At 62.0% G+C, this 57,541-nt stretch carries 52 protein-coding genes and 2 pseudogenes (1 of these 54 cut by a window edge); 20 read left to right on the top strand and 34 right to left on the bottom strand.

The window, feature by feature from the left end; genetic code table 11:
- Both pntB and J2X01_RS12830 read left to right on the top strand, forming a co-directional pair.
- Positions 1 to 588, top strand: the end of a protein-coding gene (gene pntB / locus J2X01_RS12835) for a Re/Si-specific NAD(P)(+) transhydrogenase subunit beta (RefSeq protein WP_374724972.1). The gene continues 888 nt to the left of window position 1, outside the view; 588 of the gene's 1,476 nt are visible here — the last part of the coding sequence; its start codon lies beyond the left edge, outside the window; it ends in the stop codon at positions 586 to 588.
- Between the two features lie 1,047 nt (positions 589 to 1,635).
- A complete protein-coding gene (locus J2X01_RS12830; RefSeq protein ID WP_310057772.1) occupies positions 1,636 to 2,010 on the top strand; it encodes a cytochrome P450 in 375 nt (124 codons plus the stop codon).
- Positions 2,011 to 2,537: 527 nt separating this feature from the next.
- Here J2X01_RS12830 and J2X01_RS12825 read toward each other — a convergent pair.
- From J2X01_RS12825 to J2X01_RS12805, 5 genes are all read right to left on the bottom strand, one after another.
- Positions 2,538 to 4,550, bottom strand: coding sequence for a flavin-containing monooxygenase (locus J2X01_RS12825; RefSeq protein WP_310057769.1), 2,013 nt, complete (start codon positions 4,548 to 4,550; stop codon positions 2,538 to 2,540).
- 94 nt (positions 4,551 to 4,644) lie between these two features.
- Positions 4,645 to 5,457, bottom strand: coding sequence for an IclR family transcriptional regulator (locus tag J2X01_RS12820; RefSeq protein ID WP_310057766.1), 813 nt, complete (start codon positions 5,455 to 5,457; stop codon positions 4,645 to 4,647).
- A 72-nt stretch (positions 5,458 to 5,529) separates the two neighbouring features.
- Positions 5,530 to 7,143 carry a bifunctional 3-(3-hydroxy-phenyl)propionate/3-hydroxycinnamic acid hydroxylase gene (locus J2X01_RS12815; RefSeq protein WP_310057763.1) on the bottom strand — a complete coding sequence of 538 codons (1,614 nt, stop codon included), beginning with the start codon at positions 7,141 to 7,143 and terminating at the stop codon, positions 5,530 to 5,532.
- Positions 7,134 to 8,087 (bottom strand): fumarylacetoacetate hydrolase family protein, encoded by a 954-nt coding sequence (locus J2X01_RS12810; protein ID WP_310057761.1) that lies wholly within the window; start codon positions 8,085 to 8,087, stop codon positions 7,134 to 7,136. Before J2X01_RS12810 ends, J2X01_RS12815 begins: the two co-directional genes overlap by 10 nt.
- Positions 8,088 to 8,118: 31 nt before the next feature.
- Positions 8,119 to 9,003 (bottom strand): VOC family protein, encoded by an 885-nt coding sequence (locus J2X01_RS12805; RefSeq protein WP_310057757.1) that lies wholly within the window; start codon positions 9,001 to 9,003, stop codon positions 8,119 to 8,121.
- Between the two features lie 244 nt (positions 9,004 to 9,247).
- Between J2X01_RS12805 and J2X01_RS12800 the strand changes: the two genes are divergently transcribed.
- From J2X01_RS12800 to J2X01_RS12760, 10 genes and pseudogenes are all read left to right on the top strand, one after another.
- Positions 9,248 to 10,621, top strand: coding sequence for an MFS transporter (locus J2X01_RS12800; protein ID WP_310057754.1), 1,374 nt, complete (start codon positions 9,248 to 9,250; stop codon positions 10,619 to 10,621).
- Positions 10,622 to 10,661: 40 nt separating this feature from the next.
- Positions 10,662 to 11,183: a carboxymuconolactone decarboxylase family protein gene (locus tag J2X01_RS12795; protein WP_310057752.1), complete on the top strand. Its 522-nt coding sequence runs from the start codon at positions 10,662 to 10,664 to the stop codon at positions 11,181 to 11,183.
- A gap of 516 nt (positions 11,184 to 11,699) precedes the next feature.
- Positions 11,700 to 12,233: pseudogene (locus tag J2X01_RS12790) on the top strand (MFS transporter); the annotation flags it as partial.
- Between the two features lie 91 nt (positions 12,234 to 12,324).
- The gene (locus J2X01_RS12785; RefSeq protein WP_310058088.1) at positions 12,325 to 12,525 is read left to right on the top strand and encodes a hypothetical protein; all 201 of its coding nucleotides are present in this window, start codon (positions 12,325 to 12,327) and stop codon (positions 12,523 to 12,525) included.
- Between the two features lie 785 nt (positions 12,526 to 13,310).
- Positions 13,311 to 14,951, top strand: coding sequence for an ABC transporter permease (locus J2X01_RS12780; RefSeq protein WP_310057749.1), 1,641 nt, complete (start codon positions 13,311 to 13,313; stop codon positions 14,949 to 14,951).
- Entirely contained in the window at positions 14,951 to 16,195 is a 1,245-nt protein-coding gene (locus J2X01_RS12775) for an ABC transporter ATP-binding protein (RefSeq protein WP_310057746.1), read from the top strand. Before J2X01_RS12780 ends, J2X01_RS12775 begins: the two co-directional genes overlap by 1 nt.
- A 123-nt stretch (positions 16,196 to 16,318) precedes the next feature.
- A complete protein-coding gene (locus J2X01_RS12770; protein WP_310057743.1) occupies positions 16,319 to 17,344 on the top strand; it encodes an ABC transporter substrate-binding protein in 1,026 nt (341 codons plus the stop codon).
- A gap of 251 nt (positions 17,345 to 17,595) precedes the next feature.
- Positions 17,596 to 17,907, top strand: a complete 312-nt coding sequence (locus J2X01_RS12765; protein WP_310057739.1) for a hypothetical protein — start codon at positions 17,596 to 17,598, stop codon at positions 17,905 to 17,907.
- Positions 17,908 to 18,430: 523 nt separating this feature from the next.
- Positions 18,431 to 18,574 (top strand): integrase core domain-containing protein, encoded by a 144-nt coding sequence (locus tag J2X01_RS22030; RefSeq protein ID WP_374724971.1) that lies wholly within the window; start codon positions 18,431 to 18,433, stop codon positions 18,572 to 18,574.
- Positions 18,575 to 18,603: 29 nt separating this feature from the next.
- A complete protein-coding gene (locus J2X01_RS12760) occupies positions 18,604 to 18,822 on the top strand; it encodes a hypothetical protein (protein WP_310057736.1) in 219 nt (72 codons plus the stop codon).
- A 260-nt stretch (positions 18,823 to 19,082) separates the two neighbouring features.
- Here the strand turns inward: J2X01_RS12760 and J2X01_RS12755 are convergent, their stop codons facing one another.
- From J2X01_RS12755 to J2X01_RS12695, 13 genes are all read right to left on the bottom strand, one after another.
- Positions 19,083 to 19,259 carry a hypothetical protein gene (locus J2X01_RS12755; protein ID WP_310057733.1) on the bottom strand — a complete coding sequence of 59 codons (177 nt, stop codon included), beginning with the start codon at positions 19,257 to 19,259 and terminating at the stop codon, positions 19,083 to 19,085.
- A gap of 96 nt (positions 19,260 to 19,355) precedes the next feature.
- The gene (locus tag J2X01_RS12750; protein WP_310057731.1) at positions 19,356 to 20,600 is read right to left on the bottom strand and encodes a multidrug effflux MFS transporter; all 1,245 of its coding nucleotides are present in this window, start codon (positions 20,598 to 20,600) and stop codon (positions 19,356 to 19,358) included.
- 111 nt (positions 20,601 to 20,711) lie between these two features.
- On the bottom strand, positions 20,712 to 21,929 hold the full coding sequence (locus J2X01_RS12745) for a cytochrome P450 (RefSeq protein ID WP_310057728.1): 1,218 nt from the start codon (positions 21,927 to 21,929) through the stop codon (positions 20,712 to 20,714).
- Between the two features lie 368 nt (positions 21,930 to 22,297).
- The gene (locus tag J2X01_RS12740; protein ID WP_310057725.1) at positions 22,298 to 23,545 is read right to left on the bottom strand and encodes a cytochrome P450; all 1,248 of its coding nucleotides are present in this window, start codon (positions 23,543 to 23,545) and stop codon (positions 22,298 to 22,300) included.
- A gap of 437 nt (positions 23,546 to 23,982) precedes the next feature.
- On the bottom strand, positions 23,983 to 24,498 hold the full coding sequence (locus tag J2X01_RS12735) for an HtaA domain-containing protein (RefSeq protein WP_310057722.1): 516 nt from the start codon (positions 24,496 to 24,498) through the stop codon (positions 23,983 to 23,985).
- Positions 24,499 to 24,731: 233 nt separating this feature from the next.
- Positions 24,732 to 25,976 (bottom strand): acyl-CoA dehydrogenase family protein, encoded by a 1,245-nt coding sequence (locus J2X01_RS12730; protein ID WP_310057720.1) that lies wholly within the window; start codon positions 25,974 to 25,976, stop codon positions 24,732 to 24,734.
- A gap of 120 nt (positions 25,977 to 26,096) precedes the next feature.
- On the bottom strand, positions 26,097 to 26,945 hold the full coding sequence (locus J2X01_RS12725; protein WP_310057716.1) for a class III extradiol dioxygenase family protein: 849 nt from the start codon (positions 26,943 to 26,945) through the stop codon (positions 26,097 to 26,099).
- Complete coding sequence (gene ligA / locus J2X01_RS12720) at positions 26,938 to 27,309, bottom strand: protocatechuate 4,5-dioxygenase subunit alpha (protein WP_310057713.1); 372 nt, start codon at positions 27,307 to 27,309, stop codon at positions 26,938 to 26,940. The genes J2X01_RS12725 and ligA overlap by 8 nt, the downstream gene beginning before the upstream one ends.
- Positions 27,309 to 27,683, bottom strand: a complete 375-nt coding sequence (locus J2X01_RS12715) for a hypothetical protein (RefSeq protein WP_310057711.1) — start codon at positions 27,681 to 27,683, stop codon at positions 27,309 to 27,311. Before J2X01_RS12715 ends, ligA begins: the two co-directional genes overlap by 1 nt.
- A complete protein-coding gene (locus tag J2X01_RS12710; protein WP_310057708.1) occupies positions 27,670 to 29,022 on the bottom strand; it encodes a Rieske 2Fe-2S domain-containing protein in 1,353 nt (450 codons plus the stop codon). The genes J2X01_RS12715 and J2X01_RS12710 overlap by 14 nt, the downstream gene beginning before the upstream one ends.
- A 66-nt stretch (positions 29,023 to 29,088) precedes the next feature.
- A complete protein-coding gene (locus tag J2X01_RS12705; RefSeq protein ID WP_310057706.1) occupies positions 29,089 to 29,997 on the bottom strand; it encodes a fumarylacetoacetate hydrolase family protein in 909 nt (302 codons plus the stop codon).
- Complete coding sequence (locus J2X01_RS12700) at positions 29,994 to 31,211, bottom strand: VOC family protein (RefSeq protein ID WP_310057704.1); 1,218 nt, start codon at positions 31,209 to 31,211, stop codon at positions 29,994 to 29,996. Before J2X01_RS12700 ends, J2X01_RS12705 begins: the two co-directional genes overlap by 4 nt.
- Before the next feature lie 148 nt (positions 31,212 to 31,359).
- Positions 31,360 to 32,022 carry an RraA family protein gene (locus tag J2X01_RS12695; protein WP_310057702.1) on the bottom strand — a complete coding sequence of 221 codons (663 nt, stop codon included), beginning with the start codon at positions 32,020 to 32,022 and terminating at the stop codon, positions 31,360 to 31,362.
- A gap of 158 nt (positions 32,023 to 32,180) precedes the next feature.
- Between J2X01_RS12695 and J2X01_RS12690 the strand changes: the two genes are divergently transcribed.
- Genes J2X01_RS12690 through J2X01_RS12670 form a run of 5 tightly spaced genes read left to right on the top strand, consistent with a single transcriptional unit; the run spans position 32,181 to position 37,191 of the window.
- Entirely contained in the window at positions 32,181 to 32,861 is a 681-nt protein-coding gene (locus J2X01_RS12690) for an RraA family protein (RefSeq protein WP_310057700.1), read from the top strand.
- Positions 32,858 to 33,508, top strand: coding sequence for an RraA family protein (locus J2X01_RS12685; protein ID WP_310057698.1), 651 nt, complete (start codon positions 32,858 to 32,860; stop codon positions 33,506 to 33,508). Before J2X01_RS12690 ends, J2X01_RS12685 begins: the two co-directional genes overlap by 4 nt.
- A gap of 2 nt (positions 33,509 to 33,510) precedes the next feature.
- Positions 33,511 to 34,494: a PDR/VanB family oxidoreductase gene (locus J2X01_RS12680; RefSeq protein ID WP_310057696.1), complete on the top strand. Its 984-nt coding sequence runs from the start codon at positions 33,511 to 33,513 to the stop codon at positions 34,492 to 34,494.
- Positions 34,495 to 34,517: 23 nt separating this feature from the next.
- Positions 34,518 to 35,546 carry an amidohydrolase family protein gene (locus J2X01_RS12675; RefSeq protein WP_310057694.1) on the top strand — a complete coding sequence of 343 codons (1,029 nt, stop codon included), beginning with the start codon at positions 34,518 to 34,520 and terminating at the stop codon, positions 35,544 to 35,546.
- A 58-nt stretch (positions 35,547 to 35,604) separates the two neighbouring features.
- The gene (locus J2X01_RS12670; protein WP_310057692.1) at positions 35,605 to 37,191 is read left to right on the top strand and encodes an FAD-dependent oxidoreductase; all 1,587 of its coding nucleotides are present in this window, start codon (positions 35,605 to 35,607) and stop codon (positions 37,189 to 37,191) included.
- A gap of 98 nt (positions 37,192 to 37,289) precedes the next feature.
- Here the strand turns inward: J2X01_RS12670 and J2X01_RS12665 are convergent, their stop codons facing one another.
- From J2X01_RS12665 to J2X01_RS12635, 7 genes are all read right to left on the bottom strand, one after another.
- Positions 37,290 to 38,690, bottom strand: coding sequence for an MmgE/PrpD family protein (locus J2X01_RS12665; RefSeq protein WP_310057690.1), 1,401 nt, complete (start codon positions 38,688 to 38,690; stop codon positions 37,290 to 37,292).
- Between the two features lie 152 nt (positions 38,691 to 38,842).
- Positions 38,843 to 40,012 carry an ABC transporter ATP-binding protein gene (locus J2X01_RS12660; protein ID WP_310057689.1) on the bottom strand — a complete coding sequence of 390 codons (1,170 nt, stop codon included), beginning with the start codon at positions 40,010 to 40,012 and terminating at the stop codon, positions 38,843 to 38,845.
- Between the two features lie 19 nt (positions 40,013 to 40,031).
- Positions 40,032 to 41,852 (bottom strand): ABC transporter permease, encoded by a 1,821-nt coding sequence (locus tag J2X01_RS12655; RefSeq protein ID WP_310057687.1) that lies wholly within the window; start codon positions 41,850 to 41,852, stop codon positions 40,032 to 40,034.
- Positions 41,853 to 42,015: 163 nt separating this feature from the next.
- Entirely contained in the window at positions 42,016 to 42,579 is a 564-nt protein-coding gene (locus J2X01_RS12650) for a flavin reductase family protein (RefSeq protein WP_310057685.1), read from the bottom strand.
- Positions 42,579 to 43,760: an acyl-CoA dehydrogenase family protein gene (locus tag J2X01_RS12645; protein WP_310057683.1), complete on the bottom strand. Its 1,182-nt coding sequence runs from the start codon at positions 43,758 to 43,760 to the stop codon at positions 42,579 to 42,581. The genes J2X01_RS12650 and J2X01_RS12645 overlap by 1 nt, the downstream gene beginning before the upstream one ends.
- Complete coding sequence (locus J2X01_RS12640) at positions 43,757 to 44,173, bottom strand: YciI family protein (RefSeq protein WP_310057679.1); 417 nt, start codon at positions 44,171 to 44,173, stop codon at positions 43,757 to 43,759. Before J2X01_RS12640 ends, J2X01_RS12645 begins: the two co-directional genes overlap by 4 nt.
- 200 nt (positions 44,174 to 44,373) lie before the next feature.
- On the bottom strand, positions 44,374 to 45,426 hold the full coding sequence (locus tag J2X01_RS12635) for an ABC transporter substrate-binding protein (RefSeq protein ID WP_310057675.1): 1,053 nt from the start codon (positions 45,424 to 45,426) through the stop codon (positions 44,374 to 44,376).
- A gap of 502 nt (positions 45,427 to 45,928) precedes the next feature.
- Here J2X01_RS12635 and J2X01_RS12630 point away from each other — a divergent pair.
- On the top strand, positions 45,929 to 46,147 hold the full coding sequence (locus J2X01_RS12630) for a hypothetical protein (protein ID WP_310057672.1): 219 nt from the start codon (positions 45,929 to 45,931) through the stop codon (positions 46,145 to 46,147).
- On the opposite strand, the gene J2X01_RS12625 is transcribed toward J2X01_RS12630, so the two are convergent.
- The 9 genes and pseudogenes from J2X01_RS12625 to J2X01_RS12585 all read right to left on the bottom strand — a co-directional run bounded on the left by J2X01_RS12625 (position 46,144) and on the right by J2X01_RS12585 (position 54,617).
- Entirely contained in the window at positions 46,144 to 46,749 is a 606-nt protein-coding gene (locus J2X01_RS12625) for a PadR family transcriptional regulator (RefSeq protein WP_310057670.1), read from the bottom strand. The genes J2X01_RS12630 and J2X01_RS12625 overlap by 4 nt on opposite strands.
- A 131-nt stretch (positions 46,750 to 46,880) precedes the next feature.
- Complete coding sequence (locus J2X01_RS12620) at positions 46,881 to 47,519, bottom strand: nitroreductase family protein (protein ID WP_310057668.1); 639 nt, start codon at positions 47,517 to 47,519, stop codon at positions 46,881 to 46,883.
- Positions 47,520 to 47,770: 251 nt separating this feature from the next.
- Positions 47,771 to 49,141, bottom strand: a complete 1,371-nt coding sequence (locus J2X01_RS12615; RefSeq protein WP_310057664.1) for an MmgE/PrpD family protein — start codon at positions 49,139 to 49,141, stop codon at positions 47,771 to 47,773.
- A gap of 91 nt (positions 49,142 to 49,232) precedes the next feature.
- The gene (locus J2X01_RS12610; protein WP_310057660.1) at positions 49,233 to 49,886 is read right to left on the bottom strand and encodes an enoyl-CoA hydratase/isomerase family protein; all 654 of its coding nucleotides are present in this window, start codon (positions 49,884 to 49,886) and stop codon (positions 49,233 to 49,235) included.
- A gap of 536 nt (positions 49,887 to 50,422) precedes the next feature.
- Entirely contained in the window at positions 50,423 to 50,857 is a 435-nt protein-coding gene (locus J2X01_RS12605) for a DUF4913 domain-containing protein (RefSeq protein ID WP_310057658.1), read from the bottom strand.
- 9 nt (positions 50,858 to 50,866) lie between these two features.
- A complete protein-coding gene (locus tag J2X01_RS12600; protein WP_310058071.1) occupies positions 50,867 to 51,523 on the bottom strand; it encodes a type IV secretory system conjugative DNA transfer family protein in 657 nt (218 codons plus the stop codon).
- The gene (locus J2X01_RS12595; protein ID WP_310057656.1) at positions 51,484 to 52,641 is read right to left on the bottom strand and encodes a type IV secretory system conjugative DNA transfer family protein; all 1,158 of its coding nucleotides are present in this window, start codon (positions 52,639 to 52,641) and stop codon (positions 51,484 to 51,486) included. The genes J2X01_RS12600 and J2X01_RS12595 overlap by 40 nt, the downstream gene beginning before the upstream one ends.
- Positions 52,638 to 54,228, bottom strand: a pseudogene (locus tag J2X01_RS12590) (helicase HerA domain-containing protein). Before J2X01_RS12590 ends, J2X01_RS12595 begins: the two are co-directional and overlap by 4 nt.
- Positions 54,228 to 54,617, bottom strand: coding sequence for an SCO6880 family protein (locus J2X01_RS12585; protein WP_310057653.1), 390 nt, complete (start codon positions 54,615 to 54,617; stop codon positions 54,228 to 54,230). The pseudogene J2X01_RS12590 and the gene J2X01_RS12585 overlap by 1 nt, the downstream one beginning before the upstream one ends.
- Positions 54,618 to 54,930: 313 nt before the next feature.
- Here J2X01_RS12585 and J2X01_RS12580 point away from each other — a divergent pair, with 313 nt between their 5' ends.
- Together J2X01_RS12580 and J2X01_RS12575 are read left to right on the top strand one after the other, a co-directional pair.
- Positions 54,931 to 55,164, top strand: a complete 234-nt coding sequence (locus J2X01_RS12580) for a hypothetical protein (protein ID WP_310057651.1) — start codon at positions 54,931 to 54,933, stop codon at positions 55,162 to 55,164.
- A gap of 194 nt (positions 55,165 to 55,358) precedes the next feature.
- The gene (locus J2X01_RS12575) at positions 55,359 to 57,209 is read left to right on the top strand and encodes a MarR family transcriptional regulator (protein ID WP_374724970.1); all 1,851 of its coding nucleotides are present in this window, start codon (positions 55,359 to 55,361) and stop codon (positions 57,207 to 57,209) included.
- Positions 57,210 to 57,541: the final 332 nt, after the last annotated feature.

Here is a 57,541-nt window from a genome sequence, read left to right as displayed (position 1 = left end):
TTCATCTCCGTGATCGCCGGCGGCTTCGGCATCGCCGCACCCGCCGCGGCTGATGCCGAGTATGGCGAGCACCGCGAGATCACGGCCCAGGCCACCGCGGAAATGCTGACGAACGCCTCCAGCGTGGTCATCACCCCGGGCTACGGCATGGCCGTGGCCCAGGCCCAGTACCCCGTCGCTGAACTCGCGCACCAGCTGCGCGAACGCGGCGTGAATGTCCGGTTCGGCATCCACCCGGTCGCCGGACGACTGCCCGGACACATGAACGTCCTCCTCGCCGAAGCCAAAGTCCCCTACGACATCGTCCTGGAAATGGACGAAATCAACGAAGACCTCGGCGACACCTCAGTCGTCCTCGTCATCGGAGCCAACGACACCGTCAACCCCTCCGCCGCCGAGGACCCCTCCAGCCCCATCGCCGGCATGCCCGTCCTCCGCGTCTGGGAAGCCGACAACGTCATCGTCTTCAAACGCTCCATGGCCGCCGGCTACGCCGGCGTCCAAAACCCCCTGTTCTACCGCGACAACTCCCAAATGCTCTTCGGCGACGCCAAACAACGCGTCGAGGAGATCCTCCGCGCGTTTTGATGGTGGCCCCATCGCCGGTCCACAACATAACCGGCCCGCAGTGACCGGGGTTCATGTGGCCCGGACCTGAACCCTGAAAGATGAGAGCAGACCATGCCGAGACGTCAAATTCCACCTATACGCATTGAACAGAAGGCGGTCAGATCACCTTTGCCGGAACCGGCACGGAGAAGCGCGGGGCCAGTGCGGACCAGAGGCTTTGATATTGACGCCTACGATTCATCGCCCTGGATCGGTCTCCACTACAGGCACGAGTTCTTGCTCCACCACAGGCACGAACTGCTGGAGCACCACGAGGAGCACCCGCATACAACTAGGCGTAGTCGTGACGGTGATACCGAATGAGACGGCCCCGAAGAACCGGGCATCCGACGTCCTCCATCGGCCATTGAGCGAGAAAGCTGCGGCGCGTCCTTCAATCATGCAAGATAACGGCGGTGTTTAAGCAAGACGACCGCCAACCTGATGCTCGGACCATCCCCACGGCCTGCAATGGGCTGTCATCTTGAGCAAGAAACGAGACGTGAGGAGTGCTAAAACGAGAGGGTCCACGTGAACTATGCTCCGGGCGAGAAGGCAGCCGGTCAACCCAAGGGTATCGACGATCCCGTAGGACGGTTCGTACACCAGATGCATTCGTCGGTGTCGCCCCGCACGCGTTCGTGGGAGAGCCCCGAAAGGGACCCCGCGCTCTGGGGCAGATCGACAAGCCGGGCGAGAAGTCAGCCACCAGATCTGCGCATTCTCAAGACGATACGAGGCGGGAAGGAGGCAAACGCCTGGGCCACCGACTACCTACGTCAGGCGATCCGACCCGACTCGGGCGGCAGCAATTACACCATGCTATTTCTCTGGATCAAGTTCTGGTCAAATGGAGGCCGCGCCAGTTTGGCGGAACTGAACACTTTTCTCCAGGGTTTGCAGGAAATGTCAGAAGCTGACTCGCTCGTGTTGGGCCTCGTTGTCCACGAACTCCAGAGCCCCTGAATCCAGGGTTGTGCGTCATGGGCCCAGCTGCGGGAAAACCCGAGGACGGCGAAATTTGCCGTGGACGAGGCTCTGCGCTTGGAATCTCCGTTCCAGAAGTGCCACCGGACCGTCGCCCTGGACACCGTTCTTGGCGGCGTGCACCTACCAGCCAAGGTGCTGGTGTTCCTCGGGGCCGCGAACCGTGACCCGCGCAAGTGGGGCGATAACGCCGATGACTTCGATCTCAACCGCAATGCGTCGGGCCACGTCGCGTTCGGAATGGGTTTGCACCAGTGCGATGGGCAGCCAACCGCCAGACTCGAAATGGAAATCGTGCTACAGCAACTTCTCCAGCGGGTGGTCGCTATCGAACCCGACGGCGCCCCGGTGCCGATCCTGCACAACGTACTCCGAGGCTTCGAGTCCCTGCCGGTGCGGATCACCGTCGGGTAGATCTCCTAGGCTTGTTCGCGGTCCTGTCTTGACGTCCGGTAAGCGCGCACAAGCCGCCGAGGATGGCCCGCCGGGACAACCGTCCAAGGCGTGGGTCGTGGAGCGATAAGCGCCGTTCAAAAATACCCACTCCGCTTGAAGTCTCGCCCATTTTCAAATGCCGGATAAGGGCCATTATGTAGTAGAGGTAACTCCTGACTGCGCTTAATGCAATTTCTGCCTGCAGCTAGTCATTGGCGACTATCGGCCTTCCGGACATGCATGGTCGGCGGTCTGCAGGCCAGAACAGCACAGAGCCCTGGCAGGCGTGACAAGCGTAGCTCACGCACACCACCCTGCCTTGTTCTGCCTTTCATATTTGGCGACACCGCCAATGGCCAGCCCGTTACATTTATTGGGTCCCCGCCGGGACATGGTCGCTGGACCCGGTATGAATTTCTCGCCCTGTCACTGATGATCCGGGGGTGTCCCTATGCTTTTGGTCAAGCGGCGGGGACGGGCTTGACCAAAAGCATAGGGACACCCCTTTATGAAAGGAATTCGTAATCGTCCGGTTCAACCTTTTGCGTGATCCGCCAATACTCGGTGGTCTTGAACGGCCAAACCTGAGAGACCCTATTGAAGCGGTTCTTGTACCAGTTATTCACATATGGCTGGCCCCAAGCCATGCGGTTGTTTTCAGCGTCAACCCAGGCGATGTGCCGATCAAGCGCTTCCTGTTTAAGGTCCAGAGCAGCAACGTTCCTCGTCAGGAGTTGACGAATAGCTTCGACCGCGTATTCGGCCGCCCGCTCCATCATGATGTGAAGGCCCCCCGCCACCACACCGGTAGTGTTCGGGCCCAGCATCATGAAGAGGTTCGGGAAATTGGGGACCGTTATTCCTGCGAACCCTTTTGCATCCCCTTGCCAGTATTCGTGAATCTCGATCCCCCCGCGTCCAATAATCTCGATCGGGTCCAAGTAGTCGGAGGGGCGAAATCCAGTCGCGTATATCACGACATCCACGTCCAGGTGCTCTCCGTCACCGGTGATCAGACCCCCTTCGGTGAAGGACTCAAGCCCAGTCGACACCACGTCGGCGTTCGGCGCCATCAGAGCGGCCGCCCAAACACCGTTATCCCTTAGTAAGCGCTTGGAGGACGGGGGATAGAGCGGGATGGCCTTCTCCAGCAAATCGGGGCGGCCTTCATATTGGTGCTCCATTCGCCGGATGATCTCTTGGCGAAACTCCTCATTATTCGCGCCTACGCTCAACGGGGTGTTATGCCAGGTCTCGTCGGCAGTGGCAATGTGGATGCGTCCTTCAATCCCAATCGCGGTAACCCAGAGGCGGAACCATTTTCCGTAGTGGGGCACTTTGGCATGTAGCCAGTGGGCCGCATCCGAAATGGGCTCGTGGTAAGTCGGCGCCGGTAGCATCCATGGCGCACTGCGCTGGAAGACATGGAGCCGTTCCACCTCGTCGACGATGGCCGGAATTATTTGGTAGGCGCTGGCCCCGGTACCGATGACGGCCACCCTCTTGCCGCGAAGATCTACGGAAGCATCCCACTCCTGGGAGTGCATCTGGATGCCCGTGAATTCCTGTTGCCCAGGCCAAGTAGGGACGTGAGGGTGATCGAGTTGGCCAACGCATGTGATGATGGCATTAAAGTGTCTGGTCTGTAGAGTCCCAGCCTTCGTTCGAGTCGTTGCCACCCAGGTCTTGGACGCCTCGTCAAATTCGGCCCGCTCCAGAGACGTATGAAGTTCCAGATCCTCGGCGATCCCAGCACGAGCAACCACGGTTTCCAAGTATTCGAGAACTTCCTCGCCCGTGGCGAACTGGTGTGGCCAGTCATCACGCTGCGCGAAAGAGAAGCTATACCCGTATGTGGGAGTATCCAGCCGGACCCCAGGATAGTGGTTCTTCCACCAGGTTCCCCCCACGCGGTGGGACACCTCGATCCAGGTGTAAGGCAACCCGGCTTCCTTCAGCCGGTAGGCTGCAGCAATTCCGGACACACCCGCGCCGACAATCAGCGTCTCGAAATTTCTTCCACTAGAAAGCTCTTCATAGGACCAGTCGGCGGAGCCGTTGCGGTTGGGAGCGAGATGCAACTCGTGCTGCATTTGTCCCGCCCAGTTCGGATCCGAGCTTGTCCGGCCACCTGTAAACCAGTCCAGTAAGACTGCGGCCTGTTCCTCCGTGAGTTCGTCAACGGAACGAATTTCTTCGTCACGTAAGCGCAGTAGTCCTTCGAATGCGAGTTCCCGTCCGCGGGCGACCTGATCGTCGTCCAGGCCACCGTGGGGTTGCAGGGTCCCCCTCATGGGAGGCAGAGAAGGTGAGAGGCGTGGATCAAGCAGTGACATGTCTTTCAGCGCGGCGGCCAGTGCTGCCAACAGGACCGGCAACTCGGCGTCGTCCACCAAGGCCCGCAGTTCCTGGTCGGTCTCGGTGATCTGAAGATACTCGTTCGCCCAGTACAGATCCGCGTTGCGGCCGAGGCCGGGCCGGTCGGTGCCGACCTTTGCTGATTTTGGGATGGTGTTCATCTGCTTCCTCCTGTGTTCCTAAGGGGAGTGATCTCTCTGGCGGTTTTGTATTGGTAGGGCTGAGCGCGGACTGCTGCGAATGAATCCGGCCGTTTTACTCGATATCGTCGTGTCGGCCCCGGTGCATGGTGAAGTCCTCCGACGCCGCGCGTAGTGTCGCAACGATTTCCGAAATGCGCGGCCGCATACGCTCTGCCGGCCCTGACACGGTTACGGCTCCTAGCACGTTTCCCTGCTGCCCCCGCACGAGGGTACTAACCCCTATGACTCCGGGTTCGCTTTCCTCGTTGTTCAGTGCCCACCCTCGGTTGGCAATTTGGGCTAGCTCGGCTATCAGATGATCGCGGTCGTGAATCGCAAAATCGGTACCGGTGTCCCACGTCCCGTCCCTCGGGAACATCTGATCGATTTTCTCAGGAGCCAGCGCCGCCAGAAGGCACTTTCCCGCGGAGGTGATGTGCGCCGGTAGGCGATGGCCGACCCTGGAAACCGCACGAATAATGCGCTGACTCTCGACTCCGGCGACAAAAAGCACCTGCTGATCCTGCAAAATCAGATAGTGAGTGGTCTCGCCCGTCTGCTCCGCCAGCCGCGAAAGTGTCGGTTCGATCTCCACACGGATGTCTCCCTTGTTGGTTAGGACTTGTGCTAGCTGAATCAAAGCTGGGCCGGCCACAAAGGATTTGTCGGTCGCATGGCGCTCGAGCAACCCTGCCTTCGCCAAGGTGGAAACCATGCGGTGCGCGGTCGACCGAGCGGCACCTAACTCGTTGGCGACGTCCATGATGCGGATGCTGGACCGGGTCCGCAGCATTAGCAGAGTCCGCGCGGCATTCTCAACGGACTCGATCGGATATCGGTACCCAACATATTCAGCCGAAGGGTCGTCAGGAATCGATGCATTCATGGAAATTGGCCTCTTCTGCGTCCGGAGTTGTTTACAATCAGCGTGGACAAGGGATGGGAGTCCCTGCTCCCGCTAGGAACCAACGGTGACCCCCGATGGTGCCATGCGTCCGCGGGCGGCGTCGTCGTTCTCAGACAACCGAGACGAACATACCGTGACATAGGCGTGCAGCGTGTCAATCGACTCTTCCAGAGACCGAGTTCCAGCACCGGCGTCGAACACATATCCGTCCGGACGGACGAGAACCCAGTCGCCCCGCACGGCACCTAACCAGGCACCGAACCGGTCACCTTGTTCCACTAGGATCGGAACTCCTGTAACTTCCTCAACTGGCGTTGTAGTGACGATAGCTGCAACTGATACGCCTAATTGCTTCAGGCGGGCCCCCGCTGTGGGCGACAGATCCGCGTGCAGATCCGGCGACAAAGTCAGCAGCGCAAAAGAATGACCAAGCACGTCGTCCAGTAGGGCGCCCCCCCGGCTGGAAATCCTCGGCTGGACGGCCAAGCGGCCCCCCAGTGGACCGTCCACGAAACCGCCTCCCAGCCGCGGTTGGAACGGCGGGCTGCTCTCAGTTCGTGTCTCGAGTTTCCGGTCCCTTTCGGATGCTTTGACTGGATCCGTCTCGCAAACCATCTGGCCAACCCGGACGGATTCGGTGATGTACTCCGTGACGTGGGGCTTCCGACTCTCGGTGTACGCGTTCAGAAACTCCATCGGTGCCGTGCCTTTTAGAACCATGGTCAGGATCCAGGAAAGGGTGACGGCGTCTCGGAGCCCGCTGACCATTCCCTGGCCCATAAACGGCGGCATCAGATGGGCAGCGTCACCCGCCAGCAGCACGCGCGATCGATTGAACGTCGTGGCCACCAAAGATCGAAAGGTATAGGCCGTGGATCTAAGAACGGTTGCAGTGTCTTCGGTGAGCCACCGTTCCAGCTTCGGCCAAACGTTTTCCGGCCGGGCAGCCTCAACGGGATCACAGCCATCGACGATCATGAACTCCCAGCGGTAGTGGCCACCGCCGAGCCAGGCCATATGCGAAGGCTGCAAGGGGTCCAGAATTTGACCGGTGTCGGGCACGTTGGGGGCCTCGGACCCCTCCTTCATCTCCACATCCACGACTACCCAAGTCGCTTCGAAGCCCAGATCTTCGCGTGCGATCCCGATTTGCTCACGGACAAGGCTGTTGGCGCCGTCGGCGCCAATGACGTACCGGGCGATGATCGGCTCATCTTGGCCTTCGACCGTCAAAGCCACACGGTCCCCTAGATCAGTTACGGTGCGGGCAGCGGTCGACTGGTGAACGGTTACGCCGGGAGTCGACCTGGCCGTGTCGTCAAAGATTCCTTCGATTTCGGGTTGGTAGAAGTGGTAGGAGGCTTCCCAACCGCTTGGAGTCTCCCAATTGCGTGGCAAATTCGACAAAACACTCATGTCTGAGCGGAGCAACAGATACTCGCGGGCGGGAACCATTGCGGCGTCGATCTCTTCAGATATGCCCATCGCCTGCAGGATTCGCATCGCCTCATGGTCCAGATGGCATGCCCGAGGTAGGGGATATAGCACGGCCCGTTTTTCCAGCACCAGCACTGACAGACCCTGGCGCCCCAATAACGTAGCCAGTGCTTGCCCCACTGGGCCGTAGCCGACAATGGCTACGTCGTAAGTCTTGGCTACGTCCATGAGGCCTGCACCCGTCCATGATGCCGAAATGAGGCCGGCTCCGGGCTAGGGGAAATCGTCGTGCGTTGGGTTCCCAGGCCTTCGATCTCGATGAGCACCTCGTCGCCGGCCTTCAGCCAGGCAAACTTATCCTCTCCGTGGGTGCGGCTCAACTCAAGGATGCAGCCGGTACCGCACGTGCCTGATCCGATGACATCGCCCGGACGCACCTCGGTCCCGCGGCTCGCATAGGACACCATCTCTCCAAAGGAGTAATAGATGTCAGCCCAGTTGGATCGGGCATACTCGGTCCCGTTGACCTTCAGTGACATTGCCCGATCGAAACCTCTCTCGGTTCGATGCGGCTCCAACTCGTCCTTTGTTACGAACCAGGGCCCGAGGGAGGTGGCGGTGTCCTTGCCTTTGACTGGACCCATGGAAAGGCGCATCTCTTCGTGCTGGATGTCGCGGCCGCTCCAATCGCAGAGGATGGCATATCCAATGATGCTGTCTTCGCCCTGCTCCGCAGTCAGGTCCCGTCCACCCCGGCCGACGACAGCTGCGACTTCGAGTTCGAAGTCGAAGCGGCGTGAGCCTGGAGTCATTGGGATTTCGCCTTCACCAAGGAAGTTGTACGGGTTGGAGAAATAGAAGACCGGGATTTTGTACCACAGTGGATCCATTTCCAGTCCGCGGGACTCCCTGCCGGCCTTGACGTGCTGCTCAAATGCATAGAAGTCACGGAAGGTCGGTGGGGTAGCGATCGGGGAGAGATTGCGAACCGTGGAGGGGGACACTATGGCACCGGTCTTCATGGCCTGTTCGCCAGCCCGCCGGAGTACCTCGTCGCCCTGCTGAATCAATCCGAGCAGATCATCATGACCCTCGATGACGCGGTAGACGTCGCTCTGGACCACGCCAACCTGAGCGCTGCCCTCTTCACCCGCAAAGCGCACAAACTTCATGACGCATCATTCCTTTCGTTGACTGCAAGCTCTAGCGGTACTTGGAAGCGGTCGGGGCCAGGCCCAGGGCGCGGAATCCCTCGGGGACGTAGTCGTTCCACTGGTTCCACCACACTTCTCCGTCTTCCCACACCACCGGTTCGCGGTTGTCGTCGTAGATCTGTTCGATGTCGGTATAGAGCTCGACCACGTTGCCGGAGTGTTCCTGGTAGTAGCATGCAATGTTGTTGCCCGCACCGTGTCGCACGGGACCCCAGAGGAGATCCCTGCCCAGAGCATGCAGTCGATCACCCACTTTCGTCAGCTCGCTCACGCTCTGAACTTCCCACGCGTGGTGATGGAAGGTGCCTCGGCCCTGCAACACGGCTATCCCGTGATGCTCGGTGTTGCAGCGCAGGAAGAAGCCTTTCGACCCTCCAGTGCCAATTACGTCCGAAACCCGGAAATCGAGGACCTTGGTCAGGAACTTCACCATGCCGAAATGGTCCTGTGGATGGAAGTTGAAGTGGCCATATCGGTTGGGGCCAAAACCCTTGGGAGTTGGAGCCTCCTTCTGAAGACCCAAGGAGACCTCGAAGGCGAAACCTTCCGGACCGATGAAAGTGAAGCCATCCTCGACACCTTCGCCTGTGGGCTTCTCAGCTACCACCCGAAAGCCTTCGTCCTCCACCCGCCGGCGAACGTCCTTGAGCGCATCGCCGTCGGCAGCGATGACACCCAGCGCTTCCAGGCCGTCCACGTCCGACTCGACGTAAGCCAGCTCATGGTGCACATTCGCCGCGGCCAGGTAGGAGACGCCACCTGTACGCCGGGTCTCGTGCAGGCCGAGAATCTGCGTAGCGTCGAAGACCGACTGTTCAAGGTTGGAGGTTCGGATCGAGACCGGTCCCATTTCAGAAATTGCGCCCCAAGACATTGTTGCTCCGCTCTCTACAAAGAATATTTACTGTTCCGCTTGGCGGAACGTGTTCTGCCAAGTGGACGTTACTCCGGACGCTAGCACTCGACTTTCCTCCAAGGCAAGCCCTGACGTCAGGAAGAACAAGATCTTGTGGCCCAGCTCACAATGATATAGCGTGTCGATATTCCAGTCAGCAGAACAATTCTGCTTTGCGGAACTTTTTCTTTTCACAAGTTCGCCCACTCGAAAGGACACACGCATGTCGGAAACAACATCACCGGCGATTAGCCCGGAGGTGCGCAGCAGCACCCGCGAACGCCGCCGAGTCGTCTTCGCTACTATGGCCGGGACCACCATCGAGTGGTACGACTTCTTCCTTTACGCAACTGCTGCCGGCCTCATCTTCACCAAGATCTACTTCGAGCCGGCCGGAGACACCATGGCACCGGTGCTGGCGTTTATGACTGTCGGAATCAGCTTCTTGTTCCGGCCACTTGGCGCCTTTCTGGCTGGACACTTTGGCGACCGCTACGGACGACGCGTCGTCCTGATGGTCACGCTTGTTCTCATGGGTGCCTCGACTGCCTTGATTGGCCTTCTGCCCACTTATGACTCCATCGGATTGGTGGCCCCCACGCTTTTGGTCTTCTTGCGAATACTCCAAGGAATCTCTGCGGGAGGCGAATGGGGCGGCGCGGCACTCCTGGCTGTTGAACACGCTCCCGCTAATCGGCGTGGCATTTACGGCGCGTCGCCCCAAGTCGGAGTTCCCCTGGGACTGTTGCTTTCTTCCGGGGTGCTGGCAATAATGACCTGGATCGCCCCGGGCAGCGCCTTCCTCGAGTGGGGCTGGCGAGTCCCGTTCATCCTGTCCGTGGTACTGATTCTTATCGGCTACTACATTCGTCGCAGCGTGGACGAAAGCCCTGTGTTCAGCGAACTGGCTGAACGCAAGAAAGAGGCCAACGCACCGATAATTCAGCTGTTCAAGAAGCATTGGCGTCTCGTGTTGCTGGCAGCTTTGATCCCCGCTGCAAGCCAGGCCGCGGGATACATGACCACCGGAGGCTACATCCAACGATATGCCACGGATCCTAAGGGCCCGGTCGGACTCCAATCAGGAGAGGTCCTGTGGGTCGTGACAGCCTCGGCCGTTTCGTGGCTCATCTTCACGATCATCGGCGGTCACCTCTCCGACAAACTTGGCCGGTGCAACACAATGGTGATCGGCTGGATTTTGCTTGCAGCAGCGCTACTCGCCCTCTTCCCACTCGTCAATATGGCCTCAGCGATGAGCCTATTTATTGGACTGACGCTTGTGACAGTAGGACTGGGAATTGTCATTGGCCCGTTGTCCGCTCACTACACAGAAATTTTCCCTGCCACGGTCCGTTTTTCCGGAGTTTCCATCGCCTATGCTCTGGGGGCCATCATCGGTGGCGCCTTTGCCCCAACGATCGCGCAGGCCCTGGTCCAGGCCACTGGGTCGACTGTAGCGGTGACGGTCTATCTCGAATCGATGGTTGCAGTGTCCCTGATCGCCACACTCCTGGTACGCGATCGCACCGGACTGCCCCTGGGCGTCGAAGCGGAGGACCCATCTGGCAGCTCCCTGAACAAAGTCAGGGCCTGAGATGGAGTCGCGACGTACCAGGAGTCTCCGACCTGAAGAGATGAGTCAAGACGAGAAAGAGTTATACGAACTCATCACTCAGGGCCCCAGAGCACAAGCACGGCAGCACTTCGCTCTCACAGACGGCCATGGACGTCTTACCGGTCCGTTCGGCGACTTCCTGTTATCGCCAAAAGTAGGCACCGCTCTTCAGGCTTTAGGCTCGACGCTGCGTTATCAGATTGATCTCTCGGACCGAGCGCGTGAGCTGGCAATCCTCACCGTCGCGGCACGTCTCCGATCCAACTTCGAACAAGAATCGCATGAGGCCATTGCTCAGGCATTAGGGTTCAACGAGGATGAACTTATTGCCATTCGGCGGGAAGACATGACACTGTTTGATCCGTATGAATCACAGGTAGGCCAAACAGTCACGGCACTGCTAAACGGTGACCTTGACGAAGCCCACTGGAAAGCCGCCAAGGAATCACTTGGAGCCCGCACGGTCTTCGAACTGATAGCGCTCGTCGGGTACTACTCAACCCTGGCATTGCAGCTTCGAGTGTTCCGTGCTGACTCTTGAGCTGAAACAGCAATCCACTGCGCGGGGCTGCTGCCTCCTAGAGCTATGACGCAGCAGCCCCGAGCTGATGCTCGTGCCCAATTACCCATATTCAAGTGGCGTGATCACCCTGGCGGTGTGAAGTGAGATGGACCCGTTTCCGAAACCACTCCAAACGGGGTCTGTTCGTCCGGTGGAAGCTTGTCGCGGGTGTAGGCGGCAACGGCCATGGGCGAGGTGAGCGGCTCAGACAGTACCGGCCGCTGCGGTCGTTCTTCGTACCTCAAATGCCGAGGGTTTCCTTGTGGTGGTCGCGACGGAGCATCCCTTGGATGAGGGTCGTACAACCGACGCCGCCAGATTCGTGGTCCTGAAAGGCCGCGTTCGCACGGCCCCCGAATCCGGCGGCGGTATGTTAATATCGTCGGCCAACCGCGCCGCGCACATCATGCAGCAATTGAGCTCGAAGTTCCGGTCGCACGATAACCGCAACCGGTTGTGGGCAGGAGGGGCGCTGGTCTCCAACACGGGACCTGGATGCAGAGGGTGGCGCAGGACTGGCTCGTCCTGACAGTCCTCACCAACCACTCCGGCACCGCCATGGGCAACACCACCGGACTGCAGTTCCTCCTGATGCTGCACCTTGGCCCCTACGCGGGAGTCCTCGCGGACCGCTTCCGGAAACGTATGACCCTGTTGTGGACGCAGGCAGCCATGGGCCTCTACGGGCTGGCGGTGGGACTTCTGGCGGTGACCGGATCGGCACAGCTCTGCCAGGTCTATGCAGCCGCGCTGTGCCTGGGACTGGCCAGTGCCATTGACGGGCCGGTCCGCCAGGCCTTCGTCTCGGAACTGGTGGGACAGGAACACGTTGCCAATGCCGTGTCCTTAAACTCCGCCTCGTTCAACACCGGCCGGCTCGCCGGACGCGCCATCGCTGGCGTGCTCATTGCCTGGGTCGGCACCGAACCAGTCTCCCTCCTCAACGCAGCCAGCTTCGCGGCAGTACTACTCTCATTGTGGCGGATCCGCACGTCCGAGCTGACTCCGGCCGTTGCGGCAACCCGAAGCAAGCACCAGATGGCCGATGGCCTGGGTTTGTGCGGCAGCGCCCGGATCTGGTCCTTATTCTTGTCATGGTGGGATCCTCAGCGCGTTCGGCATGAACTTTCCCACCATCTCGCCGTCGTTTTGGCTCTGCGCGGCGATCCTGGTTCCGGCAGGCTTGGCCTCCATCACCTCCCTCAACGCTGCAACACCAGCATCCAACTCTTCCGTGGACCAACAGTTCCGTGGCCGTGTGCTTGCCCTCTACCTCGCCTTCTTCCAGGGCGGGACCGCCTTCGGGGCGACGCTGATGTGATGGGTCGGAACGGAATTCGGCGTCCGCGGGGCCGTCGCCGTCGGCGGCACCGCCGTCTTGCTGACAGGCATCCTCTCCGTAATCGCAATCAGCCGGAATAGCCCGCTGACCTTCCGCACGCAGCTTAGGAGCGCGTTATCCAGCAAGACTGCAGCCCGCACCTCCTGACGGGATAGCGCATCCTCAGGTCTCAATAGTGGCGCCGCCCGGACTGTCTCCCCGCGCCTCTGAGGATTTTATTACGCCGATAACCGTGATTATGTAAGGTATTGATATATCACGATATATCGGTTGAGTATATTGGGCCGCCCTACCCCAGCGGCTCAGGCTGCCGGACGGTGAGCTGATCGTTCCGGTGGCCAAGGTATGGCTTAGCAAGCCTTTAGAAGCGCACTATTGCACTAATGTGATGCTTTGTGTACCGTAAACGTGGCGCGCCGCCCCGGGGCATTTCGGTAACGAATCGGAACAATACTTTGCCCCTAAGAAAAGCAGTAAACGCGAGCTCGCTGGTTCAGCGAGGCATTCAGACAAAGAGGTCATATTATGAAGAAGCGCTTTCCTCTAGCTGCCGCTGCGGTGGTTCCAAGCGCACTCAACGCGTGCCCAGTGCGAACTGTCTCCGTGAAAAACGGCCAAGAGCTCCTGGCCGGATTGAAGCTCCGCATGCAAGGTGTCACTCGATGAGTCTGGTCGACCTTTCAGAGCCGGATGTTACATCCAACTCTCCCGGTAAGTCCCGCGGTAGGATTTTCGCGCGGCGCCAACGGAGCCGCACTGCCTCCGTGCTCATCGTGGTGCTGCTCGCGATCATGGTGTTCTTTACGGTGATTCCTGTGCTCCTCGTCATCGGCATGAGTCTTGAGGGCGAGGGTGGTTTCACGCTCGAAAATTGGCAACGCACTTTCGCCCGTCCGGGATTTGGAGAGGCTCTCTGGAACACGTTCACGCTGTCCTTCGTCCGCCAGCTGATCGGAACGGTGCTGGGAATCGGTATCGCGTGGCTGTTGGCGCGAACAAACATTCCGGGTGCGCAGGTGCTGGAGTACGGTTTCTGGATTGCGGTCTTCCTACCCAGTCTCACGGTCACGTTGTCGTGGATTCTCGTCTTTGATCCGAAAACCGGGTTCGCTAACTCGTTCTGGACCGCCCTTGGACTCGGGGAAGGACCGTTCAACATTTACTCGTGGTGGGGCATCGTCTGGGTGCAGCTGCTCTCAAGCACATTGCCCATTAAGGTGATGCTGTTGACGCCCTTGCTCCGGAACCTCGACTCAACCTATGAGGAAGCATCCCGGTCCACGGGTGCATCCGACCTACGAACGATGTGGAAGATCACCGCCCGCCTCATAGCGCCTACAGTGCTCGTGACGGTGGTACTCGGCCTCATTCGTGGTCTCGAGGCCTTCGAAGTCGAGTTGATCCTGGGCCTGCCGGCGCGCATCGACGTTATCAGCACCATGCTCTATCGCACGGTACGCTCCAACCCGCCCGATTACGGCGGAGCAGCAGTGATTGCCGTCTTCGCCCTGCTCGTCATGATTCCGGTCGTTCTCATGCAGCGGTGGTACAGCGAGAAGAACAGCTTCGCGACGGTGAGCGGGAAGTTCCGTAGCGACATCCGGCCGCTCGGGAGAGCAAAATGGCCAGCGTTCGTGATCGTCTGCGCAATCGTGCTCACCATGACCGTTTTGCCGATCGCGATGCTTGTCATGGGAAGCTTCATGAAATTTTTCGGCTTCTTCGGAATCGCTGATCCTTGGACGCTTGACCACTGGACGAAGGTCGTCACGGGGCCGACGTTCGGCCCTGCATTCTTCAACTCCATGGTCATCTCGGTGGGCACTGCCATCCTGGCGATGGTGGTCTTCTCGGCAATCGCGTACCTGCTGGTTCGGCAGCGATTCCGCGGCCGCGCCGGTCTGGACTTTATGGTCTGGTTGCCGTCCCTGCTTCCAGGCGTAGTTCTCGGACTCGCCTACGTCGTGTTCTTCTTACGTGTACCATTCCTTCGGCCCCTGTACGGCACGCTCACGCTCCTGCTCGTCGTCACCGCGCTGGGGGTGATGACGCTCTCGGTGCAGATGCTCAAGGGCAGCATTACGCAGATCGGCACTGAGTTGGAGGAGGCGTCCAGCAGCGTTGGTGCTGGCTGGCTGTATACGTTCCGAAAGGTCGTGCTACCAATCGTGGGCCCATCGGTCATCGTCGTCGGTGTGCTGGCCTTCACTGCAGCGGCCCGGACTACCGGGTTGCTGGTGCTGCTCTCGACTGGGAAGAACCAGCCACTTTCTGTGCTGCAGTTGAGCCAGATGGCCGATGGCAATCTCTCCGGCGCCGCCGTCGTCGGCGTGTTCCTCCTACTGATGAGCGTAGGGGTGGCGGCCATTGCCCGCATGTTCGGTTACCAAGCGAAAGGAATGTGATGAGCGTCAACGCCATAAGCACTGAGGACGGCCGGAGCATCCCTGCTGCTGGCACGTCCGCGGCACTCCAGCGGGATACGGAAGCGGTCCTGACCGTGAGCGGACTCCGAAGGACTTACGGGGATACCGTAGTGGCCGTCGACGGCGTCGACTTTTCCATCCATCCTGGTGAAATCGTCACGCTACTGGGGCCAAGCGGGTGTGGGAAGAGCACCACCCTGCGCACAGTCATGGGCCTTGAACGAGCCAATGGCGGAACCATTACTTACCAGGGTCGCGTCGTCGAATCAGAGACGGTAAGTGTGCCGTCCAACAAGCGCGATATGGGAATGGTTTTCCAGAGCTATGCCGTGTGGCCGCATATGACGGTGGCAGAAAACGTCAGCTATCCGCTGCATCTGCGCAAATGGAAGAAACCCCGCATCGCTGAGGCCGTGGACGAAGTCCTCGCCCTCGTGGGGCTGGAAGACTTCCACGACCGTCCCTCAACCAAGCTAAGCGGTGGACAGCAGCAGCGTGTCGCCTTGGCACGAGCGCTCGTCTACCGCCCGGGACTGCTCCTCCTCGACGAGCCCTTCAGCAACCTCGATGCGCGTCTTCGCGACGAGATGCGTAGCGAGGTAAAGGCCATCCAGCGCGAGATTGGGATCGCTGTGCTCTTCGTTACCCATGACCAGCAGGAAGCATTGAGCATGTCGGACCGCATTGTCCTGATGCGTCAAGGACGTGTGCTCCAGTCCGCAGGGCCAGAAGAGCTCTACAACCACCCGTCAAGCCCTGCTGCCCGAGATTTCCTGGGGCAGACGCTCGTGTTCCGCGGCGAAGTTGTCGAGAAAACCGGCAATCGTACGAGTTGCCGCCTCACCGAAGCCGGCACCATCATCCACGGCATCGAGGAGGGTTCCGGGCGCCCTCTCAACATCGGTGACGCCTGCGAGATTTCCATCCGGCCAGAACAGGCGGCCGTCACACGCGAGCCAGCCGATCGCCTCAATGAACCGCTGGCCGTCAACCAAATCCGGGTAAAGGTCACCGCCGCACTTTTCCTCGGCGACCGGCGAGAACTCCAAATAGTCACCGCCCGTGGCCAAAAGGCCCGGGTGTTCGCACCGCTGGAGGAACGCCACGTCGAAGGCGACCGGATTGTTATCGAATTACCCGAAGTACACGTGAGAGTCTGGCCGGCCGATGCTACAAAGACGTCATCGGCCCCAAAGGCAACCATCACAAGAGAAGAGAGCTAAGCCATGAGAACCAAGATTTCCACAATCATAGGAGCCGCCGCCGGCCTAGCGCTCGTCCTTTCCGGGTGCGGCGGTGGATTGACCGCTAACCCCGGGGGGGCCTCAGCCGGTGACCCCCCCGCTGTGGGAGCCACGTGGGAGGAGATCGAAAAGCTCGCCGCTGAGGAAGGAACGCTCACGTTGAGCGTGATGTCGATCCCCGGATTCGCAGCATGGGCCGAGTACGCGAACAAGCAGCTCCCGACCATTGACCTCCAAGTCACGTCAATTTCCCCTGATTCGTTCGTGCCACGAGTTGTGACAGAACAGGACAACGGTGCCTACTTGTGGGATGCGATGGTGGGTCCGCTTACCAACACCTACGCCGGGCTCCACCCCGACAGGCTCGCACCGGCGGACGAAATCTTCGCAGACCTTCCGGCCGATTTGACTGCAGACGCTCGGTGGGCAGGAGGGTTCAGCCATTTTTCAGATCCCAACGATCACCGCTCCTTCATCAACGAATATCTCCTCGGCACGGCGATCTATGTCAATCGTGACGAAATCCCGGAAAAAGACATTAGCTCGCCGGCAGATCTTCTCGACGCGAAGTGGCGCGGGAAGATCTGTGTCAACGATCCCCGCATGCCCAACCAGGCGACGATGGGCCTGGCCTGGTTCCTCGAATCAGAGAAATACGGAGAAAAGTTCGTTACCGACCTGCTGAAAAACCAGAAAGTCCTGCTGACCGACAGCATCGCGACAACGTCGGAGTGGTTTGCCACCGGCCGGTGCTCAATCGCGATCGGCCCTGACGCACGCACGATCAACGAGCTCAAGAAGACTGGCGTGAAGATCGACTACGAAGTACTCGACGACTACGGTAACTACCTTCTGTCCTGGGGCACGAGCATTCTCAAGAACGCGCCTCACCCGAACGCGACCAGAGTGTTCCTGGCTTGGTTCCTGAGCGAAGACGGCCAAAAGAGTTACGTCGACATGGTGCGCGCTGACGCGACCACTCGTTTGCTTGGAGTCGAGCCCGGTCCCGCCGGCGCACCGACCGTCGACTTCGAGAATCTGGATAGCTATCCGGTGCGTGCTGGGACGTCGGCCGGAGCTGCCGCAGTGAAGCGGATGACCACGCTGGCTGAGAAACTGCTTAGCTAGCCTCTGGCTCCGGTCGCAGGCGAGGATCTCCGGACGTGGAGTGGAACCGTGAAAGGCTTTCCGCTTTCTCGTTAGGAGGTCCTCGCCATTCCTCGTCCCACGTGGTTACGGACTTTCCTGTGGGCCGACCCGCCCTGCCCCGCAAGTCCGATGCACATGTGCTCGGAGCAGCCTGGAAGTCTGCCCTAAGCGGCGTTTGTGTCGCACAAAACGTGAGTCATGCCGCACCTTCTGTGAGAAGGATAGTGATTATGCTCAAGCAGTTTCTGCCCGAAGTCCGTGACCGTGCAGTACGCATGAGCTTGGATCGGTTGTCCCAATATCCGTCTGTTTATACCGCTTGCAAGGCGCGGGCGCCGAAGCTCGGGGTCGGTCCTGAATCGCTGCGACGCTGGGTTGTCGGGGCTCAGGTCGATGCCGGTGAGAAGGCCAGATCGAGCAGTGACGAGCTGGAGGAGATCGACCGGCTCCGGGCTGAGGTGCGGGACGTGACGGCGTCCAACGAGATCCTCAAGCAGGCTTCGATTTTCTTCGCGAGGGAGATCGACCCTCGCCGCCGCTGATCTGTCGTTTCATCGACGAAATGCAGGCTGAGGGTTATGCGCTCGAGTCGATCTGTGCCGTCCTGCGGGGGCAGGGCGTGCAGGTCGCCGCACGAACCACCAGGCGTGGAATCGGGACTTCACCGCCCCGGCCCCGAACCAGATCTGGGTGACTGATTTCACCTACGTCCCGGTCTATTCCGGATTCGTCTACGTCGCCCTGGTCATCGACCCTGTACTCCCGGGCGATCGTCGGCTGGGAAATCTCCACCGTCACGGCAACGCGTTCGTCGACCACTGCCTGAGAATGGCCCTGTGGTGGTGCGAACACACTGGCCGACCGGCACCGGCGCGACTGATTCACCATTCAGATGCGCTGGAAGCCAGTACACCTCGATCCGATACACCGACACCCTGGCCCTGGAGGGACTGCAGCCGTCCGTGGCAGCGTGGGTGATGCTTATGACAATGCAGCCGCTGAGACCGTGATGGGGATGTTCAAGAACGAGGCCGTCGCGAAGGATTCACCGGTCCGCGCCGCCCTGTGCTGAAGACCGAAACGGACATGATGGAGATCGTCTTCGAATGGGTTCACTGGTACAACAACGAACGCTTGCATTCCGCCCTGGATCACCAGACGCCAGAGGAACAGAGCAAACATATTATGATCTACAAACCGGCCCGCTAGCCCGATGACGCCGCCAACAAACAGGCGGCATGATTCCCGGGACGATGCAGGATTCGACCTGGGTTGCCTCAAAGATCCGTTTTCATAAAACTGAGGACTCAGTGAGTCGCCGCCGTTTCCTTGGTTTTGGCATGTCGGAACGTCGGCTGTACCTGCTCCAGCAGTTGATGGCTGTGGTGCAGCAAGAACTCGTGCCTGTAGTAAATGCCAATCCAGGGGGATGCTGCGAGCTCGTCAATGTTGAATAGGTGTCGGGTATCCGGTGCTTCTTCCGTACAGTGGATCGGATTGATTAATTGTGATCGGAAAACCTTCAGAGCAGGACTATTGGCAGGAACTCGGCGTTTGAACATTGTCTTTCTCCTTTGCTGTTCACACTGCACGCTCAATGTGTTTGGGGTTAAAAGGCTTTGATGATGTCTTCGACGCGTACCTCCGTCAGTCCAATGATGGTGGCCTCAACATCTTCCAGGCGAGGGCGGCCAGGTCATCGGAGCTTCGGGCCGGGTCACTCGATGACGCCTCCAGGTGCAACCCGGCGACTGATCATGACGGCAAGTTGGAGCATCTCTGTCTGGCTCCTTTTGTGAGACTCGTCCCGCGATGAGTGCGCGAACGGTTCTTTTCCAGCGCCTCCGTAGGTGGCGGTGTCCGTGAGGGCCAGGCCGGATGACGTGGTGGTCATAGATCTGTCCTTCAGGTTGTTCAATGTCTTGGTCCTTTTGGAAGTGCTTTCAGTACGTCAAGAGGGAGTCTGGGATGGACTCCTCCCCCTGCAATGTCAAGATTCCTTTAACTGGATGTTGTCGGGCTGGTTTGTGTCTAGGACCCCGGCCTCGGCACTATCCTCCCCGACGGTACCGAAGTCCGCGGCCATCGCCTCAGCGAATACCGGGCTGAGCCGCGAACGGGTCGCCACCGCGATAAGCCACGCGACCATCGCGCTGATCAGCATCGTAATCCCCATCGTGACGCCCCCGACGCCGATGAGCGAGACCAGCGGTGGCACGAGGGCGCCGACAGTGAACTGGCACGCTCCGAGCAGTGCTGCGGCGGACCCAGCAATATGGCCGTATGGCGCAAGTCCCAGGGCGGTGATGTTGGAGTTCGATGCCCCCGTGGTCAGCGTGATCAGCAGCATCGTGCCGATCACCACCGGAAGTGGGGCAGCTAGCAAGGTCGCCCCGAGGAAGGCCGCGGCACCGACGCTCGACATCAATAGCAGCAGCCGAAGCAGTGTGTCCGGCGGCCATCGCCGGAGCAACAGCACATTCAACTGGTTACCGATCACCATGCTGAGCGCGGCTCCCGCGAACAGCACGGCGAACATCTGCGCGTTGAACCCGTAATCCCCATAGAACACGAACGGGCTCATGATCAGGAAGGTGAAGTACGTCGCCGACTGTACGATGCCCAGCGCAAGGAAGGTGCGGAAGAATGGAGCGCTGAGCAACCCCGTCAGCATTCGCACCCGACCGACCGCTCCGGCCCGGTGACGACGTTCGGGCGGCAGCGTCTCGCGCATGAACGCGAACGCGAGGACCGCGACCGACCCGCCGAGGACAGCCAGGGTAAAGAGCAGGCCCCGCCAGTCGGTGAAGAGGAGGATTTGTCCCGCGATCACCGGCGCGATGACGGGAGCGACTCCTGTGATCATCGCGAGCTGCGAGAATGCCCGCGCCGTTGCGCGCGCGTGGAAGACGTCGCGAACGATGGCGCGGGCGATGACCCACACCGACCCCCCGGTTGCGCCCTGCAGGAAGCGACCCACGATCAGGATCGTGATATCCGGTGCAAACGCGCATAGCAGCGTGGTCGCGACGTACAGCAGCAGGCCAACGGTCATAAGGACGCGGCGCCCATAGGCGTCACTCAGCGGTCCTGCCACCAGCAGGCCCACCGCGAGCCCGGCGAACCCGACAGAGAGCGCGAACTGCGCCGCGGCGAGGCTCGTGCCGAGGTCCGCGGCAATCTCCGGCAGTCCGGGCAGGATGAAGACATTCGTAAGGGGCGAGAGCGCGGTCATGGCGGCGAGGAGGGCGTACCCTCCACGCCCCAAACCGTGACTCTCGCCCCTCTGCCTACGAGCCATCGTCGTGCTCAGGCCACGAAGCGGTGTCATCAGGCCTGGTCAGCCTCATGCACTCGCGGGCGCCTTGACCGAGACCGGAAGTGACAGCGAGGCGCGGAACGGCCAGTGCTCGTTCGGGATCTCCTCGACTGGGATCGTCAGCTCGAACCCGCCGGTTCCAGTGATCAGCTCCTCGATCGCCACCGCAACCAAACCCTTAGCGATACCCTTCCCGGGGCAGCCGTGGACGCCGTGACTGAACGCGAGGTGCGGGTTGGGCGAGCGACCGATCTTAAAGGTCTCTGGGTCCTCGAACGCCTCGGGGTCCCGGTTCGCCGCCGGGAACACGAGCGCGACCGGGGAGCCGGCGGGGATCGTGCGCCCGCCGAACTCGAGATCGACGGTCGATGACCGGGCGAAACCGATCTGCGGCTGGTCCATCCGGAGAAACTCATCCACCGAAGTTTCGACGAGCTCGGGGTTAGCGCGGAGGGTCTGATGCAGGCCGTGGTCGGTGAGCAGACGACGGAAGATGTTACTCAAGGTGTGCGAGGTCGCGAGCCACACTACAACCAGCGGCTGGCGCTGCGCGCCCATGATCTTCTCCTCCTCGACCAGGATTCCGGCACCCTGTGCCTGCACCAGCGCCGTGGCCAAGTCCGTGGCCGGGTCGCGCGGGTTCTCCCGCCGATCGGCCAGCAGGTTCCAAGCGATTCCTTCGAGCTTCGCGCTTGCAGCCTGCATCTTCTCGGCCTCGCGCACCTGACCACCGATGACGTAATCGCGGATGATCAGGTCCATTTCGTCACCGGTGACCTCATCGATGTTGAAGATCGAGGTGATGGCGAAACCCATCAGCGGATCATCGAAGTCGGTCACGAGATCGCCCGAGCCGCGCTCGACCATCGCGGCAATAAGCTCCTTGGCGCGGTTCCGGACCTCTCCAACAACACGATCGCGCAGGTCGTCGTTGCCCAGCACCTTCTGGATCACGTCCTTATAGAGCGTGTGCTCCGGTTCATCCGAGTGCATGAGCGGGCGGGAGTTACCGGCAAGGCCAGCGGGGATGACATGCAGCACCGAGTTGATGAGCTCTCCATGGTTGCGCGCCGCCTGGACGACGTCAGCACGTCGGAACAGCGACCAGAAGCCGCCGAACTGTGAAGAATACGCCACAGGGTTATTCTCGCGCAGCTCCTTCAGCGCCTTGTGCTGGTCAGCCGTGAATTCCGGAGCCATCGGGTCGAACTCGGATTCGAGCGTTACTGTTTCTTGGATTGTCATCGGTATGCCTCCGCAGGCTTTTGTTGGGTGAGAAGGAACTTTCAAGATGGAGGATTGGGCCTCTGAGATCAGAGCACCCGGATGGCTCAGGAGCGTGTTCAGAGCGCCTTGCCCTTACGCTTCACGAACCCCTCGAGGTAGGTGCGAGAAGCACGGCAGCGCCGGCTGCGACTGTGGACGGTAGTCTTGTCATTTTCGACCTCTTTGTCTGCGTTCAGACAAACCAATCGCCGCCCAGCACCGGGCTAGAGTAAACCCGTCGCCATTCCTCGACGTAGCAGACCTACTCGAGGGTTCCCACGCTACCTGCGATTACCAAGTAGCGCAACAATGCGCTTCATGATAGCGCGGAGCAAAATATACTCGAGCTATTTAGACAACCGGACGATGACATTTTTGAGTCCGTTCGACTGCAATGATCGCTCCGGGACAGGGGTCGAAATCACCTCAGACTCCGGGAATCGGCTGAGTAGCTGCTGAAATAAGATCCAGATCTCCCGTCGAGCGAGAGCCGAACCCATGCAGAAGTGGGGACCGCCTCCACCAAAGCTCATGTGAGGGTTAGGATCACGCGTCACGTCAAAGGTAAACGGATCCTGAAAGAGTCGGGGATCGCGATTTACCGAGATGTACCAATACGCGACCTTATCTCCCACTTTCATCTGCACGCCCCGGAGTTCGGTGTCACGCTGAACGACCCGACTCATGTGCTTGATCGGGCTAGCCCACCTGACGACCTCGTCAGGCATGGTGGTCGCCCAGCCAACCGGATCCTCAAGGAAGATTCGGCGCTGCTCGGGGAACCTGGAGAATGCCAGCATCCCGTGCGCGATCGCTGCCTTCGTTGTTCCGCTTCCCGCACTGATCATCTGCGCGAAGTAGCCGGCAACTTCCTCATCCGATAAGTATTCGCCGTCGTCGCCGCGCGAGTTCGCTATGATCGACATTAGATCGTCCTCGGGGTGAGCCCGCTTATACGCAGCCAACTCCACCCCATACCGACGCAGGTCCAGGATGGCCGATTCGACGGCCTCTGGGCTGCTTGCAAGCTCAGGGTCGTGTTCAGCGCGACCAACATTCGCCAACTCAACGAGCCAAGAGCGATCTTTTTGCGAGACTCCCAGTAGATCTGAGACCATCTCCACAGGCAAGACCTGCGCAACCTCTTTCAGGAAATCGATTTCGTCTCCATCGCTGAAGCGATGAAGGATCTGCTGCACTTTTTCTTCAAGGAGACCTTCAAGCTTTCGCACCTGCCGAGGCATGAAGCCAGGGTTGACTCGACGACGGTTTGCAGTGTGCTCGGGCGGATCCAGTTCGATCAGCGCACCAGTACCTGTGCGCAGCCGGGATCCTGGATCGTGATAGACCTTTGCGCCGTACTTGCTCGAGAATGACTGCCAATTGCTGCTTGCCGCTGCGATATCCTCATAGTCAAGGAGAGACCAGAACCCTGCTCCTGCCTCAGAATGCTGATGCCAAGATATCGGGGACGCTTCTCGCAACTCCGCAAGCTTTTCATGGAAGTCTTCTTGGAGCCAGAAATCAGGGTCTCCGAGATTGACCTCACTGGTCGATTTTTTTCCGTCGACTGTCACGCTTTGATTCACAGCCATTCCTCTCCTTCGAGGTACGAGCACTTACTAGCATTTACGGCACTGCACATGCGACTTGAGCATATTGCATGTATGCGCTACTTGTCCATGGTTTAGTGCATGTGTGCACTACTTATTCCGGGGTTACAAATCGCCGGCTTCGCGAGGCACGCTGAGCACCAGCCGGCGCGCGCCCCGCCCAGGCGCGCGAACAAGCTCGTCGCCGTATGCCCACAGAGCCTCAGTTGGCGACAAACTACGCGATCCGCTGTTCCTTGAGACATAGTTCAGCCGTTCAGCGGCCGTGATTTCCCGTGCCCCGGCGCCCGCATCGATGATTCCAGCGAATAAACGAGGACCTGCATGGCGGCGCCGGTTACGGCAACGACCAAGTCGGTCACCGATGGTTCTTCACCTCGCCAGGACTGGACGTGTTTCCGGTCCGGGCGCTTCGCGGTTCACTGGAATGGAGGAACCCGGATGCATAACGGATCCATCACGGTGCCTTCGGAATAGTTCGAGCCGAAGAAGCGCGATCCTGGCTCGTTCAAAGTTACGGCCGCGTCGCGCCACAGCACACCCGCGTCTGAAACCTCGGGGTTGGCGAGGTCTACCTCGCCGATCGGAAAATACGAGCCACTCTCCTGCTCGGCGCACAGGGTCGCACCGTCCTCTGTGACTCGGATTGCGAGGTTAAGCAATGGGACACTGAGCATACCGAAGTGCCCCTGGAACAGCACCCCGCCGGAGCAGCGGATCCACCGCTCATTATTGCGCTCACCCGCGGACAGCGCAGCGAACGGGAAATGGATCGCGCCGTTAGAGTCGAAGTTTGCCCCGTCGCTGAACCGGATGGACCCGTCGCCGAGTCCCTGAATGTAGGCGATGAAGCTCCCTCGCACACCCCAGGTGATTCCGTAGCCGCCGGGACCGGTATCGTCGCTTGAGTGGCTCGGAGTTGGGTCGGGGTTCATGGCGCTCCTAAACTGATTGTGAGGATGGTATTCGAAGCCTGATGACCCTGGATTGTGACCGGTGACCCGGGTGTGACCCAAGGTCTAACTGGCTTGCTTGGTGCCTTAAGGCGATTTTCCGTCTGGACTTGCAAGCCAAAGGCCTAGGCTTGACTGGGCCTGAAACTTGGCCGCCGGCGCTGCCGTGCCTTCGTGTGCTGTCGCAGTCCACGGTTGTCATACTCAAAGCTCGATCAGCTGCGCACCGCGGGGCCCGTGCCGGCTCCAGACAAGGCCCCGATGCCGGTTGCCTGTCGCCCGTAGGCGACGGACGCCAGATCCCAGGTGAATGCCACGTGGGATGCCGCAGCGTTCACATCCCGCCACCACCGTTGTATGGCTGCCGACGTGTAGACGCCGCTTCCGCCGGCGGATTCATACAAATCATTGACGGACGCTCGCAACTGCTGGGCAGCGAAGGCGAGGTTCCGGCTGCGCCGCGCCTTATCCAGCGGGGTATACACGGTTCCTTCAGACGCGTTGTCGGACTGGAGCGCATCACTGCGCAGCAGACCAGCCATGGCGTCGATTTGTGCGGCGGCCTTCGCCAGGCGCGCAAGAGCTGGGCCGTTGGAGGCCTGCAGGAGTGGAGGCAGCGACTCAAGACGTCGTGAGGTGGCTGCGGTGAACTCTTCCAGCGCGCCACGGGCGGCACCGATGACGGCCCCCGCGAGCGAGAGTGGCCACACCGAATCGTACGCTAGGCGGTACAGTCCGCCCATGTGCAGTTCGGCACCCGGGGCCCGGCCTGCGCCGAGGTCGGCGAAACGGACCGCGCGGTGCTCGGGGATGAAAGCATCCTTGATGACGATCGACTTGCTTCCAGTGCCCTTCAGGCCTACCGCGTGCCAGTCGTCGACGATCTCAACCTCGGACCGATGCACGAGGAGATACCACTGCTCCGCGGTGCCGTCGTCTTCGGTGACAGTGCCGCCCAGCAGAACCCACTGCGAGTGGTCGATGCCGCTGCAAAAGCGTCCTCGACCGCCACGCCAGCGGAAGCCGCCCTCCACCCGCTCAGGGGCTTCGCCCCCGAATCGGATGAGCGATGCGACGAGCGCCCTCGGATCTGCGAACACCTCGGCCTGCGCCTTCTCCGAGAACAATGCCACCAGCCAGGTGTGTCCGGCCAGAACCCCGTACACCCACCCCGTGGACGCGCATGCGCTGGCGATCTCGGACTGTACCTCCAGCAGCGTGGCGAAGCCGAGTTCGGAACCGCCCCCCATCCGCGGGGTGACGATGCCGAACAGACCGGCATCGGTCAGCTCACGAATCGTCTCCTCCGGAACCGATCGATTCTTTTCCGTCTGCTCCGCCCGCGCTGCGATCCTCTCACACAGAGCCGCTACGGCGGCCAGTGCCTCTTCGCGACTGGCCAGCACTCGGGGGATCTCCTGTCCAACAATGGTGTTGACCGTGTCAGTTTTGATGCTCATTATTCGCGTTCTCCTCAATGAACTTGCGGGCTCTGCCAAGCGGCCGAGTCGTGGAGCCGACGGAATGGCCGTCAGGCCGGGGGTCCTGTGTTCTTGGGGCGATGCGTCCCGCATGCCGGGTCATCGGTTGGTCATCGCCACTACGCCGGCGCCGGTGCTGGAGACCGGGACATGGTAGCCGCTGAGCACCTCGTCCACGTCGGAGTTCATGATCCCGCGCATCACCAGCCACATCACGAGTTCCGCACCCTCCGACCCTGCGAGGTGGACATACTCGGCGTTCGTGAGGTCGGCAAGCTCCTCGGGTGCCTCGACGATGCGCGACAGAAAACTGCGGTCGAACTCTTCGTTGATGTAGCCCGCCCGCGGCCCCTGAAGCTGGTGGGACATCCCCCCCGTTCCGATGACAGCGATGCGGGTGTCTTCGGGATAGGAGCGAAGGGCCTGCCCTATGGCCTGCCCCAGCTCGAAGCAGCGCCGGGCGGTCGGCGTCGGCTGCTGGACGACGTTGACTACGACCGGGACCACTTTGACAGGCCATTGCTCCCGATGCCCGCCGAAGAGCGCGCGCATCGGGGTCCAAAGACCGTGGTCCACCGCCATCTTCTGCCCGACGGCGAGGTCGAAACCTGCGGGTACGACGTTGTCGATGATGTGCCACGAGAGATCCGGGTCACCCGGGAACTCCGGGATACTGGAATCGATCCCGTTACCTTCGTCCGCCGGAGGGTACTCCTCAGCGGCTCCGACGAGGAAGGTGGGAACGAGCGCAAGCGACATCTCAGCGCCGTGATCGTTGTAGATCAGGACCGCTACATCGGGATTCTGCTCGCGCAGCCATTCGCCGGCGTCGAAGAAAGCCTGCACCCCACTGCCCCGCTCCTCCGGCGTGAGCTGCTCCTGGGTTACCAGGAACGGCGTCAGTGCCGGCACGTGCGAGATTCCGATACCTGCAACAATCTCAGCCATTTGGCTTCCTCCCACCCTCTTGCATCATCGCCTTGTACTCCTCGACGCTCTGGCCGGTCATTGCTGCCACGACCTCCGGTACGTGTCGGCCGTCTGCCACGGCTATCTTTACGACGAAATAGATGTTCCCGCCGAGCTCGACCATGCGCCGCCAGTCGCGCCGACGCACTGCGTCCCTGTGGTCCTCTGAGAGACGGAACTGCTCCATGAAGGCTTCCTCATCCGTGCGGAACTTTTCCCGCTCGGATGCATCGTTGAGGGCTGCGGACATCAGGTTGAGAGCAAGCCCCTTCCTCGATCGTCGACCGTCGAAGACGTAGGTCCCTGGAATTTCTGAGAAGTCGATACGCTCGTTCGCTGCCATCAGGACCCCAGACCAGCACCGTCCAGCGATGCCACCGGATCATCTAACGAAGGGATCCATTCGGCACGGCCCGCGCGTTCGAGCATCTCCTCTGCGTTCAGGTCGGTCACAACGGCCCGGTGCCGCGGGCGGGGAACCGGCTTCCCGCTCGCGATGCGGTCGACCAGGTACTCAGTCAGGAACCGCTCAAGGCCGAGAATCGCGTCCCATGCGCGGGGTGCCAGGACAAAGCATCCATCGAGCTCTGGACAACTTGCCTTCCGAACCCATACGCCGTCTTCATTTGGGACAGCCTCGACGTATGTGATGTACGGGGTCGTGAGGAGCTCGCGAAGCGAGAACTTGGCCTGCTCGGCCGCCTCAGGCGTTGACACCGGGAACATTTTCATCCTCCAAAACGGGCATGACCGTCGCCCACTCGACGTCTCGCGACCACTCCTCCTCGGCATCCATGGCGCGCCGGGCGCCGACATCGAACGGCACGTCCTTATCCACGAGCAGCGCGGGCGACCGCATGAAGAAGATCTCGCCGTCCATGTGCGCATCGATCTCCCCACCCGACTCCAGGTGCTTCGCCAGGCGCATCATCACACGGCGCGCACGGATGACGCCCATATCGCTCGTCCCGAGCTGTTCGGTGCTGCGATCTGAGATCAGCCCCATGCTGGAGGTGACCGCATAGTCTTGCTCCACGATGCCCCGGATGCCCGAGTACGTGCCGGACTTCTGCAGCGCGCGGTCAATGAGGAAGTCGTTGCTCAGGTCTCGCACCGGACGGGAGGTGCCGGGCTTGAGCTCGGGGTGGATCGTGCCGTGCTCGAAATCGTAGCGCTCTTCCGGTGTAAGCGGACGCTGAGGGATGTAGTCGATCCGGTAGAACTGGTGGTCCGTATCGCCCATGGGAACGCGGAAGTTGCAGCGCTGCGTGCCGCCCACCTCACCTGGGATCATCGAGACTGAAGGGATGACCCATTGCGTGATGCGCCAGTAGTAGTGATCGCGACCGCCATCACGGCGCGCACCGATGGTAAGGCCGTGGGGAGTTTCGACGACGAAGAATTTCGGGGCCTTGTCGCGCGACCACAGGTAGCGCAGTGCCTTGTTCGAGTCGAAGAACTTGCTGGAGACCTCGAGATCGTTTTTGCCGACTTGACCGTGCAGGAACGCAGTGTGGCTCGAGTCGATGTCACCCTCGACCGACTGCAGGTAGTTGGAGTCCAACGTAACCTTCGTCATGTGGCGGTGGCTCTCGGGCACCTGCGCCCACTCGAACTTCGGGAGCTCGGGCTGGTGTTCGGCATCACCAAGGTAGGCCCAGACGATTCCACCCATCTCCTTGGTCGGATATACGACGGCCTTGACCTTTTGGAAAAAGTCGCTTTCCGCGGGTTCGTTGGGCATATCCACACATTGGCCGTCAGTGCCGAACTTCCAGCCGTGGTAGACACAGCGGATGCCCTGTTCCTCGTTGCGGCCGAAGAACAGGCTTGCACCGCGATGCGGGCACCGCTCCTGGATGAGCGCCGTGGTGCCATCAGTGGCGCGGATCGCGACCAGGTTCTCCCCAAGGATCTTCACGCGCACCGGTGCGGAGTCGGGAGCGGGGATCTCTTGTGAGAGCAGCGCAGGCTGCCAGTAACGCCGGAACAGATTGCCCATCGGCGTGCCCGGGCCAGTCTGCGTCAGATAGTTTGTGTCTTCCTTCGTCAGCATGTTGTCATTCCCTTCTGCTGCCAGCCATCATTGGCTGAAACTTTTTCGTCAAGTGAAGAATCGCACTCAGCGGTTTCGGATTGTGTTGCGCAGTCGACCGAGACCTTCGATTTCGGCGACGACGACCTCGCCGTCCTTCAGGAAGCGGCCGCGGGGGTTGCCGACTCCGGCCGGTGTGCCCGTGGCAATGATGTCCCCCGGGCGAAGCGTCAGCGACCTGGAGAGAAAGCTGACCTGCTCGGCGATGTCGTAATACATCCACTTCGTCGAGGAGTTCTGCATCAGCTCCTCACCGACCCAAAGCTTGAGGTCGAGATCCATGGGGTCCTCGACGGCATCTGCCGGGGTCAGCCAGGGCCCCATCGGCAGCGATGTGTCGAAGCTCTTCGAGGAGAGCGTGTCGACGTTGAATGGCATGAAGACGCCCATGCGGCTCAGGTCTCGTGCCGAGAGGTCGTTGAGGATCACGTAGCCAGCGATGTGCTTGTACGCATCCTCCGGAGCGATCCCACTGCCCCCTGGGCCGATCACGACGCCAAGCTCGATTTCCCAGTCGAGCTGCTCTGAATTCACCGGCGGGCGGACGTCTGTGTCCGGGTCCATGACCGAGTGCGGCGTCTTAAGGAAGACGTACGGCCCCCAGGTGGTGGACTTGTCGACCAGTGTTTTCGCGCTCATCTCCGCAACGTGGTCGCCGTAGTTAGAGGATGCGCAGAAAATCGCGCTGGGCTTGGGCACCGGTGCGTGCAGGGTCACGTCATCCACGGCCGGCGCGTCGGCGGGGATGCTCTCGGCGAGACGGTCAAGGGTTGAACGGAGTGCGGTCCAGTTTTCGAGAACATCCATGGTGGATGCGGCGTTGGCCTCCGTGCCGCGCCCGATGTCGAGGACTTGGCCATTGACGAGAAGGCCGGGGCGGGGAGCATTCCCGTCCACGGAGTACGAGAGTAGTCGCCAGTTTACAGTGTTGGTCATGACCATGGCCCCATGAATACCTCGCCGTTGAATACAGATCCGTCTTCTTCAATGCTTTCCGGCCAGGTGGCGGGGTCAGAGGTGACTGTCACTTGACGCTTCTCATTCGGCGCGCCGTCCCAGCCGACCTGCTCCATGCCGAAGTAGAGCTGGATAACATGGCCATCCGGGTCCTTCACGTGGGTCGCGTAAGACATCCCCGGGAACAACTCACCGGGGAGTTCGACGAACTCAACGTCTTTCCCGCGCAGGTACTCCGCCGCGTCGCGCAACTGGCGGTAGCTGGCAACCTTCATGCCGAAGCTCACCAATGAGGTGTCTTCGCGCAGACCGAGCAGGGAGCGCAGCCCGATGTCGTAAACTGCCATGCTGTGGTGCTCGGTGTTCACCCGGAGGAATACCGCCCGGTGACCCTGGTACTCGATCTCTTCGGTGACCTTCATACCCATGACATCCCGGTAGTAGCCGACCATGGCATCGACATCTGCGGTGAAAAGGCGAACTGGACCAATACCGGTGACACGGAACGGCCGCTGCAGATACACACCGTCAACGACAAATGTTTCGTCGTACGCGTCAATCGATCGGTGGCCGCTGCTGATATCAATGCCGGCTTCGATGGCCTCGTCGACTTCCTGCTGCTCTGACTGCTGGGGCAGTTCGGGAACGACGTGGAAGCCGCGCTCTCGCATAGGACCGGGCTTGGACTGACCACTCCAGCCGACCTGCTCGATTCCGTAATAGAGCTCGTTGACATGCCAATCGGTGTCAAAAAGATATACGTGCCAGTTGGACCCGGGCATGTCACGGCCGGCGCGGATGATCTCCTGCTTGTTCTCTTTGAACCAGGAGTGTCCGTCGACGACCTCCTGCAGGCTGCCGACCTGCCAGGTGATCTGGTTTGTGGTGATGCCCTCAGGGGTCGCGGCGCTACCACCCATCTTGTCGCGCACCTTCTTTGGGAAGAGGACAAGCGAGTGATGGTCGCTGCCGTAGCGGAGAAAGTACCCTGTGCCACCCGGACCCTCGGCGATGTGCTTCTTCTCCGGCGGCAGGATCTTGGCGAACGGCAACTCATCAGAGAGTTTGAACCCAAGAAGCCGAGTATAGAAGTTGTACGCCTCCTCGATGTTGTAACAGTTCACACCAAAGTGACCAAGGCGGCGGATTCGAAACGGCCTCTCCAGGAGGACGCCTCCGACGTCATGCTTCATTCCACGCATCCCTTCTGCTGATGTAACCACGACGCGCGTTCAATTCCACCGCACTCATGCGGGATGCACGAGCCGTGAGCGTCGCTGCCTCACGGAACCCATAGTAGTGCACAACTGCACTTCATATCAATCAACTTAATTTGTTTGTTCATCCGACACTGCGGAGCTGATCCGGCGTCGGAAGATCGTAAATTTCGAGCGTCGACTCTCCAGCACGAAGCCTGGCGAAGTATTCAGCCTCTGCGGCCTCGCGCCGCGTACCCAGCGCGATCACGTCATCGGCATTATCGGCGGTGATAACCACGACACCGTCCCCGTCCCCGACCACCAGGTCGCCTCGCTCGATCTGCACATCACCGATCGTCAGCGGCACACCAAGAGAGCCAGACTTGCGTTGGTCCTTGATTGTCCCGCGAATACACCGGCGGTCGGCGAAGACGGGAAGGCTGAGCCCGATCATCTGCGTGGCATCCCGCACGCCGCCGTCAATTACGAGCCCGGCAAGACCTCGCGCAAGAGCCGCCACGGCCATGACCTCGCCAAAGTAGCCGAACTCCCTGGCTCCGCCAGTGGAGACGACGAGCACATCTCCAGGCTCCGCGGTGAGGATCGCATGATGCAGCCAAAGATTGTCTCCCGGCGGCACGACGACGGGAAACGCCGGCCCCGCCATCAGTAATGTGGGTGACAGCGCCTGGATGCCCGATGGCAGCGACCCCACGCGCCCCGCCGCCTCGTGAAGCGTCGCCGCTCCGAGTGTGCGCGCCCGTCCATAGCGCTCATGGTGGAGCCCTCTATCACTAGTGCTCATCCCGACTCCTCCATCCGGTGCCGCATAAATGCGACAACTTCTTGCGACAACTCTTCGAAATCGCTACAGTAGCGCATAAGTTCATTTCTGAATATTTCCACCTGTGTGGATTGCGAATGAGTTTATGCCCGTTTTTCACACATCAAAGGAGCAGTGTGATGGTCCACGAATCATACGAATGGCTCGCGCAGCTGCGTGAGCTCGACACCTGCGTGATCTCCGACGCACTGGATGCGCTGGGTCTTCCCGGCGCGGTAGCCGAGCTGATTCCGCTGAGCGGAAACGCCCCCATTGTCGGCCGCGCAGTCACCGTCGAACTGGTTTCCGCCGACACCCCCGGAGCGGCACCGAGCGCGCGACACCTCGCCACCGCAGCGGTCGCGACCTCCGGGCCGGAAGAGGTCATCGTCGTTGCACACCCGGGCGTACCCTGCGCCGGATGGGGCGGCCTATTGACCAAGGCGTGCTCGCTCCGCGGTATCGCGGGCACTCTCGTCGACGGGCCAGTGCGCGATGTCGACGAAAGCCGTGCGCTCAACTATCCGATCCACGGCCGAAGTGCGACCCCGATCACTGCCCGCGGTCGCCTTGTGGAGGAAAGCTGGGGTGAGACCGTCCGCTTTGCCAACGTATCTGTCAGTACCGGGGACCTCGTCCGCGCCGACGGCAGCGGTATCGTCTTCATCCCGTTCGACCGCGCGGCAGATGTCCTCGACCGTGCGCGCCGCTTCGCGGACCGGGAAGCCGCGATGGCGGCCGCTCTCGATGAGGGTGATCCCATCACTTCAGTTATGGGCCGCTCCTATGAGGAGCTCACCGGAAAAGGAATCCACTCGTGAGTAACACACTGATCAAACGCCTGAGAGCACTGGAAACCCCCTGCGTCAGCGACGCTCTCGACCGCCTCAACATCAAGGGGCAGTGCGCCGGCATTATGCCCCTCGACAACCGGTTCCGGCTGGCCGGTCCTGCGTTCACTGTGAAGTACGTTCCCGCCGACGAGCATGGACGCAGCGTGGGTGACTTCATTGATGACGTTGCCCATGGTGCTGTGCCGGTGATCGATAACGGGGCGCGCCTTGATGCGACGGTTTGGGGCGACCTGATGACCACGATCGCGTCCCAGCGTGAACTCGGAGGCACCGTTATCGATGGCGTCTGCCGCGACCTGGACCGTGCCTTGGAGCTGGACTACCCATTGTTCACCCAGGGCCGCTGGATGCGCACGGGCAAGGACCGCGTGCGCATCGAGGGCATTCAGGTGCCCGTGAGCATCGGCGGTATTATCGTCAACCCGGGCGACCTGCTCCTCGGTGACATCAACGGCCTCGTCGCGCTTCCCGCTGATCGCGCCGAGGAGATCATTGAAGCATCGGAAATGATCGCCGATGCCGAGGAATCCATTCGTAACGAGATCCTGGCCGGCTCCACACTGCGTGATGCACGTGCCCGAGCGGGTTACCACCAGCTCCAGACCCGGAGGTAGAAATGGACAACACCAAACCCTTGTCCCTGCTTGTTCGTGAGGTCCGCCACGAAGCCGAAGGCGTGGTCTCCGTCGCTTTCGTCGACTCGACCGGCGCCGACCTCCCCAAATGGCATCCCGGTGCACACCTCGAGATCACCCTGCCCTCAGGTCTGGTCCGCCAGTACTCGCTGTGGAGCAACCCGGACGACCCGCAGCATTATCGGGTCGGCGTTCTGCGTGAGGACCTTGGCCGTGGTGGTTCGAAGGAGATTCACGACACCGGGCTCGTCGGACGCACCCTCACCGTCACGGGCCCGCGGAACCGGTTCGAACTGGTGGATGCACCGCGATACATTTTCATCGCTGGCGGGATCGGTGTGACACCGCTCGTTCCGATGCTGCACAGGGTCGCGCGAAGGTCCCCCGCACCCGACTGGTCGTTCCACTACGGTGGACGCTCGCGCAAGTCGATGGCCTTCATCGGCGTCGTCGACCGCCTCGCGCAGACCGCAGACGACTCTCGCGTCTCGTTCGTCGCCGAAGACGACGACGGCATACTGGACCTTCGTGGCATCCTCAGCGATGCCGATGAACAGACTGCCATTTACTGCTGTGGCCCCAACGGACTCATTTCCGCTGTCGAGAAGCTTTGCGAGGAGCTCGGGCTGCCGGGTTTGCACGTCGAGCGGTTCGGCGCAGCGCCGGTGGACGAGTCCGTGGTGTCTGCCGAGAACACCCAGTTCGAAGTAGAACTGGCCAAGACTGGCACAACGGTCTCCGTCGGTTCCGACGAGAGCATCCTCGAGAGCGTCCGCACGGTCGTGGCCGGCGTAATTCCGGCGTCGTGTGAGGAAGGCTTCTGCGGCACCTGCGAAGTGCGCATCCTCGCCGGCAAGGCGGATCACCGAGACCAAATCCTCACCCAGGCCGAGCAGGATGCGAACGAGAGCATGTTCATCTGCGTCTCCCGTGCGAAAAGCCCTCGCATCGTCCTCGACCTCTGACCCCCAAACGACGGAGACACCCTGTGATCATCGACATCCACGGCCACGTGAGCTCGCCCGCCGAGCTGTACGCGTATCGCTCGATCCTGACCGCCAGCCGCGGCGCCCACGGCCGCGAAGGCGTGAAGCTGAATCCCGATCAGGTGCTGCGCGGTGCTGAGCGGCACGTCGGACTGCTCGATCGCGTCGGCACCGACGTTCAGTTCATCTCACCCCGCCCGTTCCAGCTGATGCATGCCGAGAACCCGTCGGAGATCGTGTTCTGGTGGACCCGTGCCGCCAATGACGCCGTCGCGGCGCAGGTTGCGGCGTTCCCGGAGCGGTTCCGCGGCATCGCCGCGCTTCCGCAGGCTGTCGGCACCGAACCCTCGCAGTGGCTGGACGAGCTTGAGCGGACGGTCCTGGAGCTCGGCTTCATCGGCGTGCTCATCAACCCCGACCCAGCTGAGGGACAGAATCTCGGCATCCCCCGCATCGGCGACGAATGGTGGTATCCGCTTTTCGCCAAGCTCGAGGAGCTCGGCATTCCCGCGCTCATTCACGCGGCCGGCTGCCGCGATCCACGCGAGAACTACAGCGAACACATGATCACCGAGGCGAGCCGCACGACCATCTCGCTGGCGAACAGCCGCGTCTTCGAACACTTCCCAAACCTGTCGCTCATCGTCTCTCACGGCGGCGGCTCGGTGCCATATCAGATCGGACGCTGGCGCGCCGCCCGATACCTGGAGTACACGCAGGTCGAGTCATACGACAACAAGGACAGCAGCGCCCCTCCCGAGATCGTCTCGTTCGACGAGAGCCTGCGCCAGATGTACTTCGACTCCCTCGTGCACGACCGCAACGCACTCGCGCTCCTGGTTCAGACGGTGGGGGCCGACAGGGTAATGCTAGGCACCGAAGTTCCCGGCAGCGGATCGCCCATCGATCCGCTCACGGGCTTCCAGTACGACGACATCACCCGTGCGATCAACAGTTACGAATGGCTCGGCGATGATGACCGTACGCTGATTCTCAAGGGAACGGCACGACGCCTCTACACCCGTTTCTGAAAGTCCGATCGGGTAGGTCACGACCATGCCCTGCCCGTCCCACAACGAAGGAGCACCCATGGCCGACGGCCGTACACAGAAGGGAACCGAGCCGCCTGCGCACGGCGTCCCTCAGCACTGGGACGAGGAAGCAGACCTCCTAATCATCGGTTACGGGGGCGCCGGGGCCACCTGCGCCGCCGTCGCGGCCGAGACAGGTGCCGATGTGCTCGTCCTTGAGAAGGGCGAGATCGGCGGGGGCAATTCGGCCTGCATCGCGGGATCGCTGATCTTGCACGCCGACGATGACGAACGTGCGCTCGAGTACCTGGACTGGATGTGTGGCGGCCAGACCGAAACCGAGGTGCTTCAGGCATACATCGACGGGCTGGCGGACATCCCCGAATTCCAGTCCCAGCTTGGCTTCCCGGTGAAGGAGGACCCGAAGCCTTTCCGTGCCGACGGCTTCTATCCCGAGTACCCAGGTGCTCCGGGCGCCGGCGGGATCCTCGGCAATAGCGTCATCGCCGCCCCTGGCGGAGACGCACTGTGGACGGCGATTGCTAAGCTCGCGGAGTCACGCGGTGCGCGCATCCGCCTGCAGACTCCGGCGGAGCGTCTGGTGCAGGACCCCGATAGCGGGGAGATCCTCGGCGTCGTCGCACGCACGGCAGAGGGCCGCAGAATCGCGGTGCGCGGAAGACGAGGCACCGTCCTCGCCACCGGCGGTTTCGAGTTCAACGAGGAGATGCGGCGGCAGTTCCTCACACATGCACCGGTTCACTTCATCGGCTCGCCCCTGCTCACCGGCGACGGCATTACGATGGCCCAGCAGGCTGGCGCAAAGCTCTGGCACATGAACTCGGTCTCGGGTCCCCTCTATTGGGGCATAGAGACTGGCGGCGGACGGGTGTATGTCACGTACGACTTCATGCGGCTTGCACGGTTCGGATACTCGTCTCCCGTATTCCAGGAAGCTGGCAGCCTGATCTGGGTGAACAAGTCCGGTCGTCGGTTCCACAACGAGACCCTCGAGATCGGGACGCTGCGTCATGGTTTTGCGAACCGCGCTGACTGGTTTTCCCTCGATCCGGATGCAGCGGAATTCACGAACATCCCTGCGTTCCAGATCTTCGACGAGAAGGTGCGGCGCGCCGGTGCGGCGATGACCACGCTGAATTCGCGGACACCCGCCTGGAGCGGCGATAACCTCGCTGAGCTCGAGAAGGGCTGGATCATCAAGGCCGCCACTATCGAAGAGCTTGCCGAGAAGTGCGTTTTCGCGGGTGAGTCCGGTGCCTACCGCGGAGGGCATATCGATCCGGAAGTGCTCGTCCAGACGGTGCGCGAGTGGAACGATGCGTGCCGGGCCGGCATCGACTCAGAGCACGGCCGGGAGGACTTTCTCGCGCCGCTGGATGAGCCGCCGTTCTATGCGGTCGGCCCGATGCTCCCCACGTTTATCAACACCCACGGCGGCCCGAAGCATGATGCCCAGCAGCGGGTGCTCGACAAGGATGACGGACCCATACCCCGCCTGTACGCCATCGGCGAGTGCGGGTCTCTCTGGGGTCCGTATTACAACTCCATGGGTGATGTCACTGAGTTCCTCATCTCGGGCGGAATCGCCGCGCGCAGCGCGCTTGCCCTAGAGTCGCTTCCCTGACCGTCGAGAGCGGACAGCTCGGGCCCCCGCAGTGCAGTTGCGGGGGCCCGATTCATGTTCAGGGACCGCCTCTGTGAGGCATCCGTCGAAACACGCCGTCAGGGGAGGACGAGCAAATCCACCAGAGACGAGACGTTCGGCAGCGACTGCAGCTCGTCAACCGCGCTGCGCAGCTGCTCCGCTCGTTCATCACCGAGCACTGGGGCTGCGAGACCGGTGTACTTCTCATTGATCTCGGCTTTGGACAGCTGGTTCGTACCCTTTCCCCGTGCGTGCTGCACGAACGTGGTTTGACGCTCGCCGTCTGCGAGAACCATGCTCACATCGGCGCTGAAGCGCGACGCCAGTGTGATGTTCGAATCCCGCTCCACCGAGACCTTACCCATGAGCGACTGGAACTCAGGGTCAGCAAGCCGAGTGGGGATGATGGTCTCGTCGGTGTCCTTCATCGTGATCACCCCGCCCGACTGCAGCGCGCTGGCGATGAGGTAGCGAAGATTGAACTTCGCCGCATTGCTCGTAGTGATACCCTCCGCAGGCCCCCCGACCGTCTGCGCACCGAACGGGAACAGGCGCACCTCGATCCGATCGATCTGATCGAGTGAGGACGACGATACATTCGCGTGCGAGAGCTCGAGGACACCGTCCAGGGCCGCATGCGAAAACCCACAGGATGCATGCCGCTTCCGATCGGGTCGCTGCAGCTCCCACCGGGAACCAAGGTCACGCGTAAATTCGTCAGTGTTCCACGACTGCGCGGCGCCATGAAGCCAGCCGCCCGACGGGCTCTCCAGCGAGTCCACGGCCGCGGTCAATCCCTGCGAGGCATACACCGCGGCAGTGTATCCGGCCGATGCCGGCCACCCACCAAATAACATCGGCTTCAGCATGCTGCCGGTGAGGACGGAGGTCTCCAGGGCCGAGGCGATCAGGTTGAGGGCCACGTTCGCCGTGTCGAACATCCCACCCGGACCAGCGCCGAGAAGCCTGGCAGCGGTGAAACTGCTGCCAAACGTATTCAACGCTGAGGGCACACCGATCGGGAAGTCGCGCTCAGACTTTTTCGTGTCGTAGTACACGTCATGGAGCCGACGCGCGACCTCGGCACCCACGACAACCGCGACAAGCAGATCTTCACCGGCCGTGCCATGGTGTTCACCGTGTGCGATCGCCAGCGGGATGTTCGACTCGTTCGCGTGCACGGCGACGTTATCGGCGAGCTCAGTCAAGCTCGCCGCGAAAGCATTGATCCGCGCAGCGACAGGAACCGAGAAGCGTTCTCCGCGAATGAGGACCCGCGCCTGCGCCGAGTCGTCGAGCTTCCGCTCCGCCGCAATGAGCCGGGTGATAGCTTCATCCCCGGCCGCGGCCACGGAGACACCCATGAGGTCAAGGACGCACCACTTCGCCTGGGTCACAACCTCGTCTGGAATATCGCCGATGGTCAGTGTGGCTGCCCACTCCGAAAGCTCCCTCAGCGGTGTCGACACCGTATTCATTCTCTCTCCTCACTACGAAGCAAACGGTGACCGCGCCCCGACGGGCACGGTCACCGTTACTCATGGAAGCGTCCGTGACGCTATTGCAGCAGTTCCTTGGCAGGATCGGTCATTCGCACAATCATGTCTTAAGGCCGCGATCGATGGCGGCGTTACGCAGGGACAGCACGCTTTGGAAACCCAAAGACGTGACGCTGCTCGACCGTCACCCACACATCTGAGTCCAGGACCGCCTCGAAGTCCGCGTCGGCCCGGGCCTGGTAGATCTCGTGCTCGTGGGTGAGAAGAATCTCAGCGTGAGTACCGGAGTGCATGATCTTACGCAGGAGCATCGGCCATGCGTTCGTCGAGGACGGCCGCTCCTGGTGGATGCGCACGTGCTGCGGACGGAACATCACCTCAACTTCCTGCCCGGCGACCAGACCGGGGTTCGGGCGTGCCTTGATCAGACCCATCGTGCTGTCCAGGACGACTTCGGTCGAGGTGACCTCGCGCACCGTGCCCGACATCGAGTTGCTCGAGCCGACAAAGCCTGCGACGTAGCTGCTCACCGGGTTCTCGTAGATTTCCTGCGGCGCACCGACCTGGGCGATCCGGCCGCCTTCGAGGACGACGATGCGGTCCGCCAGCTCCATGGCGTCTTCCTGGTCATGCGTGACGTACACCGCGGCGAAGCCCAGCTTGGCCTGCAGGGCAGCCAGCTCGATGCGAAGATCCCTGCGTACCTTTGCATCGACGTTCGACAGCGGCTCGTCAAAAAGCACCAGAGCGTTGCCGTCAACGAGCGCGCGTGCCAGAGCCACACGCTGCTGCTGGCCACCGCTGATGTGGTGCGGATACTGGGTGTGCAAGTCGGAGATTCCGACGACGCGGGTGATCTCTTCGACCGCCTCGCGGATCTCGGACTTACTCATGCCACGCCGCCGGCTCTTCAGCGGGAAAGCGATATTCTCGAAGACCGTCATGTTAGGCCACAGCGCATACGACTGGAACACCATGCTGATGCCGCGTCGACGCGTCGGCACATCGGTGCCGAGCTCAGCGCTGAACATGGCGCGACCGTTGATCGTGATCGTGCCCTCGCTGGCCGTCTCAAGCCCGCCGATGCAACGCAGCAAGGTGGTCTTACCGCAGCCAGATGGGCCGAGCAGCACGATGAACTCACCAGGTGCGATCGACAGGGTGATGTCGTCGACTGCAGTCACCAGGTGGCCGTTCGCGCGGGTGAACTGCTTGCGCAGGTCCCTGATGGCCAGCAACGGTTGCTGCGCAGCAAGGTCGGTCGCCACGGCATCCTCTTTCTTCAGCGTGTTGGTATTCATGAAAGCACTGCTCCTTTGGCTAACGCTTGCGGGTACGGGCGGAGACGCCCTGGGTCCAACGACTACTCCAGCGGCCGAACCAGACGGCACCGAGCACGGTGATAGTGGAGACTACGGCCAGCGTGAACGACAAGGTCGCAGTCGTCGCGTACGATCCGTAACGGCTCTGCTCCAGGATCTGGAACCCGATGACCGGGTTGTTCGCGCCGGACAGCATCGATGAGGCGGTCAGATCGCCGAAAGCACGGACGAAGACCGAAGCCCAGGCGCCCACGAGGCCGGGAATGAGCAACGGGAGGATTACCTTGACGAACGTGCGGCTCTCGCTCGCCCCCGACATGCGGGCGGCCTCGCTGAGCGAATTGCTCACGCCGGCTGCCGCCGCATCCGCAGAAACAGAGGCGTTGGGCAGGCTGATCACCGCGTACGCGATGAGCAGGATGAGCAGCGTCCCACCGAGGTAGAACGGCGCACCGGTAAACAACAGCACCATGCCAACTACCAGAATGAGCGTACCGAGTGTCGCCGGGAGCTTGATGCCGGCGTCCACGAGTCGGCCTGTCAGCGAGCCGGCGCGGGAGACGTACAGCGCGATGATCGCCGCGATGATCACGACGATTGTCGCCGTCACGATGCCGAGGCCGAAGCTGTTTCGCAGACCCTCCAGGGTATAGACGTTGGTGAACATCTTTCCGAACTCTGCGAATCCAAGTCCCTCCAGCGAGATCCCGGCTCTCCACGTTCCGGCGAGTGCGACGTAAAGCAGGGCGAGTGCCGGAAGGAGAATCGTCACCGTAGAGTACGCGACGACGAGGATGCGAGCCGGCGTACGCCAGCGACCGAGGTTCACCGGGGTAGTCTTAGCCCCCTTGCCTCCCACTGTCGCGTGCTTGCCTGCGCGCAGGATCCGCGACTGGATGAACCAGGCCACCAGCACCACGAAGGTGATGATGAGGCTGAGGCTGACAGCGCCGGTCCGGTCGGCGGGATATGAGAACGCGAGCAGCTGCACGATGCGCGACGAGAGGACATCGATCTGCGCGCTGGTTCCGATCATCAGCGGGATATCGACCATCGAGAAGGATATCCAGATCCACAGGAACGCGCCTGCCCCCATCGCCGGCATCACCGCAGGCAGCGTGACGCGGAACATGGTACGCAGCGGACCGGCGCCGGACATGCGCGCCGCCTCCTCAAGGCCGGAGTCCATCATCCGCAGTGCGGGCGCGATCATCATGTAGGTGAAGGGGACGCCATAAACCGAGAACACGATGATCAATCCGGACCAGCTGTAGATGTCGAGGAGAGGCCCGGCATCGACCACACCGAACACGGAGAGGAGAGCACGCCAGGCCTGGTTGACGTAGCCGGCGTTGGGTGCGAAAAGGAAGATGTAGCCGAGCGAGCCAGCCACAGGCGGGAGAAGGAAACTCATGAGGGGAAGGAGGTCCGAGAACACTCCCATTCGTGAGTCCGTGCGTTCGTTCAGCCAGGCCAACCCGCCGCCGATCAGGGTCGCGATGATCGTGCTCGAACCGGTGATGATTGCGGTGGCCCTGACGAGCTCCCACGTGCTCGGGGCCGTCAGCACGGAGATCGTCGGGGCGAGCGAGAAGCCCTTGTCCGAAACGAACAGACTCACGAGCACCGTTCCGACCGATGAGAGCGTGATGGCCATCATGATGAGCGCCAGCAGCAGCGAGAGTGCCGTGAACGGCGTCGGCGGACGGAACTTACGCAGTCGCGTCGGCTGGATCACCGCGGCGGCCATCGTGGTCGCGTCAAGCTGCGGTTCCGCCTCGGCTTCGCGCTTCGCGGGATCGGGAAGCATCGTTTTCATCAGTGACCTCTTTGTCTTGGTGAAAGAATTTCAGGTAGAACATCCCTAGCTAGCAGCGGTTGTCCTCGACTCCTGGGAATAAAGCTATAGATTCATTCCCAAGTAACGCAATAGTGTACTATTCGAGGGATTAAGCAGGCGGATGCACCCTGCGTTCGCCGGGTTACCACCATCCACCTTCCACGTTCCACCGGGCGGTCCACTCTTCGACGTTGGACAGTGCGTGATACGCCCCGCTGTGGAAGATCAGCGGATCACCGGTCACGTGGTCGGCCGTCGTGACCTCCCCGACGAAGAGCACGTGGTCGCCGACGACATGCCGGTCGACGACCTTCACTGCGATGTGAGCGATAGCGCCAACGATCATCGGGATCCCGTCCACCTCGATGAAGGGCTCCTCTAGGCCCTCCACCGGCCGGCCGGCGAAGTGCTTGCTCAGGAACGCCTGCTCGAACGCGAGCACGCTTACTCCGTACGCACCAGCGGCGTCGATCGAGCCGATCATCTTCGACTCGCAACGCACTGAAATTACGACCAGCGGAGGCTCAAGAGAGACGGACATGAAGCCGTTCGCCGTCATCCCGTTGGTTCTACCCTCGGACTCGGCGGTGATCACCGTCACGCCCGTAGCGAACCGCCCCATGACGTCGCGAAAACGTCGTTTGGTCTGCTCCGCGTCTTCGGTGGTGGCCACGGCGTTCACTCCCGCGTCCGTCTCCGCCCGCATCAGTAGCTCATGTTCTGGGGAGCACGCCCCATTCCGAGCGCGAGCCGCCCATAGTGGTCGTAGTTCGTCTCGGGGTTGAGGGAGATGTGCGTGCTCGCGAAATGGATGTCCCGCCACGCCCGCTGGATCGGATGGGTCGAACCGAAGACGCCCGAGCCGCTGATCGCGACGAGCGAATCCACCGCCTCGACCGCCAGCTCGACCGCGCGAGAGTAGTCCCGCATTGCACGGGCGCGATCGTCCGCGGTCGGCCGGACGGGGCCGGACGCCGTCGCAACGATGCGCCGAAGCAGCATATCCGCGGCATCGATGCTCGCCGCTACGCGCGACAGCTTCACCCGCACGCTCGTGAAATCGCGCACGGCCGCGCCGCTGCCTGCCGCACGTTCAGCGGTCCACGCCACGAACCTTTCGTACACGCCCTTTGCACCACCGACGACGGGTGCCGCGAAGGTGAGTGATGAGTATGACTTGAAAGGGAGCGCGTACATCGGGTTCGGGTGCACCACCGCCCCGGGCGAGACGCCCTCGATGAGGTCCTTGTAGCGCAGCACGCGATGCTCGGGCACGAACACATCCTCGGTTACCACCGTGTTGCTGCCGGTGCCGCGCATGCCGATCACATCCCAGGTGTCCACGACGGTGTAGTCGCTGGCTGGAATAAGGAAGAAGCGCCAGTCCGGCTCTGGACCAGCCCCCGGCACGAAGCCGCTGACCATCACCCAGGTGCTGTTGTTGATGCCGCTGGTGAACGGGGAGCGGCCAGAGATGCGATATCCGCCTTCGACGGCCTGGACCTTGCACGTGGGAGCGATCGACGCCGAGATGACGACGTCCGGGCCACTCTTCCACACCTCCTCCTGCGCGGCTTCCGGATACTGGGCCACGTAGTGCGGATGGTGCATCGCGAGACTTGCCAGCCACGCGGTGGCCATGTCCACCTGCGCGATCTCGTAGATGACCTTGTACCAGACGTCGAGACCGAACTCGGAACCGCCGAATCTGCGCGGTACGAGCACACGCGCGACCCCTGCGTCGACGAGTTCCGCGATCACGTCTGCTGGGACGCTTCGCTCACGGTCTCCGTCTGCGGCTCGCTCGGCGATCAGGGGAAGCAGTTCCCGGATGCGACTGAAAAGCACTTCCGCATCGATGTCTATCTGTGCACCTGTAGTACTCACTGTGCTCCTTGCCGGTTCTTGTTCGGATGAAGGCTGGGCGGTGGCCCATCGAGGCCACCGCGCTGAGTTGAGAAGTCGATTGTGAGGCTGACGCGGCCCTGGTTGAGAACCCACTCGTCGACGGTGAATTCCCGAATGCCGTGCCGGTGCAGCGGCTCGTCCGACGCGATCGAGCGGGCTTCGTCGAGACTGCCGGCCCGCAGGATGTACATGGCGCGTGCGGTGGCTTTTCCATTCTCAAGGAAGGGCCCGGCGGCAAAGAGGATTCCTTGCTGCTCCCAGTTCATGAGATGGCGCAGGTGCTCCGCAAAATGCGCGGCACCCCGCTCTGGCTCAACGCCGGCAACGGGACCGCTGTAGATCACGAACAGCGTGCGCCGCAGCATGCCTGCCAGCAGTTCTGTCGCTTCCATAACCCTCCGTCGTCGAGATAGCAGCGTGTGAGCCAACGGAAGTGACCCTGGCCCATAACAGTAGCGCACTTTATCGTTTCTTGCAAAGATTTAGCCCCTCGCAATCGGGCGGATGGACCAAAGGGACGCAGCTCAGGCGTTGAGCCCGAACTGCGTCCCTTGTGAATCTCCACTAGAGAAGTACTGCGATAGTTACCCGGTCAGCGTCCCAAAAGCTTCAGGAGCTCCGGCGTGTCGGCGCGGACCTTTTCGAGGTCGCTGGGCGCCGGGACCCAGAAATCGGCGGGGTATTCCGCGCTGTCCCACGGTCCGTACGAGCCGTTAGCCGGGTCGTTCATAAGACGGCTCCCCTCCGGGGAAAGGATGAAGTGAAGGAACAGTCGCGCCGCATTGGGGTGCTCAGCGTTAGCCGCAACTGCCGCCGAGACGACCGGGAAGAGCGCGGATGGTTGCGACGCGAATTCGACCGGCGCCCCGTTCTTCTGCCCTGTACGAACGAACAACTCGGCGCTGTTCACTCCGAGCTGGCACTCGCCGGAGGCCACAGCTTCGGTCAAAGCGATAACGTTGGGGTACCAGCGCCCAATGTTCGCACCAAAGTCGGAGAGGGCCTGATCACCTTCTTTTTCACGTAGCGTCCACATGAAGCTCGCCACGCTGGCGGACGCGCCAGGATCTGCCGCACAGTACTTTCGGGCCCAACGCGAGCCGGACAGTTCCGACCAGGACTTCGGAAGCTCCTTGGCTTCGACCATCTTTGTGTTGTAGATGAAGCCCGTGTCGACGATATTCAGGACGGGGGACTTGTAATCCTCCAGCATCGCCTTGGTGGGGAAGCCATCCAGGAGCTTCGCGACGCCTGAGTCGGTGAAGCTGACCAGGTCACCGCGATCTGTGGCTTTTTTGATGAACTCGAGATCGGTCGCAGTCAGCACCTCGCCGGTGGCGGTTCTCGCCTGGGTTTCGGCGTCGAACCGCGATGCGAGCGTGTTGCCGCCCAGGCGCAGCGCATTGACCTTAATACCGTATTTCTTCTGGAATGCCTCCGCGAAGGCCGTCATCGAGTCCTCCGGGATTTGGCCGTACACGCGGAGTGAGCCCTCGGCCTGCGCCGCTGCGATCAGCGAGTCAAGATCGGTGGCTTCCACGGCCGAAGATGCGTTGGGTGCGGCCCCTGACGGTCCGCCACATGCTGTCAGCGCAAGCATGCCGATGAGACCGGCACCGATGATCGGCAGGATCTTTTTTTTCACTATGACCTCATTGTCTGTACTGCATTATGAGTGTACTCAGCCCTGAGTCGATGGGAAACGGTTCGGGTTCAGTTCAGGGTTGAACGTGCTACCCGCCGCTGAACGACAATATACTCCGATTGCGCTAAGTAGCGCAATGGTGCGTTTCCTTGGCACTTCATTAAGTCTTGATCACACTGCAGGCGGGCCCGGTAAAGCCATACAACAGGTGCATGCCGCCCTATTGCCCGAACCCACTGAACTTGCGTCCGCCGAACGGCAGGATATTCGCGACGGCGGCGGCCGCATCCGCGTAGAACCGGGGAGACGTCGGGGCACCCGCCGCCGACTGTAGCCATGGCGCCGTCGTATTGCGCGGATGCGATGTAACCTTCGTTGCGGTCAGGCTGCTGGGCGCTGCCGGTCCGCCATCCGTCGTCGAGTCGCTGCTCGGCCGATCCTGAGGACCTCTGCGAGCTTCTTCATGCAGGCGACGAGCTCGTCGCCTGCCGACTCTTACACGATGGTAGAGGTCGGCGCAACGCAGACCATTCCGCTGTGCGCACGCCAAGGTCACTGCGAGGATGTTCGCACCGATGTCGAAATCCGCCTCGTCAAGCACGATGCAGGCACCCTTGCCGCCGAGCTCGAGTTGCTCGGCGACGACTTGGCGATCTCGACGCCCACTTTCGGACCGCGGGTGAACCCGACCGCGTGCACCCCGGGCCCCGAAACTAACTAGTTGAGTACTTTTTCCTCGACCCGCGCCCGAGTCTCCAGCACCTTAAGGGCTCGGTCGACCCACTTCAGCCGAGCCTTCGTCATCGCAATGTTGAGCTCGATGCCCAGCTGCCGCCCGAAGATCGCGTCGGGCGACCCGTCGTCGACCTCTCCGTAGGAATCATTCAGCGTGCGCAGTGCCGCCTGTTCGTGCTGCAACGCGCTGCGCCACTCGTGCTGGGCCCGCAACAGGAAGTCCACCGCCTCCCCGGGGGGGAACAGCTCAAGGGTCCACACCCGAAGCAGGAATTCGTCCTTGGTCTTGGTGAAATCCAGGGGTGTCGATAGCCACGCCTGCAGCGCCTGGAGACCCTGCGGTGTAATCGTGTAGAGCTTGCGCTGAGGGCCGGACCGGCCCTTGACGACCTCGCCCGTGGTGTATCCGACGGCTTCAAGTCGCTTCAGCTCACGGTAGATCTGCGTGTCGTACGCGTGCCAGCCACGGCCCAGTGACGACTGGAAACGCTCCTTGAGATCGTAGCCGCTAGCAGGCATCCGCGAGAAAAGTTGCAGAATGGCGAAGCCCAGCACGCTCGGCATGTTTTCGGCGGTGTCCGTTGTCATGGTGTGTTAGCCCCCAAGTGGCAGCAGATGTTCGATGGTTGACGCTTAAGGTAAGACTATTGCACCTGTGTGTATCAGGCCACGCAGCAATGCATCAGAGCTCCGGCGCCTGCGACCCGCGCCAGCCGGCATCAGTCCCGTGCGAGGACGATGTCCCCGATGGGAAGTCGCGTACGTGGCGCAGTCTCGCGGACGGCGAGCTCGCCGTGGAGCAGACTTGCATGCGCCTGGCGCCCGATCGCGGCGACGATGAACGGCTCGAGCGGTGCACCGAGTCCAAGTGCGCCACTTAATGCCGCGCGATCGAAACCGCCAATCTGTCGCATCCGCAAGCCCATCTCCTCCGCCTGAAGGCCGATATGCGCAATCGCCTGCCCGAGGTCGTACTCAGCGAACGACTCCACGCGCCCAGCCTCATCCTTGCGCACGAGCACGCCGACCAGCAGGAGTGCCGCCTGAGGGGCCCACGTCGCGTTGTTGGCCGCGAGTGTTTCGCTGATCTGTCCGAAGAGCACGCCTCCCCGCCGACCGATGACGAAGCGGCGCGCCTGTCCGTTTCTCGACGATGGCGCCCAGCGGCCAGCTTCAAGCAGGAGGGCGAGCTCGGCGTCTGCAATGACGTGTTCTGCATCAAACGAACGCGGGCTCCATCGCTGCGCGAGCAAATCGGCCAGGACAGGCTCGGGTCGATCCGCCTGGGTCGCAGGAACACGCAGATCGTTCGCTGTCATATCGAACAGGGTCCTGTTCTCCACCGTTACCGAAACCATGGCACCTCCCGTTGTCGGCGATGCGTCCAGCATAACTTATGTAACACACTTTTGCACTACTCGGTTTGTGCCAACGCTTCATCCACCCTCTGCCTGCCGGCCGAGGCGCCGAGTTCGCGAAAACGACGTCGCCATCTGACCGGTTACGCACGACGTTTCCTTCGACGCCGGCGGACCGCCCGGCATCGGGGTCTTCCTGATCACGGGACTGGCTGGCCCTCCCACACGCGATCACACGCGCCTAAGGTCGCTCAGGCAATCTTCAGCGCCGTCGAGAGCTCCTCAATCTCCGTGACGTGCTCAAGATCCTGAACGAGGGCAATTACGTGCTCTGCGCGTCCTCGCCCGAGCGAAGGCGCAGCGAGGTCACGGAACTTCGCGAGCACCTCGTCTTCGAGGAGCGGCCTCTGTGCCGTGCCACGTGCGTGGCTAACATAGGTCTCGAACACATGGCCGTCTGTGAGCTTCACCCGCACTTCGGACGGAGCATCGCCCTCCAGTGCAGACTGGGGAGTGGTGCGCTCGTATGTGACCTTGTCGACGACGTTCAGGAGGTCCTCGTCGTCCAGCACGGCGTCAAGGTAGTCCCGGGGACCGTTCCCGCCCTTCACCAACCTGAGCGCGATACCGAAGGCACCGCTGAACTGCGATGAGATCACATCTGCCGGCCGCCGGATCTGGCCGACCGAATCGAACTCCCGAGGATTCTGCCGCACGTGCACGTTTGATACATCCAGGGCCGTGAAGGCGTGCTCGCTCTGCAGATCGCTCACTGCATCGAGGACCGAGTGCTGCGCGGCGCAGCATGAGTGTGGTTTAAATCCGGTACCGAGCAAGAGAAAATCGCTTCCGAGGCCGGCGGTGACGGCATTCGGGTCCGGGGTGTCGGTGATCGCCCGATAGAGCCCCCTCCGCCCCTCCAACGCCTGACGGGGGGCGGTGGCCCCTGCCGATGCCAGACCAGCAGCCTCGACACCGGCCTGGGCGGCGAACCCCGCGTGCAGGCGTTTCACCGATCCACCCGAAATCGTGTACTCGGCGATGCCGGCCGCACGACTTGCGCAGATGCCGAGTGCGTGGGCGGTCTTGTCTGAGTCGAGGCGCATCAGAGAAGCTGCTGCGGCTGCGGCCCCGAAGGAACCTGCCATGGCTGTCGACTGAAAGCCTCGAGCTGTCATCCCGACTCCCCCGACCCCGACGCGGATCATGGTTTCGTAGCCGACAGCCACCGCCGCGAGCAGTTGCGCACCGGTCGCCCCGAGGTGCTCGGCCATCGACAGCGCGGCGGGGACGACGACGACCCCGGGATGGCTCGCAGTCCTCATCTCTGTGTCATCCAGCTCGAAGCCGTGAGCAAAGGAAGCGTTCGCCAACGCCGCGGTCTCCGGCTGCATCCGTACGCCATAGAAAAGGACGCTCGCGGATCCGCCGGCACCTCGGGAGCGCACGTAGTCCCAGACGTTGCGCGACCACGGGAGGTCCGCGAACGCGAGAGCGCAGCCCAGGGTGTCGAGGATGTGCAGCTTCAGCCTGGTTGTGACGCTGGTGGGCAGCGATTCCATGCTCGCATTGGAGATAAAGGCGGCGAGCTGCGCTGTGATCTCCGAACGGTGCTCTGTCATGAGGGGATCCTTTCAATCGCGGTGGCCGCGTCCATCACTCGGGCCCGTTTCTATTGCATAAGTGTGCTGCCGAGTGTTGCATTGCGCTCACTCAGGGATGCTCGTCGGCCGGCCTCGTGCCAAACCGGACGTGCCACCCGTCGCGGGTGGTTCGCAGGAGGTCGTCGCCCAGCGACAGGAGGCTCTGCGCACGAGTCGTCACGTGCGCAGTCAGGTCATTCGAAGGCACCAGTTCTCCGACGAGTCCTGCTGCGACAGCCTCGGATGCGGACAGCGCCTCCGCTGTGAGCAGCAGCTTCATCGTCCGACGCGGTCCGATGATGCGTGCCAGCTCGGCCGCAACGGGTCGAGGATAGATCCCGTCGCGCAGCTCGGGCACGCGGAATCGCGCGTTGGGCCCCGCAATCACATCCACGCAGGTCGACATGAGATGGATTCCCGCCCCAATCACCGGGGCATCCACCGCGGCAACCCATGACACAGGTGACTGCTCGAACTCGCCGATAAGCACGGCACCCGCCGGGGGGACACCCGGTACCCGCACCACTTCCGGATCGCGACCTGAGCAGAACGCGGGGCCCTCTGAATTGAGAACCGCAACACGCACACCACGCTCAATGAACTCGCGATGGGCGGCCTGCGCCTGCTCGACGAGCCCGGGGGAAAGGACGTTCCCGCGCTTCTCGTCGGCGAGGGTCAGTATTCCAATACCGTCCTCGATCCTTGACTTCACCAAGACAACCATGTCTCCTCCTTCGACGAACCCATTGTTACACACAAGCTAATAAGTGCGTTAGTGGCATGGCGCAGAGCAGGTAATCGATACGCCCCGCCCCGCGGGGGAAAATAAGCGCCGTCGCAGTTGAGGTGCGCGCTGTGCTACTGGCTTCACAAAAGGACACCATGCAGGGGTATTCGGTGGCCTCGTGCGCGCCGCCAATTGCGCCCGGACCGTCACCGGGCTGGCAGACGGCCACCAGACCGGCACTGGAAATCGGCTCACGGGCGCGGCGTTCGTCCAGTTGGTGCACACCTAAACCTGATGTCAGGAAGCCCCTCAAGCACCGTCAGGATAGGGTCCAGAAGCCGTTCCTGCAGCCTTCTGTTGAACGGTGTCAGATTCCAAGCTGACAGATGGCCCGCGGAAACTCCGCTTGGAGCGGTTACACCCTCCCCCGTTGTATGGCTTTGGTTAGCAGGACAAAGCCTTTTGACGGACGCGGTCGCCGATAAACGGAAATGGCCGAATGAACAAGGCCACCCTGAACGCCCTTGCACAGGTCATGACGTCCGCAGCCGCATGTCTGGAAACCAACCTAATGGTGCTCGTTTTGGTTCCAGGTAGGCGGGGTCGCGGTGTCCGGACTTATCGCAGTTGTAGAACGGGCCGTTGGGGTCGAGGAGGACGCGCATGTGGTCGGCGTGGTCGCGCCACCACACGCTGATGCCGGTGGCGCCGTCGAGGCGCAGATGCTCCCAGGCCCGCCATAGTGCTTCTACGCGGGAGACGGCCTCGGGGTGGAAGTACCATTCCATGCACCATTTGGCGCTGCGGTTATCGACGTCGCGGACGTAGGTGGGCAGGAGCTGTTCGTGCAGAAACTCCTCGGCCGAGCCGAACACCAGCTGAGGCTTTGCGGGCTCGACGTCAGTCTCCGTCTGGGTGTGGTCCATGTGTTCATCGGTTTCGGCGAATAGCCCGATTTCCTCTGCCATGTCGTACTCCTACTTGGTGGTGACCCAGGGATTGACTGTCGCAAGTTCACCGGCGGGTACTGGAACGGCATAGTCGCGGCGGGGGCTGTTTGCCTCGATGGATGCTTCGACGGCTTCCTTGTGGGGTCCGGTGTACCAGGGCAGTGTGCGGACGAGGGTGGCCGGTGCGCCGGAGGCGAGGACGACGGCGCGGCCGCGGTCCAGTTCGGCGAGGTTGGAGACGTCGAAGATGCGTTCCTTGCCCTCTTGGCGGGAGCGGCTGCGCCCGGATTTGCCGGAGGATACGGAGACGTTGGTGTAGCTGTAGTCCCCGATTAGGTCCGAGAGGGCGCGGAGGAAGCCGTCTTCGGCTACTCCCCCGCCGTAGACCTTAACGTTCGCGGCCGACCAGATTTTCCGCATGTTCGCCTCCCCCCACAATTCCACGCCCTGGGACCAGGACTGCAGGATCGCCATGACGATCAGGCCCTTGGAGCCGTAGTGGCTGAACTGGTCCGGCAGCGACGCCCAGCGGACCACGTTGGCCAGCTCATCCAGGGCGAACAATGCCGGCAGGGCCAGTCGGCCGCCCTGACGCTCGGCCCGTTCCTCCATGGCCTCGGCAATGGCCACGGTGAGGGCGGTGGTCAAGGGCGCGGTCGATCCGGCGCCTTCCTTGGAGAGGATGTAGATCGTCTCGCGTGACTGTGCGAAGTCTCGGGGGTTGAACTGCCGGCGGGAGGCCGTGGCGACGGTCGCCCCGGCCTCGGGTGCGACCCAACGCAGGGTGTTCCTGCTCTTGAGGCACTGGACCATCTTCTCGGCGTGTCGAAAATACCGTCCCGCTGTTTATCGGCCAGCTTCAGCGTCGATTCCAGTCCCTTGTACTGCAGCTCGTAGCCGTGCTCTTTCAGGATTTCGATGGGGGCCCGGCTGACCTGCTCCGTCACCCACAGATACACCTGCGTGATGGGCAGCTCCCCCAGTGCGGCGGCCAGGAAGTAGGAGGAGAGAATGTCCTCAGCCTTCGGATCGAAGTACGCATCCGGTTTCGACCCGGGGGTCCGCGAGCCGACGGCGAAGTGCTGGGTGAGCTTGTACGCCTTCTCTTCGTCCGTGACATAGGACAGCGGGTTCCACCACCAATCAGGTTCCTCCTGGGCGACCTTCTGCGGATCAAACACCCACACCGGTGCGGTTTGCGCCCGGACGCTACGGGTGCCGTCCACGACGTCGCGCTTGTTCGAGGTGGAAACGACCGCCCCCGGTGCGTCCAGGATGGCCGGTATGACACGGGAGGTGGACTTACCGGTCCGGGGTCCCCAGATGTCGATGCTGAGATCTTCCCACGGTTGGATGAACTTCTGCCCGGTGGAGACCACCCGGCCGACTGTAATACCGGGCGTGTCTTTGATGCCCAGGCGTTCGGCGGTGGCCATGGCACCCTTCTCGGAGAACGCGGTCAGTGATTTGCCGCGGCCGAGGTAGCGTGCGGCTTTGTCCACCCGGGCCCGTTTCCCCGCACCCTTGGCCCAGGCGACGAGGACCAGGACGGCGCCGACCACCAATAGTGCCGCCATGACGGCGGCAATGACCGTCGACTGGACCGGCCACGGCACCCGGCCCTTGACCAGTCCGGCGATCAGGTCAATCGGGTGGGCCGGGGGCGCTTTGATGCCGGCCGACCAGGATCCGAGGTGGGCTGCGACCCAGCTGCCGCCCCCGATGACGGCAGCTGGGCCGATGGCCAGCCAGATTTCCAGCCCGTCGCCGAGGCCGGTGCCTTTGCGGTTCGGGGCACTCATGCCGCACCTTCTTCACGGGCCGGAGCGGTCGCTTCCATCAGGGTTTCCGCCAGAGCGTGCCAGCGCTTGTTGGTGTCGTTCAACGAGGCTTCGATGGAGGTGAGGCCGATCTGGACGGGGATGCCGGGGCGGCCGCCGACCTTGATCAGGAATTTCCCGCGTCCGGGTGGTTCGATGTCGCCGCCGCGGGAGTCCCAGGCGGGCGGGTCCTGCCAGGAGATGAGCTTCTGCTGTTCCTGCCGCGAGAGCGGGATCGCTGCGGTCAGTAGCGGCATTTCGGAGGCGGGGAGGCCGCCGCAGATGACCATGCCGGAGCGTCGGATGAAGGCCGCGGGCCTTCATCCGGTCTTCTTCTGCCGGGAGAGCGAGCAGGTCGGACATGGTGTGGGAGATCATGACTTGCCCGACACCTACCGAGCGGTTGAGGCGGGTCAGGGCGTCGACCCGGTCCACCATGCCCTTGCCGGCGCGCAGTGCCCGCCAGAGCTCATCCAGGACGACGAAGTAGTTCCGGCGCGGTTCCAGACCGACGTCGGCGAGGGCGTTGGCGACGTTGACTGTGCCGAAGCCGTAGGACCAGCACGCGAGCAGCACGGCGGCCTGCAGGTCCGTTTCTGTCTCATCGATGCTGGAGACGTCGAAGACGACGGCCCGGTCGCGCCGCATCGGGTTCGTGGTGTGCCGGGAGAAGATCTCGCCGAGTTTCCCGCCGCCGGTCAGGCCCAGCAGGGTGGCTTCCAGGGCCCGGGTTTCCTGCAGGTAGACGGTCACGTCGCCGCGGTCCAGCGCGACCTGGCGCAGCTCGTCCGGGGCGGCGGTGATGACGTCGAGGAGGTCTTTCAGGACCGGAACACCGTCAAAGGTCTCGTCGAGGACGCGCAGGGCACGGTCCAGGATGGTCTGTTCCTGATCTGTGGGCGGGTTGTTCCGGCTGATCGTGATGAGGGAGACGACCATGTTCAGCCGGCGGCCGTGGGCGTCGGCCCGCACCCGCACGGCTGCGTCGTGGCGGCCCTGTTCCTCGAGGAGCCCGGCGACCTCCACGGCCTGTCCCGGGTCAAGGATGTTCAGATACCCGCGACCCCGGCCCAGTTCGATGACCTGCCCGCCGAGCGCGGCGACGGCGTCGACATGCTCACCCTTCAAGTCGCCCAGGACGAGCGGGTGGACGCCCTGGCCGGAAAGCCCGAGCATCATGCGGCGCACGAGCGTGGATTTGCCGAGGCCGGGTTTGCCGAGGATGAACGCGGAGGGGTTGGAAATCAGGTGCGCGCGCTGGAACCAGCTGATCGGGTCACAGCAGACCGTGGCCTGGGTTTCCTCGTGCCAGCCCAAAGGGACACCGATCATGGGCGAGGACGTGCCCGAACTGAACGGCCACAGCCCGCAGACCTGCACCGTCGTCCCACGGTACTCGCGCACGGCCGGGACCAGGGCGGCAGCCCCTCCCCCGCGGCCGCCCCAGCCCCGGGAACCGGGGACACGCAACCGTGCCAGCCGTGCAGCTGCTCTACGACGGCCGCGGGCTTCGGATTCCACGCCGTCAAGGAGCGCGTTCTTCTTTTCCCGGCGAAAGAGCTGCTGCATTACAGGGCCTCCCTGATTTCGGTGGGCAGCAGGACGTGCCGGGGCAGGACGAGCCCGAGCGGCAGGCACGCGGCGAAGGCGGTGTCCTGGGAACCGTAGGCCCGGCGCAGCAACACCCGGGCGGTGCCCGAGGTCTGTTCCACGGCAGCGACCGCGTCGGGGAGCCGGTCCGGGTCGGTGACGGTGGCGGTGACGACCAGGCCGAAGTTCACCAGCCCGGCGCCTTGGGCTTCTTCGGCGGCGGTTTGCGCGGCGGAGCGGGCATCGACCAGGGCTCGGGCGGAGGGACGATTCCCGGAGCTGATGCGGACGTTGGCGTTGTTCTGGTCCCGTTCGACCACAGCGGCGGCCCGGGCCGAATCCATCGGACGGTAGAGCAGGGAGCGCATTCCGCATCGGAGCTTACGGAAAATCAAATCTTCCAGCCTCGGGGCCGCCGATGGCGCGACTCATGTAGCCCCGGACGGCTGCCGCACCACCGGAGAGGTAGGCTTTCGGCTCGGTTCGTCACGGCTTGAGATTTGTGCGGCGCGACACGCGGGGCCGTTTTCTGTAAACAAATCCCCGGATACCCTCCTAGGCAGTGCTATTTTCGACACAGTCGATAGCTGTAAACAGAAACCTCCTATGGATCGACTGCAAGTAGCACCAGCGATGAAACAGCCACAACCGCAGGTTGTGCGAGATTCGAAGGACATGACCATGAGCGCAGTAATCAATCGTGGAGGCGGACGGCCCAGCAAGGGCCTCCGCAAATACATTGGCTTCCGCACGCAAGCCAAGACTGCGGAGGACGTTCAAATGATCGCTGCCGCTAAGGGCATGACTGTCACTGACTACGTTTCGTCTGCCGTCGACCGGTCGCTGCGCGAAGACCTAGCGTTGCTAGGACACTTCGCGCACCAGGAGGAACTGCCCATCCGCATAGCCTCATAAACAGAAGAAGGCCCGCACTAGGCGGGCCTTCGAAGCTGAAGATCCACGATCCGCGAAGCTTGCCGGCGAACAGATCGTAAATCGGATGGAAGTCCTTCTCAGGGCTTCTATTGTGTTGCAAAACCGATCCTGCAAGATCGGCCCTCAGTCATTCCCTCGACAGGAACAGCATCATCGTACAACAGCACGCCCGCGTGCTGCCAGCCGTATATAGCGCTGGCGTGTCGCACGGGCCATCCTCTTCCTCCAGCCCCGCACAGGCGTGGGCTGCGTTGGCGCCTCTTCTCGCAGGTCAGCTCCGGGTCAGGCTCTCTCGTGACGCAGGCAAGACGTACCCGCAGAAACATGAACGGGCTCTGACGGAGGCGCTTCCTTCTTTCCCGGCTGCGGTCCGGATCTTCGGTAAGGACGGTACCTGCGCGGCGATCTTCCTCGATTTCGACTCGTCTGTCGCCGGCGTTGAGTGGGTGGAGGCGGACGTTCGGGCAATCCAGGCGTGGTTGCATTCGGTGGGGGCCCGCTGGATTGAGGACTTTTCCCCCAACGGCGGCCGCCACGTTTATGTCCCGCTCGCGCAGCGGGTGACTTTCTCTGAAGCGCGTGATCTTGTCGAGGCGCTGGGCACCCGGTACCGGACCCTGGACAAGACCCCGCACCAGAACCTCCTGCATGGCTGCATGCGGACACCCGGTTCCCCTCATAAGAGGGGTGGCTACCAGGAACTCGCGATGAGCCTGTCGATGGCCTACGACGTTGCCCGCCGGCCCAACTCCGCCACCATCTGGGCTGCCATGAATGCTGACCTGGCGGGGGAGATCGGTGCCGTCCGGGCACTCCGCCTCGAACAGGCTTTCCCGACGGCGGCCGACGAGGCGCCGAAACTCCAGCACCCGGCCGGCCGGATGTCCCGGGTAATGCAGCTGATGGCACAGACCGGGCTCTACGACTCGAACCGGTACGCCTCCGACTCGGATGCCCGCCAGGCCATCATCACCGGGGCCGCGGCCGCCGGCATGGAACTGACCGATGTGGAACGCCGAATGATGCAGGGAACCTGGCCAGGGCTGGCCTCCTTCTACGCCCGCTATGCCGCCCGGCACCGGGTCCCGGCCCTGCGCCGGGACTGGCTGAACGCCGTCAAGTACCTCAGTAAAAACCCGCGATCCGGGGACGGAAAGAACAATGCCCGTATATCCCCCACAAGCCAGCCAAATACACAGCCCCCAGTGCTAAAGGGAAATCTGGTCTCGACGAATCCCGATACCGAGCACCGGCTCATCCGGACCTGGCGAAATGCCCTCCGGCTGAAGGAGCACACCTACACAGGTACAAGGACCGGGCTGGCGAGAAGGATGGTCCTGAGGTCCCTGGGCGAAGCTGCCCATATGACGGCCTCCCGGTTCGTTGAATTCGGGGCCAGGTCCATCGCGGTGGCCACCGGGTTGGACCACACGACCGTCGGGGCGCATCTGAGGGCGCTGCGCAGCGAACGTGACCCGCTGGTGACCTTGGTGGAACAGGGGCGCGGCACCAAGGGGGACCTCTACATGCTGACCGTCCCGGAGGAGATGAAGGCAGCCGCTGAAGACCTGACCTGGCGGAAAGGAAAGATTCACGCCCTGCGCCCGGTGTTCCGGGAACTCGGCCTGCCGGCCGCCTTCATTTACGAGGCGCTGGAACACTCCCCCGGCCTGACGACGGCGGAGATCGTGAAGCTGACCCGGCTCTCCCGGACAGCAGTCAGCGAAGCACTCGAGGTGATGGCCGCCTGGAACATGATCTCCCGCGACACCACACGGACCTGGTCCGTGGTGGCCACAACGTCACTGAAGGAACTCGCCGAACACTTCGGCGTGCTGGCAGCCGTCGCGGCGCAGCTGCAGCGCTACCGGATCGAACGGATCCTCTGGAAGGAATGGCTGTCTAAAAACGTCAACACCGTCGCGGAACTCCTCTCCCCCGGTGAAGACTACCCGTGGGAGGCATTTGAGGGCCCACCGGATGAATGGGCCCTCTCCGACATGGCGTTCAAGCGGGTCGGCTGAGTTTTCGTTGACGGATCGCGTTCGGATGCGGTTCCTTGTAGCCGTTTCCCCACCCTTCCTGTGGGACCAATTAGCCGACCGGGTTCCCGCCGCGCCCAGGCCTACCCCACTCCCCCGCTCCTCTGAGTAGCGCCGGATTTTGCGCAAAGGGTTCCATTTGCGCAACGTGCATGACGGCTACCCGCAGCTCCGCTCCACCGCCGGGTGCTCGGGCTTACAGGAACCGCAACGCCGCGCCTTACGACGCGATTTCGGTTCGGTACCGTCGCCTTGGTCGGCTGAGTTTTCGTTGACGGATCGCGTTCGGATGCGGTTCCTTGTAGCCGTTTCCC

The organism is Arthrobacter ginsengisoli (assembly GCF_031456935.1).
GTDB classification, from domain to species: domain Bacteria; phylum Actinomycetota; class Actinomycetes; order Actinomycetales; family Micrococcaceae; genus Arthrobacter; species Arthrobacter ginsengisoli.
The sequence above is the reverse complement of the archived record's forward strand: the minus strand, read 5'-3'. Positions and strand labels throughout refer to the sequence as shown.

Coding starts and splice junctions, on each gene's coding strand:
- J2X01_RS12825 (WP_310057769.1), bottom strand. CDS start 4,550: ATGAACACCATCCCAAAATCAGCAAAGGTCGGCACCGACCGGCCCGGC.
- J2X01_RS12820 (WP_310057766.1), bottom strand. CDS start 5,457: ATGAATGCATCGATTCCTGACGACCCTTCGGCTGAATATGTTGGGTAC.
- J2X01_RS12815 (WP_310057763.1), bottom strand. CDS start 7,143: ATGGACGTAGCCAAGACTTACGACGTAGCCATTGTCGGCTACGGCCCA.
- J2X01_RS12810 (WP_310057761.1), bottom strand. CDS start 8,087: ATGAAGTTTGTGCGCTTTGCGGGTGAAGAGGGCAGCGCTCAGGTTGGC.
- J2X01_RS12805 (WP_310057757.1), bottom strand. CDS start 9,003: ATGTCTTGGGGCGCAATTTCTGAAATGGGACCGGTCTCGATCCGAACC.
- J2X01_RS12800 (WP_310057754.1), top strand. CDS start 9,248: ATGTCGGAAACAACATCACCGGCGATTAGCCCGGAGGTGCGCAGCAGC.
- J2X01_RS12795 (WP_310057752.1), top strand. CDS start 10,662: ATGAGTCAAGACGAGAAAGAGTTATACGAACTCATCACTCAGGGCCCC.
- J2X01_RS12785 (WP_310058088.1), top strand. CDS start 12,325: ATGAACTTTCCCACCATCTCGCCGTCGTTTTGGCTCTGCGCGGCGATC.
- J2X01_RS12775 (WP_310057746.1), top strand. CDS start 14,951: ATGAGCGTCAACGCCATAAGCACTGAGGACGGCCGGAGCATCCCTGCT.
- J2X01_RS12765 (WP_310057739.1), top strand. CDS start 17,596: ATGCTCAAGCAGTTTCTGCCCGAAGTCCGTGACCGTGCAGTACGCATG.
- J2X01_RS12760 (WP_310057736.1), top strand. CDS start 18,604: ATGATTCCCGGGACGATGCAGGATTCGACCTGGGTTGCCTCAAAGATC.
- J2X01_RS12755 (WP_310057733.1), bottom strand. CDS start 19,259: ATGACCACCACGTCATCCGGCCTGGCCCTCACGGACACCGCCACCTAC.
- J2X01_RS12750 (WP_310057731.1), bottom strand. CDS start 20,600: ATGACCGCGCTCTCGCCCCTTACGAATGTCTTCATCCTGCCCGGACTG.
- J2X01_RS12745 (WP_310057728.1), bottom strand. CDS start 21,929: ATGACAATCCAAGAAACAGTAACGCTCGAATCCGAGTTCGACCCGATG.
- J2X01_RS12740 (WP_310057725.1), bottom strand. CDS start 23,545: ATGGCTGTGAATCAAAGCGTGACAGTCGACGGAAAAAAATCGACCAGT.
- J2X01_RS12735 (WP_310057722.1), bottom strand. CDS start 24,498: ATGAACCCCGACCCAACTCCGAGCCACTCAAGCGACGATACCGGTCCC.
- J2X01_RS12730 (WP_310057720.1), bottom strand. CDS start 25,976: ATGAGCATCAAAACTGACACGGTCAACACCATTGTTGGACAGGAGATC.
- J2X01_RS12725 (WP_310057716.1), bottom strand. CDS start 26,945: ATGGCTGAGATTGTTGCAGGTATCGGAATCTCGCACGTGCCGGCACTG.
- ligA (WP_310057713.1), bottom strand. CDS start 27,309: ATGGCAGCGAACGAGCGTATCGACTTCTCAGAAATTCCAGGGACCTAC.
- J2X01_RS12710 (WP_310057708.1), bottom strand. CDS start 29,022: ATGCTGACGAAGGAAGACACAAACTATCTGACGCAGACTGGCCCGGGC.
- J2X01_RS12705 (WP_310057706.1), bottom strand. CDS start 29,997: ATGACCAACACTGTAAACTGGCGACTACTCTCGTACTCCGTGGACGGG.
- J2X01_RS12700 (WP_310057704.1), bottom strand. CDS start 31,211: ATGAAGCATGACGTCGGAGGCGTCCTCCTGGAGAGGCCGTTTCGAATC.
- J2X01_RS12695 (WP_310057702.1), bottom strand. CDS start 32,022: ATGAGCACTAGTGATAGAGGGCTCCACCATGAGCGCTATGGACGGGCG.
- J2X01_RS12690 (WP_310057700.1), top strand. CDS start 32,181: ATGGTCCACGAATCATACGAATGGCTCGCGCAGCTGCGTGAGCTCGAC.
- J2X01_RS12680 (WP_310057696.1), top strand. CDS start 33,511: ATGGACAACACCAAACCCTTGTCCCTGCTTGTTCGTGAGGTCCGCCAC.
- J2X01_RS12670 (WP_310057692.1), top strand. CDS start 35,605: ATGGCCGACGGCCGTACACAGAAGGGAACCGAGCCGCCTGCGCACGGC.
- J2X01_RS12665 (WP_310057690.1), bottom strand. CDS start 38,690: ATGAATACGGTGTCGACACCGCTGAGGGAGCTTTCGGAGTGGGCAGCC.
- J2X01_RS12660 (WP_310057689.1), bottom strand. CDS start 40,012: ATGAATACCAACACGCTGAAGAAAGAGGATGCCGTGGCGACCGACCTT.
- J2X01_RS12655 (WP_310057687.1), bottom strand. CDS start 41,852: ATGAAAACGATGCTTCCCGATCCCGCGAAGCGCGAAGCCGAGGCGGAA.
- J2X01_RS12650 (WP_310057685.1), bottom strand. CDS start 42,579: ATGCGGGCGGAGACGGACGCGGGAGTGAACGCCGTGGCCACCACCGAA.
- J2X01_RS12640 (WP_310057679.1), bottom strand. CDS start 44,173: ATGGAAGCGACAGAACTGCTGGCAGGCATGCTGCGGCGCACGCTGTTC.
- J2X01_RS12630 (WP_310057672.1), top strand. CDS start 45,929: ATGGTAGAGGTCGGCGCAACGCAGACCATTCCGCTGTGCGCACGCCAA.
- J2X01_RS12625 (WP_310057670.1), bottom strand. CDS start 46,749: ATGACAACGGACACCGCCGAAAACATGCCGAGCGTGCTGGGCTTCGCC.
- J2X01_RS12620 (WP_310057668.1), bottom strand. CDS start 47,519: ATGGTTTCGGTAACGGTGGAGAACAGGACCCTGTTCGATATGACAGCG.
- J2X01_RS12615 (WP_310057664.1), bottom strand. CDS start 49,141: ATGACAGAGCACCGTTCGGAGATCACAGCGCAGCTCGCCGCCTTTATC.
- J2X01_RS12610 (WP_310057660.1), bottom strand. CDS start 49,886: ATGGTTGTCTTGGTGAAGTCAAGGATCGAGGACGGTATTGGAATACTG.
- J2X01_RS12605 (WP_310057658.1), bottom strand. CDS start 50,857: ATGGCAGAGGAAATCGGGCTATTCGCCGAAACCGATGAACACATGGAC.
- J2X01_RS12595 (WP_310057656.1), bottom strand. CDS start 52,641: ATGAGTGCCCCGAACCGCAAAGGCACCGGCCTCGGCGACGGGCTGGAA.
- J2X01_RS12585 (WP_310057653.1), bottom strand. CDS start 54,617: ATGCGCTCCCTGCTCTACCGTCCGATGGATTCGGCCCGGGCCGCCGCT.
- J2X01_RS12580 (WP_310057651.1), top strand. CDS start 54,931: ATGAGCGCAGTAATCAATCGTGGAGGCGGACGGCCCAGCAAGGGCCTC.